Below are 57,671 nucleotides of genomic sequence, written 5' to 3'. Positions count from 1 at the left end.
CTGAGATGGTACTGGTATGGCTTTTGACTACAATTTTGAGCTTTTCACAAATTGCTAATAGCTTCTTGCTATCCAAATTCAATTCTTTTGCTAGTTCATAGATTCTGAGTTTGCCGTTGTTCATCCAGTACTGCCTTTGCCGACAAAGTTTTTCTATTTAGGAAAATAAAACCACAGATGAACACAGATAATTCATCTGTCGTTCCAAATAATAAATTAGGATTTTTGCAATAAGTAATGTTGCATCAAAGTTTGTACTGCTGATAAACTTCACTAGCAGCCCGATGCAGCAGGGAATGCCGCCAGACTAAAGATTTCATATCATCAGCATAACCGCCGCCAATGACACAGGCGACAGGATAACCGCTACTCATACAGGTACTTAAAACCTGCATTTCTCGGCGAAAAATGCCAGCATCGGTTAAAGCTAATTTTCCCAAACGATCGCCTATATGAGGATCTACACCTGCATCATAAAATACTAAATCTGGCTTGACTTTAGACAATAAATCTGCTATATAATTCGCTAAGGTTTGTAAATAAGCGTCATCTTCCATTCCCACCGGCAAAGGAACATCCAAATCGCTGTTTTGTTTAGTACCGGGGAAATTGACTTCGCAGTGCATGGAGAAAGTAAAAACGCTGTCGTCGTCTTTGAAGATAAAAGCTGTGCCGTCTCCTTGATGGACATCCAAATCTACAATTAGGATTTTGTGGACAAGTCCGAGTTTTTGTAAAACGCGGCAGGCGATCGCTAAATCGTTGAAAATACAAAAACCAGATCCATAACTGGGAAAGGCATGATGAGTGCCACCAGCCGTATTACAAGCTAAACCCTGACTTAGTGCCAGTTTAGCAGTGAGTATCGTACCACCTACCGCTACACAGGTACGATTCGCCAGTGCTGGACTCCAAGGCAAACCAATGCGACGCTGTGCTTTGGCATCTAGGGTTCCCTCACAGTAAGCTTGAACGTAGCTTGGAGTGTGGATTAACTCTATCAACTCTAGCGGCGGACGTTCAGGGGTGTGAAATTGTTCTTGATTAGCTACACCATCAGCTAACAGTAATTCGTAGAGTTGTCGGAACTTAGACATCGGGAAGCGATGTCCTTCAGGTAGGGGAGCAATGTAATCTGGGTGGTAAATAATTGGCAAGTCCATAATCCAGAAAATCTCAAGCAGGTAATCCGACAACTAACAAGGTAAAATTTAGCCATAATCGCAGCAACAATGCTGTTCTCCTAAATGTAAAACTCCAAATTTAAAATTTATATGATGGAATGGATTACGCCGATATGGTTTATTCTAGCTGGCTTTGTGGCTGGAATAATTGGTGAAAAAGTTATCTTTAAAAAACTATAAATATTCGTTACTAATAAACGAATTGTTGGGAGTAAAATTATATTTCGCTCTCTGCACCGCATGACTTTTATTTGGTTTGTCATCGCCGGTTTTTTTTGGGCAATTCTCAGTTCTTCCCTCAAGCCAGAAATTGCCATCGTCCTGCAAAAAATTCTGACGATCGCATTGCTGTTTTCAGTAACCCTAGTCTTAGCCAGATTGACTGCCGGTTTTGTTAATTTATTTATTCGCAGAGCAGAAGGGGTTCCCACATCACTAATTTCTAATCTTGCTAAGGCTACTGTTTTCGTTTTGGGAACATTAATTATATTGCAAACAGTGGGTGTTCAAATCACACCAATAATCACGACTTTAGGTGTTGGTGGTATAGCAGTTGGTTTGGCACTTCAAGACACACTTGCAAATTTATTTTCTGGGTTTTACTTAATTATTTCTAAGCAAGTAAGAACCGGAGACTATGTAAAATTAGATGCTGGGCATGAGGGATATGTCATAGATATTTCTTGGCGGAATACGACAATTAAAGAAATGTCAAATAATGTAGTCATTGTTCCTAATTCTAAGTTGTCTACTGCAATTTTTACTAACTATCATTTACCTGCAAAGGAAATTACTTTAACAATGGATGTGGGTGTCAGTTATGATAGCGATTTGGAAGAAGTTGAAAAAGTGACTGTAGAAGTTGCCAAAGAAGTCATGCAAGAAATTGCACCGGAATTAAAAGAAAGTGAACCATATATTAGATTTCATACTTTTAATGATTTTAGTATAGATTTTACGCTTTATATGCGGGTAAGTGAATACTTTGATCAGCGGATTGGTAAACATCTATTTGTCAAAAAATTACACAAACGCTATCAGCAAGCAGGAATTCAAATTCCTTTTCCGATTAGAAAAGTGTATATGCAAGATAATTCAGCTAGAGAACGGAATTAGCCCTGCCGACTAGAAGTCTCAGCTAGACGAGACTTTACCTGCCTTTGCAGGTTAGCAAACCTTTAATTTTCCGTTAGTCTGCGTAGGTGGACTACGTTTGTATAGCCGTGATTTCTAATCGCTAGGGCTAGCTGCAACTTAGATTGCTAATGCTCGCTTTTCTAATGCTAGTTGAAAGCGATCGCCTGGTTTCGGCTCAAGCACCTGCGTCGAAAGATTGTTTTTCTTTACTAACGAACGAAATTCCTCAGCACTTCCTTTAGTCTGAATGAATTTCATCAGCAATCCCGCAAACGCCACATCTCCTCCAGCCGCTGTAGATAATATTACTTGAGGCTGTAAAGACTTTACTACTTCTAAAGCACTATTTTGTCCTTTAATAATCGGCCCAAGCAAAGGCAACGTCATGTCTACAAACGGTGTAATCACTACATCGATCGGTGCAGCCTGCTTAAGTTGCGGTGAATGATACCCGTGAGGCTCGTAGTATACAGTTAAACCACTCTCCAATTCTTTGAGGAGATAACTATTTTCCACCAGAGTCGGGCCAATTGGAGAGCCGGGGAAAGCTTTGATTTCAACTTGATTATTTAAAGTGAAAGTTTCACCATGAGCCAATACTGTTACCTGGGTGTAACCTAACTGCTGTACTACCTTGGCTGCATTGGGAGAAGCTACAACCTTGATGCTGTGATCCAGCTGCTTAAGCGTTGGTGGGTGAGTATGGTCTTCTAAACCCTGAGATAGCAGGATCAGATCAATATTATCTGGTATCGGGCGCTCTTGCGATCGCGAACCTTTAAATAGCCAATCCAAATTGCTAAAAATTAAGGAACCAACCAGCCAAGGGTCAATCAGTATCCGTTTCCCGCCGATTTCTAGCAGCCAAGAGTTGCTGTCTAACCAAGTTAAGAACATAAAATTTGTGAAGATAACGCCTATCTTCATTATCAACTGGTCACGGGGAGGACGAACGCCGCTTTGGCGACGGGTTCAAAAATAACATTTTATTCAGTCTTCTTTGAGGTCAGGGAACATTAATATTAAAGAAATACTTTATGAATCTTATTAATGACTGTAACTACACAGCAGTTTGCAAGCCAAGACGCCTTTGAAAAACTCATTTGGACTTGGCAGGGCTACAAAATTCAGTACACTGTCATGGGTACAGGACGCCCTTTGGTACTGGTTCACGGCTTTGGTGCTTCCATTGGACACTGGCGCAAAAATATCCCAGTTTTAGCGAATGCTGGCTACCAGGTGTTTGCTTTGGATCTTTTGGGTTTTGGTGGTTCCGATAAAGCGCCCATTGATTACACTGTGGAAGTTTGGGTGGAACTGCTGAAAGATTTCTGCACAGCACATATACACGAACCTGCTGTATTTATTGGCAACTCTATCGGCGCACTTTTGAGCTTGATTGTACTGGTAGAACATCCAGAAATTGCTGCTGGTGGTATTTTAATTAACTCTGCGGGTGGGTTGAGTCATCGTCCCCACGAATTGAACCCGCCACTACAGATGGTGATGGGAGCTTTTAATCGGTTTGTGCGATCGCCAATTACAGGTAAATTTGTCTATAATCGCATCCGTCAAAAAGCCCAAATTCGCCGCACCCTCTACCAAGTTTATCGAAACCGTGAAGCTGTCACCGATGAATTAGTCGATTTACTTTATACTCCCTCTTGCGACCCAGGAGCGCAACAAGTCTTCGCCTCCATTCTCACAGCCCCTCCTGGCCCAAGTCCAGAGGAACTTTTGCCCAAAGTCGAATGTCCTTTATTAGTGATTTGGGGTGCTGATGATCCTTGGACACCAATTACCGGGGCAAAGATTTACGAAAAGGCGCGGGAGAATGGCAAAGAAATCAAAATTGTTCCCATTCCCAATGCCGGTCATTGTCCCCACGATGAAGTTCCAGATGTTGTTAATGCCCAGATTATCGATTGGTTAGCGCAAAGGTGATATATTTCGCCCCAAGACGCAAAGACGAAAGTAGACTGACGATTGAGGACACTTGTGTGTGACATTGAGCCAAGTGTCCGTCACTAAGAATAACTTTGTGCCTATGTATCTTGGTGCGTGCAAGAATACGGCTAACAATCTGGGTGAGTCCCTCTTATTTTTTATTGCACCTTGACAAAATCAAACTCATGTGAAGTGGAATGGAGCTTGATATGCACAATGGATATAAAGGGATAATTCCCTTAAATCACCATCCAGATTTTTCCGAACTTGGCTATCAAGTTATCACCGAACTAGGACGCAATAGAGAAGGGGGACGCATTACTTATCTAGCTAATGTCCTCAACTCTAATCAACAGGTGGTGATTAAAGAGTTTTGTTTTGCTCGTGCAGGTGCTGATTTGTCAGGAGTGAAAGCCTATGAGCGCGAAATTGAAATCTTGCAACAACTGAATCATTCCCGCATCCCTCACTATGTAGATTGCTTTGAAATGCCAGGGGTTTTTTATCTGGTGCAGGAATACAAAAATGCCCCATCCTTGGGATTAAGACGTAGCTTTCATCCTGAAGAAATTAAGCAAATTGCTCTGTCTATATTAGAAATTTTGGTTTATTTGCAAAAGCAAGTTCCATCAATTATCCATCGGGATATTAAGCCAGAGAATATTTTGGTTGATGAACAACTAAATGCTTACCTGGTTGATTTTGGTTTAGCTAGGATACAGGGTACAAAAATAGCTCTTAGTAGCTTTGTAGCAGGAACCCCAGGTTTTATTCCACCAGAGGAACAGTTTGGTCATTCCCTGACTAAGGCATCAGATTTATATAGTTTAGGAGCAACACTAATTTGCTTACTTACTAATACCTGTTCTGTTGAGATTGGAAAATTAATTGATGAGAACTATCGCTTTAATTTCCAGAAATTAGTTCCTCAAATCAGTCCGCGTTTTCGGTCGTGGTTAATGAAAATGGTGGAACCAAATCGGAAACGTCGCTATGTTAATGCGGCTGTTGCTTTGAAAGTACTCAAGCCCATTGAAGTTGTTGGTACTGCCACTGTGATAGATACTTTAGTCAGTATAATCAAACCTAGAAAACGAGCTACAGTGCTGGGACTAGCCACTGTTGTTACACTGGCTGCACTGGAGGCAACTTTGATGAGTTGTCAGTCTGGTGAGCCGGTTAGGCAATTACTGGAAGCTAGGGAATGTCAAAGTTTTTATTTAAACGCAAGTTGCCAAGAAAATAATGGACATTAAGATCAGTTAGGTTGCATCCAGCTAGGGATTACAGCAGTTTTCAATTGAATAGACTACACGTGTAGGGGCACAATATATTCTGCCCCTACAATTATCTGTATTCCACGCTTGTGAAAATTGCTGTCATTTTCATGAGTATTAAGGTGAATTCTAGGAATAAAATTACCATAACCGTTGGTTTCGACTTACCTCGGCTCCGCTCGGCACAAGTCGCTCAACCAACTGAGTGGTCGAGAGTTGAGCGTACCCCTGCTCTTAAGCAAGCTACGGGTAGCATCTCGCAGAGAAGTTGAAACTCGTCAACATAGGGATTTTTTTCATCAGAAATCACCTAAAGACTCGTTCACGGAGCTAAAAGACTCGTTCACGAGTATCAAAGACTCGTTCACGGAGCTAAAAGACTCGTTCACGAGTATCAAAGACTCGTTCACGGAGTTAAAAGACTCGTTCACGAGTATCAAAGACTCGTTCACGAGTATCAAAGACTCGTTCACGGAGCTAAAAGACTCGTTAATGGAGCTAAAAGACTCGTTCACGAGGATTAAAGACTCATTAACGGTAATGCGCTATCAGTAATTGTCTAGTTATCTGCTGTAGTAAACTACATCTAAGTCAGAAGCTTGCATTCAATAGTTGATAGCGCTGTGAAAAAAATCCTGATTGTGTCAGCTAATCCCACGACAACAGATAAACTCCGCTTGGACGAGGAAGTAAGGGAAATTCAGGAAGGGTTGCAACGTTCTCGCAGCCGAGAGAAGTTTGAACTTATTACTAAATGGGCAGTGCGTCCTGACGATTTGCGGCGGGCGCTTTTAGATCACGATCCTCATATTATCCATTTTTCTGGACATGGTGGAGGAAATCAAGGTTTAGCCTTGGAAAATAATATAGGGGAAATGCAGCTGGTGAGTACAGAGTCACTGGCAAGGCTATTTAAGTTATTTAAGGCCAAGGTTGAGTGTATCTTATTAAATGCCTGCTATAGCGAGGTGCAAGCCGAGGCAATTTACCAACACATTAACTGCGTGGTTGGGATGAATCGGGCAATTGGCGATCGCGCCGCGATTAAATTTGCGGTAGGCTTTTATGATGCACTAGGCGCTGACAGGTCGTATGAGGATGCCTACGAGTTTGGCTGTAGCGCTATTGATTTAGAAAGTATTCCAGAGTCTTCCACCCCAGTGCTGAAAAGTCGGAACAATCCCAAAGGTGCTATTTCTGCAAACGAAACTATTCCAGATAATCAGAGAAAACCAGCAGTCTCCTTAGAAAATCCAGAAGGACAGGTATCTCTAAATTCTGCCTTCTATGTGGAGCGATCGCCTATTGAGGTAGACTGTTATGAAGCGATTCTTCAACCAGGGGCCTTAATTCGCATCAAAGCTCCCCGGCAGATGGGCAAAAGTTCGCTGATGTCGCGGGTTCTCCATGATGCTAGTCAACATGGTTATCAGACAGCACCCGTGAATTTCCAGTCAGCCGATGCAGAATTTATCGGCAATTTAGATCAGTTTTTGCAGTGGTTCTGCGCCAGTATTACTTACGAACTGAATCTACCCGATAAATTAGACGAGTATTGGAAGGGCGTTTTAGGTAGCAAGAATAAATCTACAAATTACTTTCAACGGTATTTATTACCCGCGATTAATAAGCCCATAGCTTTGGGTTTGGATGAAGTCGATGAAATCTTCAAGCATCCCAAAATTGCTGCTGATTTTTTTGGATTACTACGAGCTTGGCATGAGCGGTCAAAGAATGAGATAGTTTGGAAAAATCTCCGGTTGGTAATTGTGCATTCTAAGGAAGTTTATATCCCACTCAATATAAATCAGTCACCTTTTAATGTGGGTTTACCCATTGAGTTGCCAGACTTAAATCAAATACAAGTACAAAACTTGGTACAGCGTCACAGACTCAATTGGTCTAGCTCACAAATTGAAGAATTAATGAGACTAGTGGCTGGTCATCCTTATTTAGTGCGGGTAGCGCTTTATGAAATTGCCCGTGGTCGGATAACGCTGGAAAATCTGCAAAAAATCGCTGCAATTGAGGAAGGGCCTTACAGTGACCATTTACGCCGCCATTGGCTGAATTTGCAAGAGGATGCAAAATTGCTAGCTGCGGTTAAACAAGTGATGACAGCAAATCGCCCCGTAGATGTCGGCACAACTCAAGCGTTTAAACTCCGCAGTATGGGGTTAGTTAAGTTTCAAGGCAATGAAGTGGTGCCACTGTGTGAATTGTATCGTCAATATTTTTGCGATCGCTTGGGAATTAAAAATTAAAAAACTAGATTAGGAGTGCAATAGGATTTTCATCTGCAATTACTATTTAATACCAATTTGAAAAAAGAATGTGACACATACACAAAACCCTCCGCTTATCCAGGTATCACCCCCCTTAATCCCCCCTTGTTAAGGGGGGAGATCAGAAATCCGGTTCCCTCCCCTTGACAAGGGGAGGGTTAGGGTGGGGTAATCTATCGCAAACATTTTTTGAATCGCTATAACTAAAAGGATTAACAATGGTTCAACTTATTCAGGAAAGAGATATAACCTTAGCCCAACTTATTGATGAATTTGGGCTACAACGTGCAGACAACGAACAGTTTTTCTCAGAGTGGCAGCATGATTTACCTGAGTTGAGTGACTTAGAAAAGGAATCTCTCAACCAAGTCAAGGCAGAATATTTGCATTTATCCCGCTACCAAATTTTAGAACCTGTAGTCAAAATGGTGGTGCTATCTCCACTATTGCGTCTAGCAGGTTTTTATCAACCGCCTTTTTACATTGCGTCGGAAGAAGAAGTCAGAATTTCTTCTGAAGACGAAGGCACAATTGTTAGAGGACGTATTGATATCTTGGTGTTTCATCCTCCATTTTGGGTTCTTGTAATTGAAGCGAAACGAGCAGAATATTCTTTGGAGGTAGCAATTCCTCAAGCATTAGCTTATATGTTGGCTAATCCTGGTAATGATAGACCTACATATGGTTTTGTAACCAATGGTCAGGAATTTCAATTTATTAAGTTGACGAAACAGGGCACACCAAGATATGCATTATCTTACACACTGTCGCTTAATTGTAGGGATGACCTACATACTGTTGTAAAAGTGTTAAAACACCTAGCTGATTTAATTCGTAATTCGTAATTCGTAATTCGTAATCTTGTAGGGTACGTTCTGCCCTTGGCTAACGCACCCTACCAAACTAGCTTGTATTTCATAATTTTTAATTTTTAATTTTTAATTTTTATGACCCAGTACCAATATCAAGTCGGTGGTAGTCTTCCTCAAAATGCACCAACTTATGTTAGACGGCAAGCTGACCATGACCTCTATGAAGGCTTGAAGGCTGGGGATTTTTGTTATGTACTCAATTCCCGGCAGATGGGGAAATCTAGCTTGCGGGTGCAGGTGATGCAGCAGTTGCAAACTGAGGGATTTGCTTGTGCTGTTGTTGATATTACAGCTATTGGGACGGCAGATATTACCCCAGAACAGTGGTATGCCGGGGTGATTGATACTCTGGTGGGAAGTTTTAATATTTATCCAACTTTTGATTTAGATACTTGGTGGACTGATAACGGGTTGCTTTCTCCAGTGCAGCGCTTGAGCAAGTTTATTGAAACAATTTTACTAAAAACAATTATTGAAAAGATTGTTATTTTTATTGATGAAATTGACAGCGTTCTGAGTCTTTCATTCAACTTCGATGACTTTTTTGCAGTGATTCGAGATTGCTATAACCGACGAGCAGACCATCCTGAATATAATCGCCTCACCTTTGCTTTGATTGGCGTATCTACACCTTCAGATTTGATTCAAGATAAACGGCGCACACCTTTTAATATTGGGCAAGCAATTGATTTGACTGGGTTTAAACTCGCGGAGGCGAAACCATTAGCGCGGGGATTGGCGGCAGTGGGTAATACCCAAGAGTTGATGCAGGCGTTGCTGGATTGGACGGGGGGACAGCCGTTTTTGACACAGAAAGTTTGTAAGTTGGTGGTGCAGTTTAGGGAAGATGAGGCGGATAAAGGAGAATCCAAAATTCAAGTTGCGCTGGAAGCGCACCAAAGGTGCGACCTAAAATCCAAAATTGAAGGGTTGGTTAGGAGGGGAATTATTGAAAATTGGGAGACGCAGGATGAGCCGGAGCATTTGAAGACGATTCGAGACAGAATTTTGCAGAGTGGGGAACAGCGGACTGGGCGATTGTTGGGGTTGTATCAGCAGATTTTGCAGCAGGGAAAGATAGTAGCTGATGATAGTCCTGAAGAAACGGAACTGCGGCTGACGGGTTTGGTGGTGAAGCGCGATGGGAAACTACGAATTTATAACCGTATATATAAGGAGGTGTTTAAGCAGGAATGGTGTGACAAGATTTTAGCAAAGTTGCGCCCCTACTCCGATACATTGAACGCTTGGGTTGAGTCTGAACGTCAAGATGAATCGCGCTTGCTGCTAGGAAAGACTTTGCAAGATGCTCAAGAATGGGCAGTAGGTAAAAGTTTGAGTGATTTGGATTATCAGTTTTTAGCTGCTAGCCAGGAGTTGGAAAAGCGCGATGTGCAGAAAAGGCTAAAGGCAGAGGAACAGGCAAAGCAGCTTTTAGCACAGGCGAACCACAAAGCTAATCAACGGATTCGTATTGGTTCTTTGGTGTTAGGACTGACTGTGCTGGGGGCACTTGCATCATTAATATTTGCTCAATATCAATTGGGACAAGCACGAACAGCTATTGAGGAACTAAAAAAGGCAGAAGCAGCCAGAAAAGTTGCTTTAACGGCTATGCGATTGGAACAAGATGGAACAAATGCGTTGCAGCTGTTTGAGACTTCCAGCGAATTTAATGCTCTGCTATTAGCAATGGAGGCGGCAAGAACATTAAAAAGTTTGGTCAAGGATAAACAATCTTTAGCAGACTATCCAGCATACAACCCTTTGTTTAGTTTACAGAAAATTTTATCTAGTACTAATATTCGTGAACAAAATCGCCTGGAACGGCATAGCAATTGGGTCAATAGCGTCGTCTTCAGCCCGGATGGCAAAACTTTAGCTTCCGCCAGTAATGATAAGACGATCAAATTGTGGAATCTCGATACGGGCAAAGAAATTGCCACTCCCAGGGGGCATAGCGATTTGGTCAACAGCGTCGTCTTTAGCCCGGATGGCAAAACTTTAGCTTCCACCAGTAATGATAAGACAATCAAATTGTGGAATCTCAAGACGCGCCAAGAAATTACCACTCTCAGGGGGCATAGCGATTGGGTCTTCAGCGTCGTCTTCAGCCCGGATGGCAAAACTTTAGCTTCCGCCAGTCGTGACAAGACGATCAAATTGTGGAATCTCGACACGGGCAAAGAAATTACCACTCTCAGGGGCCATAGCAATTCGGTCAACAGCGTCGTCTTCAGCCCGAATGGCAAAACTTTAGCTTCCGCCAGTGGTGACAAGACAATCAAATTGTGGAATCTCAAGACGCGCCAAGAAATTACCACTCTGACTGGGCATAGCAATTGGGTCAACAGCGTCGTCTTCAGCCCGGATGGCAAAACTTTAGCTTCTGCCAGTCGTGACAAGACGATCAAATTGTGGAATCTCGACGCAGGCAAAGAAATTACCACTCTGAGAGGGCATAGCGATTCGGTCACAAGCGTCGTCTTCAGCCCGAATGGCAAAACTTTAGCTTCCGCCAGTGGTGACCAGACGATCAAATTGTGGAATCTCGACACAGGCAAAGAAACTACCACTCTACGTGGATATACTGATTGCCTCTTCAGCGTCGTCTTCAGCCCGGATGGCAAAACTTTAGCTTCCGCCAGTGGTGACAAGACGATCAAATTATGGAATCTCGACACAGGCAAAGAAATTACCACTCTGACTGGACATAGCAATTGGGTCTACAACGTTGTCTTCAGCCCGGATGGCAAAACTTTAGCTTCCGCCAGTGCTGACAAGACGATCAAATTGTGGAATCTCGACACGGCTAAAGAAATTACCACTCTGAGAGGGCATAGCAATTCGGTCAACAGCGTCGTCTTCACCCCGGATGGCAAAACTTTAGCTTCCGCCAGTGCTGACAAGACAATCAAATTGTGGAATCTCGACACGGGTAAAGAAATTACCACTCTGACTGGACATAGCGATTCAGTCAACAGCATCGTCTTCAGCCCGAATGGCAAAACTTTAGCTTCCGCCAGTCGTGACAAGACGATCAAATTGTGGAATCTCGACACGGGCAAAGAAATTACTACTCTGACTGGACATAGCGATTCGGTCTTTAACATCATCTTCAGCCCGAATGGCAAAACTTTAGCTTCCCCCAGTTATGACCAGACGATCAAATTGTGGAATCTGGAGACGGGCAAAGTAATTACCACTCTCAGAGGGCATAACAATGCGGTCTACAGCGTCGTCTTCAGCCCGGATGGCAAAATTTTAGCTTCCGCCAGTGCTGACAAGACGATCAAATTGTGGAATATCGAGACGGGCAAAGAAATTACCACTCTCAGGGGGCATAGGGATTTGGTTACTAGGGTCGTCTTCAGCCCGGATGGCAAAACTTTAGCTTCCGCCAGTAATGATAAGACAATTAAATTGTGGAATCTGAATCTTGATGATTTATTAGTACGGGGTTGCAGTCGGCTTAAGGTTTATTTGATTAGCCATCCTAATGCGGCTAAGGTGTGTCCAAAGCAGTAGGGAGAGGGTGAGCAGGGGGGCAAAGGGGCAGAGGAGCAGGGGTGTATGTGATGGGTGCGGCAGCTACGCCCGTCGTAGACATCGCTTGCCATAATACTAAGCTTAAATGTAGAGTCAAAGGCGATCGCTCTATAGTATAAGGTAATGACTCTGTGCAATGACTTATGAAAGCTGAAGAATATCCCTTTGTTCAAGAGTTAATTACAGACAAAACAGGTCAAGTTCTTAAGGTTGTTTTAGAGTTTGAGGAATATCAGCGCTTGTTAGAAGCTATTGAAGACGAGGGACTTTATCGAGCCATGCAAGCAGTGACAAGCGAAACACCTTTGAAAATGAATGAGGCTCTTGCAGAACTTGAACAGCCATGAACTGTGAGTATATGCCTACTTTTATCAAAGACCTCAAGGCGCTTAAAAGTACTCCGGTGTTTGAGTCAGTGAAATCTCTTGTTTTTGAGGAAATTAAGAGCTATTCTACTTTGGATGAAATCAGCAATCTGAAAAAACTCAAAGATGCTGATAGCGCATATCGTCTGAGGGTTGGAGATTACCGCATAGGCTTCACAGTTGCAGGAGATATAATCACCTTTGTTCGGGTTCTCCACCGTAAAGACATTTACCGCTACTTTCCATAGTTAACAATGCTGATCGCTCCCCCATGAAAAAATGCGTAGGCATAGCCCGTATTAGACATTGCTGCTGTAATCTTGAGTTTAAATGTAGAGTGAAAGGCGATCGCTTGTTAAAAAAAAGATGCGATCCAAGTTCTGAGCACGAAATTCCGAGTTCCGAACACGAAGTTCCGAGTTCTGAGCGCGAAGTTCCGAGTTCTGAGCGCGAAGTTCCGAGTTCTGAGCGCGAAGTTCCGAGTTCTGAACATGAACTTCCGAGTTCCGAGCACCAACGTCCGAGTTCCGAATACGAACGTCCGAGTTCCGAATACGAACGTCCGAGTTCCGAGTACGAACGTCCGAGTTCTGATGTTGGATTTACTTACTAAAAAGATATTTATAGTGGTTCTCGTTTACATAAGGTATACGCGTAGAGGCACGGCACTGCCCATTCGTGTCAACTTAAGAATTATTTTGCCCACGCTTACCCTGAAAACTGGAATATTCTAAACTGGAACTACGTTGTAAGCACTCGATGATGGCACAAATCACATTTAAGGTTGAACCATTTTGGGATTCAGACGCAGAAGTTTGGGTAGCAACTAGTGATGACGTACCTGGATTGGTAACAGAAGCTTCTACGATTGAGGTTTTGACACAAAAGCTGCGAGAAATAATTTCAGAACTGATCATTCTCAACAAAATTGTCCCTGCTGACTATGTGGGTTCTATCACCTTTGAGTTAACCAGCCATCGACAAGAGTTGATTACAGCTATTTTCAGGTAAATAGACCACGCGGTAGGGGCGCAAGGCCTTGCGCCCCTACGACAGATGTGGTTCAAATACATAGAAAACTGCTGTAAGGTGGCTTCATAGATGGGTGCGTCGTTTACTCCTGAGTTGAAAAGATGCTTTCAGAAGTTGAGTGCTACTTTGAACAGCAAGGCAAAGGAGATCATAAAATTTGGTACAGTCCAATCATAGATCGTCGGTTTGTTATACGGAACCATCAAATCACGCCATACCGCCAACGGAGTTTTGAAACAAGCTGGACTTCCCAAAGCCTTTTAGGGGGGTAAAATTACATATCAATGTATTGGAAATGGAGCTTTAGACTATTAATTGTATTCTTGGGGCTGTGGCTACTCTTGGATCTGGGTTCCCGCCTGGGAGCAGAGATTTTTTGGTTTCAGGAAGTCGGCTATCTCCAAGTATTTCTGCTAAGGGTGGTGACTCGTGGTGTTTTGTGGGTAGTGGTGGCTGGGATAACTGCTGCCTATTTACTGCTAAATCTGGCTCTAGCACAACGGCTAAAATATCCCCAGTCTTTGAAGATTGAGGAAGTCAGGCGTAAGCAAGCAGAACTGGGCAGTGAATTAACAAATTTTCTCAGTCCTGATTATCCAAGACGCAACCAAACCCGGACACTTGCGCCACAACCCTTTCAAATATTGAGATTGCGCTGGTTATTACCCCTAACTCTGGTACTGAGCTTGTTGATCGGGTTGATCCTGGCTCACTATAGTAAAATTGCTCTTTTCTACTGGCATTCTCCAGTTAATAACGCTAGTCTACCCATTCCCGCCCTATTTCGACCAGAGATAATCTGGCAACTCCTGAGGCAAATTATCTCTCAAGTCTGGTATCTCGGTTTAATTGTGGGAGTAGCGATCGCAATCTTAATTTATCCCCAATTTTTACTAAGAGCGATCGCAGTTTTGTTCAGTCCCATTTTTGCCTTCATCCTCTTCCAACACTGGCCAAAGGTGCTGCAATATTTTCACCCCACCCTTTTCAACAGCACTGAGCCTTTATTTGGTCAAGATATCAGCTTTTACATATTTTCGTTACCCTTTTGGGAACTGCTAGAACTCTGGCTGATGGGATTATGTTTGTATGGCTTCGTCGCCGTTACTCTCACTTATCTCCTGTCAGGGGACAGTTTGAGTCAGGGAATTTTCCCTGGTTTTTCGCCCCAGCAGCAGCGTCATTTATCCGGTATGGGTGGCTTATTAATGCTGGTAGTGGCTCTGAGTTATTGGCAAAGTCGCTATGAACTGGTGTATTCTACCCGGGGAGTCAGTTATGGTGCCAGCTATACGGATGTGACAGCCCAGTTGCCAGCTTACACCATCTTGTGCATCCTGGCAGTAGCGATCGCCTTTTACCTCCTTTGGCGAACGTTTTTCTGGAAACCTAAATCTCAGTATCGTCCCTTAGTATTTTACGGGTTAGGGGTTTATCTAGTTCTAGTTGTAGCAGCTGACGTTGTTCTCCCGACTGTGGTGCAATATTTAATTGTCCAACCTAATGAGTTGCAACGAGAGCAACCCTACATTCAGCGGACTATCGCCTTAACTCGCCAAGCATTCGATTTAGAAGCGATCGATGCTAGAACCTTCAACCCGCAAGGAACATTGACTGAAGCTGATATTCAAAAGAATGACTTGACAATTCGCAATATTCGCCTGTGGGATGAGCGACCACTGTTAGAAACCAACCGTCAGCTGCAACAAATTCGGCCCTACTATCGGTTCCCCGATGCCGATATTGACCGCTACATTCTCAAAACCGATGTCAGCCAACCATCAGCCTCCCAAAAGCTACCAGAACCAGTTGAACCAGCAGAACGGCAGCAGGTACTGATTGCTGCACGAGAATTAGACTACAGTGCTGTACCACAGGAGGCTCAAACATGGGTTAACCGCCGTTTAATTTATACCCACGGTTTTGGGTTTACTATTAACCCAGTTAATACAGTTGGGCCAGGTGGGCTTCCAGAATATTTTGTCAAAGATATTAGCGGTGATAGTAGCGCCCTCACAACTTCCAATCAAGCCATTCGTGACAGTATTCCCATTGGTCAACCCCGGATTTATTACGGCGAGATTACTAATACTTATGTGATGACTGGCACAAGAGTTAGAGAGCTAGACTACCCTAGTGGTAGCGACAATGTTTACAACTATTACGATGGTCTGGGTGGCGTTGAAATCGGTTCAGCATGGCGACGCTGGCTATTTGCGATGTATTTGAAAGATTGGCAGATGGTGCTGACGCGGGACTTTTTGCCAGATACAAAAGTGCTACTTCGACGAAATGTCAAGCAAAGAATTGAAGCGATCGCCCCCTTTTTGAAATTTGACAGCGACCCCTATTTAGTAGCTGCTACTGCTAATCAAGATTTCCCAAGTAATCCCAGTTATCTTTACTGGATTGTTGACGCCTACACGACGAGCGATCGCTATCCTTACTCAGACACAGGTAACGATGGGATCAATTACATTCGCAATTCTATCAAAGTAGTGATTGATGCTTATCACGGCACTGTTAAGTTTTACATTGCCGATCCAAGCGATCCGATCATTGCCACTTGGTCAGGGATATTTCCCAAAATGTTCAAACCGCTCAGTACAATGCCAGTCAATCTCCGCAGTCATACCCGGTATCCGGTGGACTTTTTCAAAATTCAATCTGAGCGGTTGATGACCTACCACATGACCGACCCCCAGGTATTTTACAATCGGGAAGACCAGTGGCAAATTCCCAACGAAATCTATGGCAGTGAACCCCGTCCAGTAGAGCCGTACTATTTGATTACTAGTCTACCCAACGTAACCTTTGTTGGTGCAGCCTCTCGTAGAGAAGAATTTATCCTGCTGCTACCCTATACTCCCAAACAACGGACTAATTTAATCGCTTGGTTAGCAGCGCGATCGGATGGCAAGAACTACGGTAGGCTGGTGCTATATGCCTTTCCTAAGGAACGCCTGGTTTACGGGCCAGAGCAAATCGAGGCGCGGATTAACCAAGACCCAGTAATTTCCCAGCAAATTTCTTTGTGGAATCGCCAGGGGTCGAGAGCCATTCAAGGCAATCTACTAGTAATTCCCATTGAGCAATCGCTGCTATATGTCGAGCCAATCTATCTAGAAGCCAGACAGAACAGTCTGCCGACTTTGGTGCGGGTAGTCGTGGCTTACGAAAACCGGATTGTCATGGCACAAACATTAGAACAAGCATTGCAGGGAATTTTTAAACCAGAAGTTACACCAGCCCCTGCGATTATCCGTCCAGTAGAGGAAGCAGCCCCTTTGGGGAAGTCAAAAGTCAAAAGTCAAAAGTCAAAACTAAGAACCCCATAAATAAATTTAGGCGATGCACTGAGCGGCTTGCCCTGAGCGGCGTCGAAGGGAGCCGAAGTGGGCTTGTAGCTTTTTCTTTCTGGTCAGTGATCTAAATACTAAATAATTACATAGCAGGCGACGGTGAGCAAAGACGCACAGCGCAAAGCTGGAGACTTCCGTTGCTTCCGGGCAAGTCGAGTGACATCGCTATTAACAAAATTTATTACAACAGACATAGTTTAATGGTTCAACATATGTAATAGACACTAAAAGTTAATAGACATGGTACAAAGTAACCAACTAGAGATTCGCCACATTAGTCCTAAAGTGAGGCAGTTGATTCAAATGTACGCCGATGTTAATAACTGTACGCAGCCTGAGATGTTGGAACGCATTGTTTTGGAGTGGAACGCCCAACAAAGCGAGAGCGAACGACCAGCAGGAGACGAAGATGAATAGCTTTGTGCTAGAATCCTTAGTCCGCTTTTAGCAAAAGATTTTGATTAATTTGGCTCTCTAGTTCAAGAAAAATTTTCCAGAGATTGGGTCTTGTTTGAGGGATTGAATAAAATCCCTCAAAGTCATCATACTGCCCGTTAAGGTAAACTTAGGAGTACCATTTTGAGCAACGATTCTCACTTCACCGTCTTTGATCTGAATCTTATTCTTAATGCTGTCCCATAGAGTATCGAAGCTCTGATCATCCTTGCAACCATTGGCTTCAAGGAATCTTTGGCGCACTTCTGTTTTTAGTGCTAGTGCTTCCGCTGCTTGAGTCCGCGCCTCAAAGTGCTTAATTACATCTTCATAAGCACTCTCCCTCAGGGTTTTATTTTCAGCCTGAACTTGCTCTAACTGAGTTTTTATGGCTTGTAGTTGGGACGCTAAAGCAGCTGATTTATGGTATTCAAGTTTTAAGGCTTGCTTTGCATTGGCTAACAAGGTTTTATAATCTAGCTGATCTTGATCTTGATTTTTTTCAGATTGCATTTTTATCTCTTGATCAACAGATTTTCGGTGAGAAACTCTCGTCAGTTATGTAATAAAAACTGGCGAGAGTTTAGTAAATATTTTCTGTGTTATCTAAGTATTAGTTATTTCACCAATAATGGTAATTCAGAGCTAGGATTATCCTTGATACTACTTACACAAAAATTAATGTGGGAGCGGATAGCTCGCTCATAAACTCCAGTCTGCTGAGTGCGTACCCCTACAGCTTGATATATTAAGTTAACTTCTGGGAATTCAGACCAATACATCAAAAAAATGTCTTTAGCTGGAGTAATAATTTCATAATTATTCTCTTGTCTTTTCTTTCTGAGTTTACAATTATTTAGTTGTAATTTTTCTCGGAATAGTTTTTCAAATTCTGGAATTAAATCTGAAGTAATTTTCATGGTTTATACACGTTAAAACGTGTTAATTATGCAAAGACTATCTGGTGATATTACTAAGTATGACACTTCAGATACCTCTTATAATATAGTGTATCAGTTATCCGGTATTTGAGAATTTTAAGTTTACTTTTACGTACTTCTTTGGAGAAGCAAGCTACGCGTAGCGTCTCCAAGAGTTGCGGTACTAGTTAGCAGAGGCATCCTGTATAACTATAATGGCTAGATCATATTCGGGATAGAAGTCCTGCGGGGCATTTAGTACCTACAGGCTACAGCCTGGGCCTTCAAGACCCTCTGCAAAGCTGATTAACCCTCTTCTGTCATTTTCCGGGAGGGCGATCGCTAGAAGCCTCATGAGGCAATCAATACAAGCTATACTATTAGAAAAAAATGGGTCTTGTATTTGTTATTAGGAAAAAATCTGGCGATGCCTGCGGCGGGCTACGCCTACGCTTCCTGTATAAAAGCTCTGGAATTCAGAAATGACAAATGTTTTCGGAGAGTGACAGAAGAGGGGTATGTTAGGGCGCTACCACTTTCATTTGCCTGAGTCTTTAAATAATGGTGGGATGCGTCTTTTGCGCTCTGATAAGGGTGCGGCAAAAGCATGGGCTGAAACTCTTTACTGGTAACTTTTTCAGCCTTAGGGTAAGTTTCTGCACGATTGCTACAAAAACCCCGTCAATACGACTGATGGTGTAGCCTGCCTCTTCATAAGGACGTGACCAGTTGCCGGTATAATTGCATAAGCTCAAGATAAAGAGCGTTATGTTAGTCATTTATACCAAATACGAATGAGTGACGCGATTAAAACCTACAATTCGATGTCCGAACTTTATGCCTCCTTCGGTGGCAAGCTAGAGCAAGATGTTGATTTTACAATTCATCGGAATGAGGAACTTTATACAGAGGTTCCGATCAAGTCTCCACTATATCGGACTAGCTACTACTTCGTTTTAATCCTTCGCAAAGGGCGAGGTCGCTACATCATTGACGACCAATCCTATCTGATTCGGGATAACATCATTTATTTTACAAATCCGGGACATGTGAAGGGATTCGAGATTGATGAAACATTACAGGGATATATTATCACCTTTTCAGAATCATTCCTTAAACAATATGTGCATGAGAATATTTTAGATGAGTTTCCATTTCTGATTGCTGAAGTTGCGCCACCGAGTTATCCTGATCGCGAAATTTTTCAAATCTTTGATGACTTAGGCGGTCAGCTTTTGCAAGAGTATCAGTCGGATTCAACTTATAAGTACAAAGTGATTGGGTGTTTAACCGTGGTGCTACTGCTCAAGATTAAAGAACGGTTTTGGAAGGCGTATGATCCATTGATTGAAGCTTCAACCAGTTCTGACATCACACTTACGTTCAAGCGAAATCTGGAAGGGCACTTTCGCATCTGCTAGCTGGTAAGTGCGATCGCATGAACCAAGTGCAGGACTATGCCCAGGCACAATATTTACATCCCAGTTATTTCAGTACAGTAATTAAATACAAAACAGGTAAATCAGTAAACAGTTGGATTGCCGAGAAGACGATCGCTGAGTCGAAGGCAATGTTGGCGCGCTCGTCGGAATCGGTACAAGAAATTGCTTTTCGCTTGGGATTCAAGGACGCAGCCCACTTCTCCCGATTCTTCAAAAAACACACTAAATTGTCACCTTTGAGCTTTCGACAAAGTTTGCAAAACTTATGATTGGATTTTCTCTAACTTAAAAATAAACAAGCCTATCTAGAAAATGTGCATGTTCTTTGTCGGTTGAGTTTGGCTTAATTGAAATCAAGGAAACCCAATCAAAGCTAACTCTAGAAGGTAATTATGAACGCTAATCGTCGTAATTTCTTGGGCGCGATCGCAGCGACCAGTGTTACTAGTGCAATCGCAGCTACACAAGCCAATGCACAAACTCCAACGCCACGTCGAACCGCTCCGGCTCCAGCAACCCCCACAGACCGAGAACTCACAGGCAAAGTTGCGATCGTCACGGGTGCGAGAAACAATCTTGGTAGGGGGGTTGCGGTTGCACTCGCTCGGAACGGTGCAGATGTGGTCGTACATTATCATCGCGAAGCCACGCGCGATCAAGCTGAAGAAACGGCTCGTTTAGTGCAGCAACAGGGAACACGGACACTTCTCGTTCCTGGAGATCTCTCTCAAGTTGCCAACATTAAACGGCTATTTGATGAAACGACCAAAACGTTTGGACGACTCGATATCTTGGTTCACACGGCAGGAATAATGGTGAAAAAGCCATTGGCGCAGGTGACGGAAGCAGAATACGATCGCGCCGCAGGCATCAATGCCAAAGGGACATTTTTTATCATGCAAGAAGCCATTCGACGGATTCAAGACAATGGACGAATCATTAACTTTGGTTCTTCTCTTTTAGCTGCCAACATTCCCAACTATTCGACCTATGGAGCAAGCAAGGCAGCAATGGAGCATGTGACTCGCGCCCTGGCAAAAGAAATCGACTGGAAGCGGAACATTACTGTTAATACGATCGGACCTGGACCCGTTGATACTTCGTTTCTTCGCGACTCGGAACGACCAGAAGGACTCGCGGCGGCTACCCGACTGGTAGGACGCTTAGGCACGATCGATGACATTGTGCCATTGGTTGAATTTCTGGCTTCACCGCAGTCTCGCTGGGTAAATGGTCAAACGATCTTTATCAATGGTGGTTACGTCGGTCGTTAATCCTATTCAATTTAGGGAGTTTGTACTGGAGCAATGTCGAAAAGTATGAGTGCCGACATCCAAGGGCGGATTAAACCAATTCGCAATTACGTTTTGTAACGGGGATTTAGACCCCGACACAAAACGCGCTGCTTGATAGAAGCAGGGGACTTAAACCCCCAAAGTTCGTTCAAACAAGTATTGCTGCTGTCATGGCGATCGCACAAGTTATAGGGGTTATAGCGGTGAGTCCATCTGCTCCCTATTGGACGGGTTAAATCCAGGCACTTGTTGCTGTAGCGGTCATGCTGATCGCATTGCCAAAACTCAAGCGTCTGAGTCGGAAGAATCGTGCAATGAATGATGAACTGAAATCACTATAACTAAGCTTCTCGAAAGCAATCGTTATTGGCAGCAATCAAGATGAGTCGCTCGTTAATCAATCAAAGGAACCAAATCATGGAATACCGCAAACTTGGAACAACAGACACACAAGTCTCAGCATTAGGATTAGGCTGTATGGGGATGTCTGACCTTTACGGCGATGGACAAAGCGATGATGCTGAAAGTATCGCAACGATTCGAGCTGCGATCAACCTTGGCATTAACTTTCTCGACACAGGTGACTTTTATGGTATGGGGCACAATGAATTGCTGATTCGAGAAGTAATTAAAGGGATTCCCCGTGACAAAGTATTGATTGCAGTGAAGTTTGGCGCATTGCGCGATCACAAAGGTAATTTTATCGGCTACGATAATCGTCCGGTTGCTGTGCAAAACTTTCTAGCCTATAGCCTACAGCGTTTGGGTGTGGACTACATTGATCTGTACTATCCCGCCAGAGTCGATCCGAATGTGCCGATCGAGGACACGGTTAGCGCGATCAAAGACCTGATTCAAGAGGGTAAAGTGCGCTACGCCGGACTCTCAGAAGTATCTGCCGAAACCCTGCGTCGAGCGGCTCAGGTGCATCCCATTGCCATGCTGCAAACTGAATACAGTCTATGGACGCGAGAGCCTGAAACCGATGTATTGCCCGTGTGTCGAGAATTGGGAACGAGTTTAGTCGCCTACTCACCGCTAGGACGAGGATTTTTAACAGGAGCTTTTCAATCTCCAAGCTGAATTTGTCCACTTTTGCTGCACCCATCTTGACAAAAGTGGAATTACCTTAACCTCTCACGAGTGGCTACAGATAAATGAGTAGGGGTGTACAGATGTATGCCCCTACAGTCGTGATCAGCAGATAAATCGTGGTGATTATGCCAATACTCATAGCAGCAACAAAAGCTTCCACTAACCAAATAATATGATTAGCAGCAAGATACCATCCCAAGAGAGCGTAAGCCAATAAGAGTAATACTAAAGGCATCAAAGGAATCCTATTAAAAAATTCCAGATTCATTCTGCCAAGACTTGTAAAAATACCAAGTTAATCTCTTAATTTTAGTCAAAATTGTTACTACTAATATTTATAAAGATACCAGCTTTGCTCAGGATATTTCTCTATCTACAGAGCAAATTTGAGGACATCCTCTTTCGTCGTGACAATATATAGCCCTACTTAATCATTTATGCAGAACACTTGGACAAGTCGGGAATCTGAACCTTAGACGCTTATAAAGTCTGTAGCAACAACATCTGGCTAAATCGTAAATTTTATACTTAGTAATCTAATTTAACTTTGTTTGATGCGATCGCTTGTAGCTTAAAGTTCAGACAATCAGGCTTATCCAGCAATAAGAATATATTATTTATCCGTATAATTATTAATAATAAGTTCTATGTAATACAGTATACTCCTTAAGTAAGAACAAGAGTACTAAATTTTTAAACACTAGCGATGTATAAGTAAATTGATTTTTACTTTCAGCTATTTGCCATGAAATTTAATGAAGAGATGGTTAGAATTCACGGTGTACAACTTTGACAACTGTCCACAATAGTGTTGCATGTCTCAAGCTCATGGTAATATTATTTTACTATCGGGAGATATTATTTTATACATCAAGTTACAACCATGCTGAAACAGCTAGTTAGGTGTGCTACCTCCAGAAAATAAAAAATTATTCAATCCACCCAGGAAACCAACAAAAGCGCCAAATTACAAAGCACGGAGCTTTTGAAAATCTGCTTATGTAAGCCACTAAATAGCTAACAAAGCCCTTTTTTAGGAATCATGATAGCCAGCTAAGAAGGCATCAAAGCCTCTTAAGAATGGCAAAAAATTAACAAGAATAAATAGAAAATTTTTGACACAATGTCAATTGTTTTTTGTATATGTAAAAATCTCAAAAAGCCCAATTTTTCTTGTAAATAAGACATTAATATTGTGTGTTTTCTTTAGATATTTATTCTCTTTGTGCTTAGTTACCTATATATAAAAGTCCTATTTGATTGGTGAAAACTTAAGCTACCCTCGACCAAATGAGGCAAACCTTAAATTCAGCAAATGATTTAGGACTGCTAGAGCAATTCTGATTTAGTAACAACTCGATTATTAACAACGTAAAAGAGTAACAGGAAAAATATGAATATCATTGTTCGTTTATTTGGAGCGATCGTTTTCCAAATATCTGCGTTTACTGCGATGTCTAGTATGGCAATGTCTGATAACAAACCCCTGCCTGTCTATACCCAGGAGGCTCCTGCTGTTTCTCAACGGAAAACAACGCAGAGGATTTGCTCTTTAGATCCCATTGAGGATTTATTACCTCCACCACAAACCAAAGCTAGTAATTCCTTGCTTTCTTACCTTGCTGAACAGGGTTTTACACAGAATCAAGAGGGTTCCTGGGTCTGTTATGCGAACGATCCTAAAAAAGAAGGGCGTTACTTTACTCTGTTTAAGGTTAAACAAGTTGATGGCAGGCTCATAGCAAGTTCTTTCCTAGATGAGGGCAGTCTGATTCAGGGGCAGGAAAATCGTAGCTTGAACTTCTTTATGATGCTGATTGAGCGTCATATGAATACTACTCAAGAGAACCATCAAGGTATACGTAGGTATTTAGAAGCCTTCGTTTCCTTAGTAAAGCAAGGGAAGATCAAACCCACACGTCGTGGGTTTCTTTTCGATCAACCAAACCGGGCATTGGTCTTATATCACACACTCTCATCAGGAAATCTCAAAGGTACCGGAATCACGATCAATATTTCTTTACCTAAGAGTTGAACTGGGGAGTGAAATGGGTATAGATGGGGATTCAAACCTCACCCAACTCGGAAAAAATTTTCTCCCAATCTCCAATCCCTAGTTACCAAAGATAGGAACGCTGTTCACAGACTCGATGAGTCTGCGGTATTGCTGCGACCTGTTGAATTTCCGGAGCTATTAATATCGACTTCTCACGGACTGAAAGAGGGACGTGAACAACCAATGAAATTGCTGTCATTTAGTGGAGGTGCATCTTGCCTAAATCAATTGTTCAAAGAATTGCGATGCTGAAGACGGTTCGCTTCGCGACCATCGCATTCTCATCTGTTGCAGTAGTACTCACTACATGTCAGTCTGCTTTTGCACAGCTCAATATTGGACGCTATGGTATCCAACAAGGACTGGAGTCTGAGTATCTCCAGTACCAAATCAATAACCAGAATTTGAGCCAGATGCGAGTCATTCCTGGATGTGATGTGGGATTTGGTCTGACCTGCAATAAAACTGGATCAGTAATCCAACGATTAGTGGAGTTAAACGGCGGGACTAGCTATCAAAACCTCCTGATCCGAGCAGCAGGTGGGGAGAAAAACTTTCAGAATTTCGCTAGCTTTTACGGTAACAATCCTAATCTCTCTGCGGTGCCTTACGCCTCATTTTGGAGAAACCAATCCCCCGCAATCATGGATAGCTCTCAATACCTTCTTGGACAACCTGTTGGTCGCAACCCAGTAGAAGGACTTGGACTTGTAACCAAGCAGTTCTACTGGTCACCAGACTCAGGAATCAATAACTCGGTCAGCCTCCGTAATGGATTACTAGACTTGAAATTCTCATACGGACGACTGCTGTTTGAGGAGGCCTCAAAAATTTCCAACATTAAGGAGCAGATTCAGTCTCTAGGTCTGTCGCCAGAGATGACGAATTTCTATTTAAATAAAATTTCAACAGGCTTAGATGCATTGAGTTCTGGAGATCAGAACCAACTCCAACAGAGGATTTTTGAAGTACTATCCTTTCCATACTCCGAAGATGGTGGGGAACTCGGACGCCCCAATAACGCGATTCCACAAGAATTGAATCAGCTCTTGGGAGAAGATGTCCCAGGAGATATTTTACTGAGTGACAATCCACTAGCGTTGGAGGGAGAAGCTATGGGACTCGATACTTTCCCTGACGCTATGGGAGATGTTTTAGTACAAGACAGTTCTGATTCCTTTCCACTCTGGCCAATAATCGGAATCGGGGGTCTTGCTTTAATTCTGCTTCTACTACTAAATGGGGATAGTTCTTCAGATCAAGCATCTGTTTCTTCAGGAAATACACCTACACCTTTGTCTCTCACGAGCAAAGGCGAATGTGATCTGACTCCCAGTGGTAATGGTTCTGATCACACACAGATCATTGAGGTTCCATGTAATGTTACTCCTAAAACCCCTACGGAAGTGAAGAAGGTAGTGGAGCCATCAATGATCAAAGCGCTTGTATTGCTAATTGTTCTACTATGCATAGTCCGTTACAAACACCGCTCTTTAAAAATCCGTAATTATGTTACATAAGGGGATTTATACCCCACCTCAAACAAAGCTACCTCTACAGGTAGCTTTGTACAGATTTCTATGAGCGGTTTAATGTTCTTGATAGTATTGCTAACGAGGCTGTTGTGATAAAAGTTGCGTTAGCAAAGCTTACCGAAGGTATCGCCTGTTAATCTGCGGCCAATTCACCACATTCCACCAATTAGTCAAATACTCAGCCCGACGGTTGCGATATTTCAGGTAATAAGCGTGCTCCCATAGATCATTACCCATAATCGGATAAAAACCGTCCGTAATCGGGTTATCCTGATTTGCTGTAGTCACGATCTGGAGTTGATTTTGAGGATTGCGTACTAGCCAAACCCAACCACTACCGAAGCGACCAGTACCCGCTGCGTTAAACTGTTTTTTAAAAGCATCAAAACTGCCAAAAGTTTGGTTAATTTCTTGAGCGATCGCTCCTGATGGTTGTCCACCACCATCGGGACTCATAAGTTGCCAAAAAATCGTGTGGTTCAGGTGACCACCACCGTTATTACGTACCTTTCTCCGAATATCTTCAGGTACGCTGTTCAAATCCAATAGTAAAGCTTCAACACTTCTTTTTTGCAAATCTGGATACTGCTTCAATGCATCATTTAAGTTCTTGACGTAGCTAGCATGGTGCGCGTCATGATGCAATTTCATTGTTTCAGCATCAATAGCTTTTCCTAGTGCCCCATAAGCATAAGGCAATGGTGGTAGCTGTGCGGGGAAAGCACTTAGTGCCCTATTAGGATAAGCTACAGAGGAAAATGACCTAGCAACCGTTGGTGTTGGTGTAGAAGATTGTGCCTCAGCTATTAGTACTGGTTTATAAGAAATTACCAGAATTGTCAGCACAATTGTTGTGAAGAAAAAAACTATGGTTTCTCGCCAAAACCTGATCATAACTTGTAGCCTCAAAATCAATATCATTTGGCTTGTAATCTGATCATGTACTGTTGTTTTACAGCTCAATCAAGCCAAATATATATCTTACCTTAGTTGTCAAGTAATTAGAGCGAAAATACTCAAAAGAATAAAATTAATCACTGCCAATGCATGGGGCTACTTAACGCACTCCAAAAGCCCCATCTTCAGGGAAAAACCTCTATTAGATGCAAAAAAATAATTACATTTAAAACTTTTATAATAAATATAACTTAAAAGTGACATAGCTTTTATGTCTGGAAACTTTTAAGAATATCTCTTAAGACATTGTAACATACAAATATCTAGCTATCAGTCCATTATCTAATTTCTTCCCTTGGGTATATAACTTAAAATTACAAGCAAAACCCTTGATAGATATAGCTGAAGTTTTATTTTGCTAAACCTGTAATTAAAATCTTGTCAACATGAAAATTTGAGATCCTGACAACTGTGTAGTGATTTTTATTTAATTAAACTACAGATAAACAGACGTAATCCATAAATATCCTTAATTTCCTATCTTCTTTGCTATTTATATCTCTAATAGGGGCGATTTTTAAATTTTCACGGTTAATGTAAAATCAAGTATTATTACTAAATTGATGCTAAATTTTATTTGTAAAAAAATGTTTATATATTCCAAAAAAAAAGTCTTGTCAACCTAATAGAGTAATAGATCGGATCTTTTTCCAAATGACTAGTTAGTTACCCATCTCTCAAAAATCAAGGCAGTAAAGACATATAGCAAAAGGTAAATAATATGTATGATGATCAAAACTGGCAAAAAAATGTAGCAGCCAATAGTAATTTACATCAAGTAATCCTGAATGAAGCAAAAAAGGATCAAGCACAAACGCATGAATTAACTATCTCTGAACTAGCGATATTTTTGTCTCCTGTTGGCTTTCTAATTGGTTGGATAGGTTTTTTATTAATATTGCAAAAACTCCGGGTATTTTTCGATGAAAAAATGGTTTTTTCCATCAACAGTTTACACAAAGCTCCCTGTAAAAACTGTCGTTTTTATTCCAATAATCATTATTTAAAATGTGCAGTCAACCCTTCTATTGTTCTCACGGAAGAAGCGATAAATTGTTCTGAATACTCACCCAGGAAAAAAAAATTTTCCTCAAAAAATCCCTTTGGCTAGGCAAGACAAGTCTATTCGGATTTCAAACCTTAAAATAGAACCTAAGCGAAAACCTTGCATATATTCCTTCTTTTGATAAAGCAGTTTTTGTCTATAAATGCTGTTACTGAAAAAAATTAGAGTGAGTTAATAACCAAGTGAGATATAGCGGTGTGCAGTTGAGTGAAATACAAAAGTTTTGCTGAAATGATTTGACAGCAAGGACTTTGGTGTTCTCATCCAATCGATAACCGCTATAAGTAATGAAAGGGTCCCAGAGAGCATAGGGTAGGAATAGCCAGGAGGCTTTTTGGGAAATTGGCTTAAGCAGAAATACCAACTTCCTACCATATTAGGATTACACTTGTAGTCTAGTTCGGGGCTGCGTTAGCGTTCGCGCAGCGTTCCGTAGGAAAACTTACCGTACCCCTATGGGGAAGCAAGCTACGCGTAGCGGACGCACCAGAAGGTATCGCTGCGTCTATCTTTAGGATTTCCAATTAAAAAATATTAGACATCTCCCGAAAAGATGTAGAGACGCCTTCGCGGAGCGTCTCTAAGTGCAATTTCGCTTCTCTACAAACAATTTCGGGTAAATTTTCCATTATTCAGCTTAGTTTTTTGGTTTTAATCTGTCTGTAGATAGCTGCAATGTTGCGGGCATCATCAATGCCACGATGGTGTGTGCCTTTCAATTCTATCCCCAACTCATTGAGAGCTTGTGCCATGCCAAATTTTTTAGACACGCCAAGATATTCTGAAAATTCCTCTTTGATATTTATGTGTTCTGAAATAAAAGGATAAGGGAAATTATGAAACGCGCAATCTTGAATAAATTGCTTTTTGTCGTAATTACCCCAAGAACAAAAAATATGATTGGTAAATGAATAAATCCATTCTTTGAAGCGAGAAATTGCCTCTATAAATTTTGGTGCTTCGTCAACATCTTGCTGTCGAATACTAGTCAATTCGGTGCAAAAACCTGTCAGTTGTGGATGTCTCACGGGTTGAATGAATTGCTGAAACTCGGAATCAATTTCCCATGTTGCTCGATTAAGCATCACCGCACCAATTTCGATGATTTCCATTTCGTGATGAGGAATAGTCCTATTGTCACAGCACGTAGCCTCCAAATCGACTATTAGATAATAGTGGGATATTTTCGTTTTCATATTAAGTAATAGATATTAGGAATTAATATCAATAATTATTTACACGTATTTTTTGAAAACTCACATAATTAGTATTTGCAACTTAATTGTAACATTTATGCTACAAAATTACAAGATTTATAGCTTTTTTCATCTATTTGAACCACAACCTCCTGTAGGGAAGTACATTTGTGCGCTCCTACTATACTGAAAAGACAAATTTTATGGTCATTTTCTCTACTTCACTAAACAATAACTTAGGGAAAGGGAATTTAGATTGATGAAAAAGGTTTAACCCAACGGAGTTGAATAGCGATATTAAGAGCGATCGCAGCTATTCCAAACCACAATACACTTTCAAAAGCCAACACCAAAAAAGGCAAAATTGTGCTATCATAATTCCACCCAATTTCTATCTGAGTTAATCCCCGCACCAAGCCAAACGCCAGTACACCACCTGCTTTGAGTTGAGGATTTTTATCAGAGCGAATGATATAGAACCCATTTGACATCTTATGAGGTTTTGAATTAAGGTACTCCTCAGCATCTAAAATCCAATGCTAATGGCATATTCCAGCAACCTCACTGATGGAGAATGGGAAATTTTTGAACCCCTATTGCTTAAGATATTAGCGACTAAGAAGCAGACTAGACCGACCAACCCGACATTGCGAGAGATATTCAATGCAATTCTCTATCAACTGAAAAATGGGTGTAATTGGCAAGACTTACCCAAGGACTTCCCCCCTTATTCCACCGTTTATTGGTACTACAAACAGTGGCGAGCGGCTGGAGTATTTGAGGAACTGATGAGTGTCTTACATGGAAAAGTGCGTGAACAGGTAAAAAAAAACCGCAGTGGACGACACAGTTTGTCTCCCAGCACCGGACTCAGCTGCCACCAGCTCCATGCTCGTGCCCTCATAGCCTCTTGCTAGAAATGTACGCGCGGCGGCTCTCAGGATCGCCTGTCGCTTCGTGGGCTCTTTAGACATCTCCGAAAAAGAATCTCAAATCCTTATCCTGTCTAGGTGAAAACCTAATTTCTGGAGATGTCTTTTGGGCATCGGCATCGGCCGGGCAGCTCTACGCATAACGAAGGTGTTCCTTTCCATCATTTGATCTGCGCACAGAGTTGCATCCTGGAATGTGTACTGTACAATCTAGTCCATAGGGCAACTCAGAGTCTTTCATGCGAGTGAAAGGCAATGGTTTGCTCCACGAGAGAGTGACACAAACAGGAGTCGAAGATGAAGGTCACATTCAAGGATGAATCGTTTGCGTTTGAGTTTGTGCGCAATTTGGGTTTTATGTACTATGGCGGTGCCGACCTAGGCGAGATGATGGCTACCGCCGAGCGGATCAAGGAAGGTGACTTCGAGAGCTGGTTCACAGAATGGGACAAGCTGGGGCGCCGGATTTTGTCGAGGGCCGAATCCAGCCTGGCAGCTGGTCACTTAGAGACCGCACGCGAAGGATACTTGCGCGCATCCACGTACTTTCGGACAGCCGAATTCTATCTGCATGGCAATGCCAAAGATCCTCGCATTCTTTTGGAATCCAGAGCTTCGCAGAAGGCCTATGCTGAGGCTGCAAGGATCGCCGGCCCAACCTGGGAGCCGATCGAGATTCCCTACGAAGGAACCACGTTACCCGGGTATTTCTACAAAGTGGACGACTCCGGCAAGCCGCGTCCCACCCTTATCTTTCACGGTGGCTATGACTCGAGCATCGAGGAGCTCTTCTATTTCGGTGCTGCCGCAGCAATACGCCGCGGATATAACTGTCTGACCTTTGACGGACCTGGACAGGGTGCACCGATGCGCGAACAGGGGATCCCCTTCCGGTATGACTGGGAGAAGGTGGTGACGCCTGTTGTGGACTACGCTTTCACCAGGCCGGACATAGACGGCGATCATCTAGCGCTCATGGGCATGAGTCTGGGCGGCTACTTCGCTGCTCGCGCCGTCGCGTTCGAGCATCGATTTTGTGCAGCCATCTTCTTTGACGGTGTATGGGACCTGCATGAGTCACTACAGAAGATGTTGCCGAAGGAGGCGATCGCGGCTCTGGATGAGGGTAACTCGGCGCAATTCGAGGAGATCACCCACAAAGCCATGCAGAACAACACGGGTCTGCGCTGGGCTGTGACACAAGGCCTTTGGTCATTCGGGGTTCCAAGCCTTTCCGAGTTTTTGACGGAAACGAAGCAGTACACGATGGATGGCATCGCTGGACAGATTCAGTGCCCCTGCCTCGTTATGGAAGCCGAGGCGGACATGTTTTTCCGCGGCCAGCCGCAGCAAATCTTCAACGCGCTGCAGTCTCCAAAGCAACTCGTTCACTTCACCAGCGAGGATGGCGCCGAGAACCACTGCCAGTCTGGCGCCCTGGCTCACAAAGACGAAGTTGTCTTCAACTGGCTGGACGAAACACTGAAGCTACGGAACGGCCGGAAGGTCTAGGGGCAAATATAGCGAAGCTGTCACCAGATCCAAAGTAGCCATTGAAATGCTTTACTAGAGCGCATTTCAACCTTTTAAAGTTCATTTAAACGCCCTAAGCGGGCCAGGGCAAACGCATCTAAATTACTCTTGATCACAACGAAGGTTAAGAAGCAAAGAAAAAATCTTTCCTTTCGTGTTTGATTATTTTTTAAGTCCCAAAGCAATCGCCTAAAACTTTAGCAATAAGCAAGGGTTAATGACATTATTTCTCAATCTATTGAGAATATACTTTACTTATTGACATAATGCGGACACCCTGGTTCCATCAGTTAGTTTTACTCTTCAAGTAATGATAACAATTCTCATTATGAGAATTGCTGTCGGTTTATTCCGGTTGCAGCAAGGTGGGTCATTGAGCGGTCACTCTTCTTGGATGGAAAGATGCAAAATTCTCGTCAAAAACTTTGAGAGAACTCTAGCTAATGCGGCTGCCAAGGTTAATCTTTGTTTTATCCGTCTGATGGTTAAGAGACTTGCATCCTCTTGTTAGATGTCAAATGGGTTCTATATAGAAATTAGGGATTGGCTACTTGTACTGAGCGTTGCCGAAGTATTGGGAAAATTTTTCTCCAGTCTTCAGTATGATAAATGCTAAAGCAGTTTTGCAATTAATTAAATACTGCTCTCATGTGGGAATTTTGATGATAAACTCGGTTCCCATATCTGGTTGAGAATTCACATCTAATACACCTTCGTGTTTCTCTACAACTATTTCATAGGCGATCGCCAAGCCAAGTCCAGTACCTTTACCAACGGGTTTTGTGGTAAACAACGGTTCAAACAAGCGTTTTTTAAGTCGTTCAGGAATACCAATCCCATTGTCAGCAATCCGAATTACAACCAATTCTTCAAAATCTATTTCTGTTGCAATTTTAATCTGAGGAATTAGATTACTCATTTTGCCTTGTGTTATAGCTTCATCAACAGCATCAACTGCATTTGCCAGAATGTTCATAAATACTTGATTCATCAGCCCAATATAGCACTTTACCTCTGGTAATACTCCATAATTTTTAATAACTTCAATGCGGGGACGAGCACCATTAGCCTTGAAGCGGTGTTGCAAAATCATTAGCGTACTATCTAGTCCTTGGTGCAAATCAGCAGATATTTTGGTATCCCTATCCGAGCGACAGAAGTTGCGAAGTGAATTAGAAATGTTCCGAATTCGTTCACTTCCTAATTGGAGTGAGTTCAAGATTTTTGCCATATCTTCGAGAACGAAGTTTAGATCCAAGTCCTCAATAGCAGTAGTAATTTTGGCTGTTGGGTTTGGATACTCTTGTTCATACAGTAGGAGCAACTCAGTTACTGCTGCAATGTGTCCTTGCAAGGGTAAAATATTGCTGGAAATAAAGTTGATGGGGTTGTTAATTTCATGTCCAATACCAGCGATTAATTCTCCAAGTGTTGATAGCTTTTCTTGCTGCACCAGCTTGACTTGGGCTTTTTGCAAAGCCTTGGTGCGATCGCTGACTTGTTGTTCTAAAGATTCAGTCAATTGTTTGAGTTGTAAATGCACGCGCACTCTAGAAATGACTTCCTCTTGTGCAAACGGTTTAGGGATATAGTCTACTGCACCAAGGGAAAATCCCTTCGTTTTACTCTCTGTATCCGCTAAGGCAGTGGTGAAAATAATTGGGATATTTTGGGTAACAGGATTAGCTTTGAGGCGACAACAAGTTTCAAATCCGTCAATACCAGGCATTTGTACATCCAGCAAAATTAACTCTGGTTGATTGCGTTCAGCTTGAGCGATCGCACTTTCTCCATCGACTGCAACACGGAAACGAAAACCCTCACTATTGAGCGCTTCACACAGGACAGATAAATTTGTCGGATTATCATCCACAATCAAAATAAATCCGTTATTTTGGGTTTTGTTCATGATGGATTTAAAAGTTAAATTTTACTCCAATTAATTGAGATATTGTTGAATAAAAGTTTCTAAACGTTTTAGTTGGAAATTACTAGCAAGCTGGACGATTTGCTGGGCAAAAATGCTTAACTGCTCATCAGCTACAGAAAGTTGCTGAGTTATTTCTAAAATACTTTGAATGTCCCCGTCTTGTGCTAGTTCGAGTAACTGTTGTAAAACCTCTTTTGCAGGAGAAATCATCTCATTGGGTTGATCCAAACTACCTGTATAGGTTTTTTTAATTGCGTCTACCTTACCGTCAAAAATCCATTCTAGTTGCAAAAATTGTCGTAGCATTTCCAGAAGCGTTTCCGCTTCTACAGGCTTTGGTAGAAATACATCTGCACCTACATCAATACTCTTGTGCTGGTCGATTGCAAACACACTTGCTGACGAAGCGATGATCGCAATCTCTTTAAATTGCTCAGACTCACGCAAACGATTTATCAACTCAAATCCATCCAATATAGGCATCACTAAGTCAGTGATAATCAAGTCTGGTTTGTGGGCGAGAGCCTGTTCCCATCCTTCCTCGCCCTGACTAGCTTCTACAACAGTAAACCCAACTGGCTCTAGTAAATTTACAATTACTGATCGGTTTTCCCATCTGTCATCCGCAATCAAAATGGTGCGCCTTTGTCCTTGATAACCAATAATGGTTCCCTGCTCAACCACTCTGGAAATCTTTGCCCAGTCTTTAGATTCTGGCAATTTTGCCTCAAACCAAAAAGTGCTCCCTTTGCCAAATTCACTTTCCACCTGAATTTGACCACCAATCAACAAAACAATTTTTTGGCTGATTGCTAATCCCAAGCCTGTACCTTCAGATTGTTGTTTTTGATTTCCCACTTGCTCAAAGGGCTGGAAGATTTTCTCGGCTTGTTCAGGGCTTATGCCCGTGCCGGTATCTATTACTTGAAAGCGAATTTTGTAGTTAGTCTGTCCATTGGCATTTGATTCTTGGCCAATCACCTGAACTTTGAAAGTGACACTGCCTTGATGAGTAAATTTAATGGCATTACCAAGCAAGTTAATCAGTACTTGCCGCAAGCGTTTTTCATCAGCATGAATGCCCGTTGGCAAATCAGGATCGAGTTCGATGTGAAATGCGATCACCTTTTGTTCTGCCCGGATGCGGCAAATTTCAGTCACGCTATCTATAAAGGCAGGCAAGTAGAAATCAACAGGATGCAATTCTAGTTTGCGGGCTTCTATCTTGGAGAGATCCAGAACATCATTAATTAGAGTTAGTAAATGGGAACCACATTGATAAATAATGCCAACTCCTTTGCGTCCTTTCTCAGTCAAAGATTCTGTGCGTTGGAGGATTTGTGTAAAGCCCAGGATACCGTTGAGCGGTGTGCGTAGTTCATGACTCATATTGGCGAGAAATTCACTCTTGGCTTGGCTGGAGTTTTGAGCGACTTCTTCTGCAAAGCGTAGTTGTTTCTCGATGCGCTTACGCTCGACAATTTCAGTTGAAAGCACTCGATTGATAGCTTCTAACTGGGCTGGGCTGGGTAGTGTCAGAGCTTGAGGCATGAGAAAAAATAACGCAAATGCCGTATATATTGAAATAATGGCAGTTAAAGCTTTTAAAACACCTGCAATCCAATAGTCTGGATGCCAAAGCGTCCAAATTTCCATCAAGTGTCCAGTACCGCAGACAATGATAAAAGCACCAAATAACAAAAAGACTCCATTGAAAGGAACGTCTTTGCGCTTGGAAATAAAGTAAATTAGTAAGAAGGGAATAGAATAATAGGCAAGAGCGATCGTGGCATCAGAAATAATATGGAGCCAAACTAATCCAGTTTGCCAGAGATAACAATGTCCGTGGGGAATAAAACCGTTAGAGTGGAAAGGATAGTTGAAAAATGTCGGCATAATACTAGAGGTTGCTGGATTTGAAATATATACCCATAACCCTAGTATTCCCAAACCATCAAGTGGAAAAGCGCGATCGCTATTTTTTTATATTAGTTTTTATTATTTACGTAAAGTACTAGCGTATCAAGAAAAGATGGTGTCTGGTTTGAGGCAGCTATGCCCGTCGTAGACATCGCCCGCAAAACTTACAATGTCATTGATAAAAAAATCTCAGCCTGCCCAATCCCTGTATGATAAATATTAGAAACCTTTTGTAATTATTTGAAAACTGGGACTATGGAGATTTTGACACTAGGTTGGGTATCACTGTTAGTTGTGTTCACTTGGTCAATTGCAATGGTAGTGTGGGGACGTAACGGACTGTAGAGGCATGGTGGAAAGTCCATTCTTGAGTATTTTGGCTTTATTTGCTGTAGTGCTGCTCGTAGTAGTCACTGGTGGTATTGGTTATTTGACCCTGGCAGATTGGCGCGATCGCCGTCGCCGAGATGAAGAAAAACGCACCAGCCGCAGCGCCACTCCCAAGCGGCGATAATTTTCTCGTGGTTGAAAAATGGTTTTTGTAGGGACACGATAATATCGTGTCCCTACACTGTTTTTTATGGCATTTAAAGGAAATAACTGTTACCTTTGCGATCGCTAGGGGAATCATAAGATAGAAGACTTTCAATATTTAAAGTCCCACTGGGAATGGAAAACTCCTCTACTACTCAACCCATAGAACCAAATTCAGAACAGCAAGAATCTCATTCAGATATGACATTCTCCCTGCGTCAGAATGAGCAACAAAAAACCTTGTCTGGAGTTATTGCCCGCATTCGCGAGTCTCTAGACATAGACGCCATCTTCAAAATTACAGTCACTGAAGTACGTCAGCTTCTGAAAACCGATCGGGTTAGTGTGTTTCGTTTTTATCCCGATTTGGGATGGGAAGGGGAATTTATCTATGAAGATGTGGGAGCAGAATGGGGTTCGGCACTAGCAACCAAACTGCACGATCACTGTTTTGCTGCGGAGTTTGCAGGGTTATATCAGCAAGGTCGGATTAAAGCAATGGCTGATATATATCAAGCTAGTGTCAGTGATTGTCACGTCCAGATGCTAGAAAGATTGCAGGTACGTGCCAATATAGCTGCCCCCTTGATGAAAGGTAAAGAATTATGGGGATTGCTGTGTATTGATCAGTGTAGTAGTCCTCACGAATGGGAAGCATCAGAAATTGAGTTTGTGCAATTAATCGCCGAACATCTGGGAGTTGGCTTGCAGCAAGCAGATTACCTAGAACAAGTAAAACTACAATCGGCACAACTAGCACAGGCAAAAGCCAGAGAAAAAGCAGCTCAATGGCAGAAAACCATAGCCATAACCATTGAGAAAATTCGTCAATTCCTAGACTTGGAAAACATTTTCCGCACAAGCACCGTAGAACTTAGGCAGCTGCTAAATGCTGACCGCGTGGCTATTTATCGCTTCAATCCCGATTGGAGTGGTGAATTCGTGTTTGAATCAGTGGCAGAGGGTTGGATCTCCCTGATGCATGAGCAGTTGCAACGGCCGGAATTGAATGAAAACATCAGCGAATGTAGCACCAAAGATTTAGCTAAACCCCCAGTCGCTGATACCTATTTACAAGATACCGAAGGTGGTAGCTTTAGCAGCTGTGAAGTTTACCGGATTTGTAATGATATTTACAATTCAGGCTTTAGCGACTGCTACATTAAAATTTTAGAGATTTATCAAGCAAAAGCTTATGTGATCATTGCCATTTACCACGGTCAGAAGCTCTGGGGCTTGCTAGCAGTGTACCAGAACGCTGGAAGCCGTGATTGGCAAAAAGATGAGGTTTACTTGCTTACCCAAGTTAGCACCCAACTAGGTGTGGCTTTACAGCAAGCGGAATTTATCCAACAAATGCATATCCAAGCAGCACAGATCAGTAAAGCTGCTGAAAGGCAAAGGGCGTTGGCGAACACCGTAGAAAAAATTCGTCAGTCTCTAGAAATTGAAGCCATATTTAAAACCACAACTCAAGAAGTTCGACGGCTATTAGAAGTGGAACGAGTAGCAATTTATCGTTTCTATCCTGATTGGAGTGGTGAATTTGTGGCTGATTCCATTGTTGATGGCTGGACGCCAATGGTTAAGCCGCAGCCTGTGACGGAACGCGTTCTTGTGCAAGGAAAGCAAGCGGGTAAGTATGCACGTAATGAAATTTTTGTGCCCATTTCTCAGGGCGAAAAGCTGTGGGGATTGCTAGTAGCTTATCAAAACTCCCAGCCCCGTTATTGGCAAGATGAGGAAATCAATTTACTAGCACAAGTTGGCGTCCAATTGGGGGTAGCATTACAGCAAGCTGAGTCATTGAAACAGTTGCAGGTGCAAGCCCAACAACTAGCTAAAGCCGCCGAACGAGAACGGAAAGCAGCTGCAAGGGAGAAAGCCTTAGCCGCAACGGTGGAGAAAATTCGCCAGTCTCTTGAAATTGACACCATCTTTGCCACCAGTACAGAAGAAGTCCGACGGCTATTGGAAGTTGACCGAGTGACAATCTATCGATTCGGGCTTGATTGGAGTGGCGAATTTGTTGCTGAGTCTTTAGCCCAAGGTTGGACACCAGTAAGGGAAATTGTACCTGCGATGTCTACGACGGGCGTAGCTGCCGCAGGTAATTACCTGCAAGAAACCCAAAGCGGAGATTTTACTAATGGTAAAACTCTTGTTATTAAGGATATTTACACCAGCGATTATTCTATTCCTTATATTGCCCTAATCGAGCTAATGGAGGCTAGGGCATATATGAGTGTGCCGATTTTTCAGGGTGAGAAACTTTGGGGATTACTAGCAGCTTATCAAAATATCAAACCCCGTGATTGGCAAGAAGATGAGGTAGATTTGCTGATGCAGATTGGTACTCAGTTAGGGGTAGGACTTCAGCAAGCGGAATTACTCGAACAAACTCAACGTCAAAAAGAAGAACTCACCCAGACTCTTAAAGAATTACAGCACACTCAGAGCCAGTTAATTCAAAGTGAGAAAATGGCAGGCTTAGGGCAGTTAGTTGCTGGTGTATCACATGAAATTAACAATCCGATTAGTTTCATTTACGGCAACATCACTTATGTTACTGAACATACCGAAGATTTATTGAAATTACTGCGCCTCTATCAGAAACAGTATCCTAAGGCAACAGGAGAAATCCAAAAGCAAGCAATAGCACTGGATTTAGATTTCATTAGTGATGACTTGCCCAAAATTTTGACTTCAATGAAGATGGGGGCAGAGCGGATCTCTCAATTAGTCTTGTCGTTACGAAGTTTTTCTCGACTTAACGAAGCAGGAATGAAGCCCGTTGACCTTCATGAAGGCATTGACAGTACTTTGCTAATTCTACAACATCGACTGCAATCACCGACTAATTCTTTTGCTATTGAGGTAATTAAGCAATATGGTGAATTGCCCCCAGTAATCTGCTATGCAGCCCAGATAAATCAGGTGTTTATGAATATTCTCAACAATGCGATCGATACACTGGAAAACTCAGCAACTAGTGGAAAAATAATTGACAATCCTAAAATTTTGATTCGTACAGAAGTGATAGAAGAGAATACTATTCTTATTTGGATTGCTGACAATGGTTGTGGGATTTCAGAGAATATGCGATCGCGCATTTTTGAACCTTTCTTTACCACCAAACAACCTGGACAAGGTACTGGTTTGGGGTTATCTATTAGCTACCAAATTATTGTAGAAAAACACGGTGGTAATATCAAGTATGTTTCCGAACCTGGTAACGGCTCTGAGTTCTGTATCCAAATTCCGAGCAAACGGTGAGTTAGCTAGAAAAACTCCAAGCCCAACACAGCACTGTCAGACGATGATAATTTTTTATATTTCGCTCGAAGGTAGAAATATTTATTAGCACTTTTACACCTATGCTACAGTCAGCCCCTAGCTTCGAGAACGGCTACTCTGTAGGAAAGCTTACAGAAAAAGTGAATACTACTTGTTGTTGGGCTTTCACTAAAGGTCGGAAAGATTTGATTCCTATTAATATACATAATTATAGATTTATATAGTGCGTAAGTCTTACCTAAGAATGAGGGAAATTCCGTAGAGTCTTTATAAACTCATACCTGTACATTTATTTAATTTTGTTACGGAAATTACACCATGACTTCTCAACAAAAATCCGATAGTAAACAAGGGGAGACTGCTGCCAAGAAAGAAAGCCCAGCAGCTAAAAAAGCTGATAAAGCTGATAACTTGGATTTAGATTCACTTCTTTCTGCACTAGAAGGAGACTTGACTGCTCTTGATAGCGAAACTGCTACTGGCTTAATCGAGGAGTGGTATACTTATTTACACAAAGCTAAAGAGCCAGAAATCAAAGAAATTGCCGATAACCTCAAGCAACTCAAGCAACTGGTAAAAAGTGGTAAGGCCACAGGTCATGAAATTGGTGAAGTGCTAACTGAAATTGGTGAGCAAACAGGTAATGTTGCTTCTGATACTGATAAGGAACTAAAAACTCCGTTACAGAAGTTGGGTAAGCAACTTCGCAATATAGGTGTTTCACTAGGCAAGGCGGAAGACCGTGAGCAGATTGAACACATAGAATCAGTAATAGAAACGCTTGAAGGAGACTTGACTAAAATTGAACCTGAGGCGGCGCAAGGTGCGATTGATACATGGTATACCTTATTGCATAAGTCTGAAAACGAGAATCTCCAAGAAGTTGCTAATGGACTTAAAGAACTTAAGCAACTTTTGAAGCGCAAAACCGCTAAAGATGCTGACTTTGCCGAGGTGCTGACGAAACTGGGCGAACAAACTCAACAAGCTGCAACTGAAGCCCCAAGGGGATTTAAGGGGCCAATTCAAAGATTGGGTAAGCTTTTAAGTAAGGCTGGCAAGTCATTGGATTAATTTTAAAGTCTGTTTAATTACCGATAATAAAAGCACCTCATTTCACTTTGGCTGAGGCTAATGTGGAGTGGGGTGTTTTGTATAATCACATCACTACGTTTTCACGTCTTACAACTGGTTTATCTCAGTTACCAGATTGTTTATTAACGAACCACAAAGACACTAAGACACAAAAGAAGAAGAGGCAATGGCACTGTGGAGATTTTGCAGGCGATCGCTGTTTTTAACGAACCACAGAGGCGCAGAGAAAACAGAGTCAGAAGAGGGCGATCGCTGTTTTTAACGAACCACAGAGGCGCAGAGGACACAGAGTCAGAAAAGAGCGATGCCTTTGGCGGGCTTCGCCTACGCACAGTGAAGATTTTGCAGGCTATCGCTTATCATAATTTCACTACCATTAGTAATATAGGTTGCTCTATAAATTAATATGGAAACTAAAGAAATTCTCCAAGCACTCCCAAACCTGAGCATAAGCGATCGCCTAAAGGTAGCTGAATCAGCCCTGCAATTGGTTCTTCAAGAAAAAAATTCACTTACCAAAGACGAGCAAAAATGCCAATTAACACTAGCTGCAATGACAGCTATTGCAGATTATGCACCTGGTAGTGAATTAAATATATTCTCAGAGTTAGACGGAGAAGACTTTTGCGATGATCCAGATGAAGACTTCCACAACTCAGTAAATTATGTACAGAGGTGAAGTCTGGTTAGTTAATTTAGATCCAACAGTAGAGACAGAAATTAGCAAAAAACGTCCTTGTATCATAGTCAATGATGATGCTATTGGAATATTGCCTTTGAAGGTTGTTGTCCCAGTTACAGATTGGAAAGAAAGATATGCTGTTAGAGCTTGGATGGTGCGCCTGGAACCAAGCAAAGAGAACAGTTTAGCTAAAGTTTCTGGTGTAGATACTTTTCAAATACGTTCAGTTTCAGAAATAAGATTAGTTAGAAAACTAGGTCAACTCTCCGACTCAGAAATGCAACTTGTTTCTCAAGCATTAGCTGTTGTCTTAAATATTGCTCACCCAACACTTTAGCGATCGCTTTTTTTAACGAACCACAGAGGCACAGAGAACACTGAGGAAGACGAGGAGCGATCGCACTGTGGAGTTTTGGAGGCGATCGCTTTTTTATCTCAGGCAAAGGTGCAAAGGAGGAAGAGAGCGATCGCACGCTGGAGATTTTGGAGGCGATCGCTTTTTTTAACGAACCACAGAGGCACAGAGAACACTGAGGAAGACGAGGAGCGATCGCACGCTGAAGATTTTACAGGCGATCGCTCTTTTTAACGAACCACCAAAACGCCAAGGACACAGAGGAAGAGGAGGAGCGATGCCTTTGGCGGGCTTCGCCTACGCACTGTCGAGATTTGGCGAGCGCCTTTTTTAAACGAACCACAAACTACGCAAATAATTATTTTTCCGCTATTTTAGCAGCGATAGCTCTACCAATGTTATGGAAATATTCATTTCGTAAAGCTCTAGGAAATTTACTTATCACAAATACAGTTTGACTATTTCTACTAATAAAGAAATCTTCTAAAGAATCTTCTGAAGGTTTTCTAAACTCAATATTCGTTATTTTTTTCCAATAATCGTCAAATCCTCTACCGTAGAAAACAACTACCTTAGGTTGATACTCTCTGATTTTATCACTAATATAATTGATTCGCTTCTCAACACAATAATTTTTATAAGTATCTCTATTAGATAAAAAACACAGTCGAGTATGCTGATTAAATATCCAATGATTACGAGATGGTGACGGTAAAGGAAATAATTCTAATAAACAAGTTTCTTGATCTTTTCTACCTAGTTCCTCTATTTGATATTTACGAATATCTTCTAGGTCAATATTATCTTTTCCTTTAGCACTCAATATAATACGAATTGATGTCCTCCAGACTGGCACATCTAATTTTGCACCTGGTTGAAAACTCGCCCCATATCCGATAGCTTCATGATATTCTGCAATATCTTCTATTTCATGTCCGCCCCTGTTTGACCATATCTTGATTCTGTTATTAATATCTTGAAAGACTTCTCCTCCTCCTTCTTCCATACCAATAAACCAATAATTCCCTTGATAATTACCATATCCATAAAATGTATCAACTCTTTTTTCTAGAAACTCATCATTAAAAAAATCTTGACTCAACATAACTCTGTTATTTTACTGAAAAAATTAAAACTTGTTCGTCAAAAATAATTGAGTATATATGGAATGTCAAGTTAAATAACCAAAGTGAAAATTTTCCTAAATTATCAAGTCTATAATAAATAAACTTTTTATTCTTTGCGCCTTTGCGTGAGATAATTCCCCAATAAAAAAACTTGCCTCAGAAGCATCACACTCCCAAGGCAAGCCAACTCTCTACATTCTTTCTTTACTTCGCGCCTTCTCTGCGAGACGCTACGCGAACGCGGTTCGTTAAAGTTGCTTCACTTCCGAAACCAACTTTGCCACCATATCCTTAGCACTACCAAAAAGCATCGTCGTTTTATCCTTGTAGAACAACTCATTATCTACACCGGCAAAACCCGTACTCATCCCGCGCTTAATCACAATCGTCTGCTTCGCCCGATCTACTTCCAAAATTGGCATACCATAAATCGGGCTATTGACATCACTCCGCGCCGCCGGATTGACCACATCATTTGCCCCAATTACTAAAGCCACATCCGCTTGCTCAAACTGGGGATTAATATCATCCATGTCGTACAACTGGGTATAAGGCACATTCGCCTCTGCTAGCAACACATTCATATGCCCCGGCATTCTCCCAGCAACAGGGTGAATGGCATACTTGACATCAACGCCCATTTTTTCTAACTGATCTGACAATTCCCGGACGCTATGTTGCGCTTGGGCAACTGCCATCCCATAACCAGGCACAATTACCACAGAACGGGCATAACCCAACATCATCGCCCCTTCTTCGGGATCGATACTACGGACGCTTTGATCAGTTGCACCACCACTAGCAGCAGCACCACCAGAAGTAGATCCTGTACCAAAAGCGCTGAACAGCACACTAAATAAGGAGCGGTTCATCGCCTTACACATAATCTCGGTGAGGATTAAGCCAGATGCTCCCACCAAAGCCCCAGCGATGATTAACATATTGTTCATCACCACGAACCCCGCCGCCGCCGCCGCCACACCTGACAAGGAGTTCAACAGCGAGATTACCACTGGCATATCGCCGCCACCAATGGGGATGACGAACATCACGCCCAGCACCAATGAAACGCCAACCACTCCCAAGAATATGGGTAAGCTATCTGGTGTAATGATTAAATAGACACTGCCCACTACATAAGCAGCCAGAAGCAAGAGATTAAATGGTTGCTGGAATGGAAATGTAATCGGGGAACCGCTGATTAAACCTTGCAATTTGGCAAAGGCTAGAAAACTACCTGTGAAGGTAATACCACCGATTAACACGTCCAATAGTATGGAAATGTTGACATCTAGCGGTATCGGCTGAGAACTATCTAACAACCGCCAGAATTCGGCAACGGCTACTAATGCCGAAGCCGCACCGCCCAAACCGTTGAGTAAACCCACCATTTGGGGCATTTCGGTCATTTGGACCTTGTAGGCAACGATCGCACCAATTCCTGATCCAATCGCCAAGCCCAACAATATCATCTCGTAATTCAATACATGCTGATCCAGCATTGTCGCTGCGATCGCCAGCAGCATCCCCACAGAGGCGACGAGATTACCGTTCCTCGCTGTAGCAGGTGATCCCAGCTTTTTCAAGCCGAGAATGAATAACGATGCAGCGACTAAATACGTCAGCTGAATGCCAGTTGGTAAAAAGTCGCTCACGCCTTAATCTCCTTCTTCTTGAACATTTGCAACATTCTGTCTGTAACTAGGAAGCCACCTATAACGTTGATAGTTGCCAATACCACAGCAATTAAACCGAGAATCACTGACACACTTGTTTCTCTAGCACCTGAGGCTACTATTGCCCCAAGTACCGAAATGCCAGAAATCGCGTTTGAGCCTGACATTAAGGGCGTGTGTAGAGTTGGTGGTATTTTGTTGATGACTTCAAAGCCGATAAAAGATGCCAAAACAAATACAAACAAAGCAGCAAGTAATGCCTCTGTCATGAAATCAAAACTCCTTATGGTAATTTGGCTACTAACCTGCTCCAACGCCGCTCAATGCTTGTAGTGCATCCCGCACTCGTTGATTGCGAATCTCACCAGCGTGGGTAACGCAAGCTGCATCAACGATGTCGTCGCTAAAGTCAACCTGCAAAGCTTTGTCTTTAATTAGCAGTTGCATCAACGAAGTTACGTTCTTGGCATATAATTGACTGGCGTGAATTGGCATCGATGATGGGAGATTGATCGGGCCGATAATTGTCACGCCATTCCACACAATATCTTTGCCGGGTTCGGTGCAGGCGCAGTTACCACCCTGATCAGCAGCCAAATCCACAATCACTGAACCGGGTTTCATTTGTGCCACCATTTCTTCTGTAACTAGCCGTGGTGCTTGTCTCCCAGGAACTTGGGCGGTGGTAATCACCACATCAGAATTTTTGACGTGTTCGGCGACAACTTCTTGGGTACGTTGTTTGCTCGCTTCAGAGATTTCCTTGGCGTAACCGCCAGCAGCGACGGTTTCTTCCTCTAATTTGACTTCAACGAATTTTGCCCCTAAGCTTTGCACTTCTTCTTTAACGGCGGGACGAATATCAAAGGCTTCTACCACTGCTCCCAAACGTCTAGCGGTGGCGATCGCTTGCAATCCAGCTACACCAGCGCCCATAATAAATACTTTCGCTGGAGCGATCGTACCTGCGGCTGTGGTTAACATCGGAAAATATTTCGGTAATGCCGCTGCGGCAATTAATACTGCCTTATAACCTGCTAATGAAGCTTGCGAGGACAAAGCATCCATACTTTGCGCCCTGGTAGTCCGGGGAATCATTTCCATACTCAAGGCTGTAACTTTCCGATTTGCTAGTTGCTGTGCTACAACAGGATTTCCCAAAGGATTGAGGAAACTGAGTAATACAGCCCCTTCCTTTAACAAGTCAATTTCTGAGCGTCCATCTTCTCGCTCTTGCGGGGGGCTGACTTTCAACAGAATATCTGTTTCGCCCCATAATTTGGCAGTATCGCTGATGATTGTGGCTCCTGCTGCTTCATAGTCAGAATCATTGAAAAAAGATCGCTCTCCTGCACCCGCTTCTACCCAGACTTCCAAACCTTGTTTTACCAATCGAGCAACGGTGTCAGGAATTAATGCCACACGACGTTCACAAACTTCAATTTCTTTAGCAACTGCTATTCTCATGAAATCTCCTGAAGATAAATACCTAATCTTTGCCAAGTAAGCGATTGTCTAGATGAGGGATATCCCGCACTCTATAGTACTTAGGCAGGAACATCAGCTATGACTTTTACTTGTAGATTGAACCTTGAAACTTTCCTCTCCCACTCTTAGCTGTCCAAGCAAAGCCTGACTTTGCCGCTTGCAGATGTCATATTTTCAGATAGTTGCAAACAGGGTTACGTATTGCACATCCTAGATTGATTCCCAAATTTTGCATCTTTATCTTCAGCTTATTTTCGGGATTGAGAAATTTTGGTATTCCTTTCTTATAGAGTAATATTGACCCAATTTTGAAAGCTTTATAATTTCCAAATCAAATTTTAATGATTACGACTTTGATTCAAACTCATTTTAATCAATTTAGCCCAACTTAACTGGCGATCGCTGATGGCACGCCTCAATTTTTATCACAAAATTATCAAATTTAGATACACTTATACATATTTGGAAACACAATCCAATCCCAACTGTGTTTCTATTTAGTTTAAAATTTGACCAACCTAGTCATCAAATCAGCACTCTGTAAGGGTAATGAAGTAAATTTATTGTATGTTAAATTTGTAACTAAGTAATTTTCCTGTCACCCAAACCTCAGGGAGGATGGCACTTTTGGTTGTTACTGAACGTCAATTGTCAGGAAGTGAGTAGTAAACTTTAGTAACGAATACTAATACACGGTTATTTAGATAACAGATTTATATTTTGGTAGAGGAAGCCCAATTATGCGACGTTTACTTTCCGCTTTAGCCGTGACTAGCTGTTTAGTGACAGGATTTCCAGCCCTGACTTGGGCGCAAAGTTTACCTGGATTTACGCTCTTTAGCGGCGTCAAAGCCGAAAATCAACTGCCCTTTAGGTTAGATTTTGGTGGACAAGCTAATGGTTGGGATCGATACATATTGAGGATTCCAGCCAAAAGAATGAAATTGGCAGTTGGTCAATTTGCTATTACCTACCCTGATTATTACAAAGGAACTTTTGACCAGAAAGAAATTGAAGTCCGAGTCAAAGGCAAAGCAGTTCCGCTTTCTGAGGTGAAGTGGGACAAAGAAGGTAAGCTGATTAATATTTTTCCCCAAGACCCGGTGCCAGCAGGTAGCGCAGTTGAGGTAGTCTTATCTAACGTGAAAAACCCAGCCTTCGGCGGAGTTTACTATTTTAACTGTCAAGTGCTCTCCCCTGGCGATGTGCCACTACTACGCTACATGGGAACATGGATTTTGAGCATCAATTAAGCTTGGGAGCGGGGAGTAAGAATTTTAGATTTTAGACTTCGGCTACGCTCAGTCGAACGATTTTGGATTAAAGAATTGAAATTTAATCCAATCATACGCTCGATAGCGAAGAGGAGAGCGAGTCCAAGAGCGTCTCACTCGCTATCGTCAATCCAAAATTGAATTGCCTAATCCCCAATTCCCTAATAAAGTGATATAATTAGAGATTGTGAGTTTTTTATAAAAATCACCTAAGAGGAGAACAGTATGAAAAGAACACTGGGCGGTACTAGCCGTAAGAGAAAAAGAACCTCTGGTTTTCGCGCCAGAATGCGGACACCAGATGGCAGAAACGTGATTAGCGCCAGGAGAAGAAAGGGACGTCACCGTCTGAGCGTTTAGGCCATATTCAGCTAAAAGAGCATCCGTGGCTTTGCCCAAAGCAAATCGGCTAAAATCTCGCAAGGATTTCCAGGCAGTTTTCCGGGAAGGAATTCGGCGTCATGGCTCTTATTTAACATTGAGAGCCTTAAAGCCGTTGTGTTTAACAAAACCTTCTTTGGCCACTGCCACCCAGACTACACAAGCAACTGACTCAGCACATCTTGCCAGCACGCGAATTGGCATTTCAATTAGCACAAAAGTCAGCAAAAGGGCAGTGGTTCGCAACCGAATCAAACGCCAAATTACTGCTGCTTTGCACAACTTGCTGCCCAAATTATCACCAGGATGGCGGCTAGTGGTCATTGTCAAACCCACAGCAGCAGAATCTAAGTGCGTAAGCCCACAATTTCTGCAAGAATTAGAGCAGTTGTTGGCACAAGCTGAGGTGTTCGATGGGAATTCGTGAAGATGTTTATTATGAAGGTGGCCCCCATATTGGGGATTTGATTATCAACCTGCTGATTGGGCTAACTGTCGTTGGCATACCATTAACAGTTGGGGCAATTGTCAGGGCATTATGGCTGCGTTTCCGCATCACCGATCGCCGAATTACCGTGACGGGAGGTTGGCAGGGGCGCGATCGCACTGACATAATTTACTCAGAAATTGTCAAAGTTGTCACAATCCCCCGTGGCATTGGCTTATGGGGAGATATGGTGCTAACCCTAAGAAATGGGAGTCGTCTCGAATTGCGTGCAATTCCCAAATTTCGGGAAGTCTATGACTATATCAATGAAAGAATAGCTGCGAAAAATCCTGAATATAGCAGCACTGCCAATAAGTGATGGGATTAGGGGAAGCAGGGGAGGCAGTGCGTTGCGCGGGTTAAGAGCGTTGTAGCAACTGCCGTGTAGCAGGAAAAAATAAAAGAGAAGAACCAATACACAATGCCCCATGCCCCATTTAAATGTGCGGCTATCCGTAGTCAAGGATAGTCGCCGACAAATGATGATTTAGATAAATTAGATTCAGTCAGTTTACAGTACCTCAGGTTGAATTCAGAATAATGGATTTTGGTATCGGCTTTCTCTCGAACAACGTGATGCTGCCAATCATAGATTTTTTCTATGGTATTGTGCCTAGCTACGGATTAGCGATCGTTGCTTTGACATTGATAGTCCGCTTCGCGCTCTATCCCCTGAGTGCTGGCTCAATTCGCAACATGCGGAAGATGCGGATTGTACAACCTCTGATGCAGAAGCGGATGGCAGCAATCAAAGAGCGCTATAAGGATGAACCGCAAAAGCAGCAGGAGGAAATGGTCAATGTCCAAAAAGAATTTGGCAACCCCTTGGCAGGCTGTTTTCCATTACTAGTGCAAATGCCGGTCTTATTAGCGCTGTTTGCCACTTTGCGGGGTTCGCCTTTTTCAAGTGCGAACTACAGCGTTAACTTGCAAATCTTTCCCGCAGAACAAATCGAACAAATTCAACCGCAATCTTTTGCCACTGCTGCTCAAAATATTTACGTTGCAGATGGGGAACACGTTAAAGTAGCTGCAATCCTTCCAAGTGGTAACAAACTAACGGTGGGAGAACAAACTAAGATCCAATATCAGACTATTCAAGGCAAACCATTTCAGGTACTCTTAGCAGAACACCCAGAAAATAAGCTGATTCCTGATTGGAAAGTCACCAAAGGTGAAGATCGGATAAAAATTGATACCCAGGGGAATGTAGAAGCCTTGCAGCCCGGAGAGGTCACCATTCAAGGAACAATTCCTGGACTAGCAGCAGAAAAAGGCTTTTTATTCATTGATGCTTTAGGTAGGGTTGGTGCAACTGATCCAGATGGCACAATCCACTGGGATATTGTCGGCATGATCGTCTTCTTTGGAATCAGCCTTTATGTTAGCCAAATGCTTTCTGGGCAAAATTCCAGCGGTGGCAATCCGCAGCAGGATACAGTTAACAAAATCACCCCAGTTATCTTTTCTGGGATGTTTTTGTTCTTTCCCCTACCAGCCGGGGTGCTGATGTATATGGTAATTGGTAATATTTTCCAAACCGCACAAACTTATCTTCTTTCCCGCGAACCTCTATCAGAAGAACTGCAAAAAATCGTAGAAACTCAGGAGAAGGAAGCAGCAGTCACCGAACAAAAGACATTGCCATTTGAACCGAAAAGTTCTAAGAAAAAGGCGACAGGCGGATCATGAGCAACATTCCGATGCAGCGAGGTCAGCAGTGGTTAAAAACCTTGCTGGAACTCACTGGAATACCTGCACAGATTCAGGGTCATTTAGAAACTACCCAATCTCAAGACGGTGATTCCCCAGAACCAGATAACTACTGGTTGACAATTGATCAAACTAATTTGACGACAGAACAAATCCAGGTATTAATTGGTGCCGATGGTTCTGTACTAGATGCGATTCAGTATCTAGCAAATTCGGTTCTTAATTTAAGCCAACCTCAAGAGGAACAAGCCTCTTACACCATTGAATTGAATGGCTACCGGGTCAAAAGAGAAGCGGAAATTCGCGCATTAGCAGAAGCAGCAGCCGATGAAGTGCGCTTTTCTGGTAGAGAAGTGGAAATTAAATCCCTTAGTTCTGCTGAAAGGCGTCAAATCCATACCTTCTTGAAGGAATTTGAAGATTTGGAAACCTTCAGTCGCGGTAAAGAGCCGCAACGTCATCTGGTTGTCCGTCCAGCTTCATTGGAAGAAGTTAGGAGTTAGGAGTCAGGAGTCGTTCAATTTTGGATTTTAGATTTTAGATTTTTTATTCAATCCAAAATCCAAAATTCAAAATCTAAAATTGGTAGAGTTAGGAGTTAATTGAAAGCTCATAACTATATAATTTCAAAATTTCTCTTGTTCCTAAAAGCTAAAATAAAGATGTAGCATCAGTATAATTGCTGATAATCACCATTAATTTTCGTGAGGATGTCTCACAAATCCTATGGACGCAATTTATATTCCGCAGCTAACTAGTGCATCGGAGCGGACAGAGGAAGTTCAGGTTCAGGAATTTCTGCCTGGTCTGGAAACGTTGACACCAGTTCGCGGTCATGTGCGCGTGCAGCATCATGGCAATTATCTGGAAGTGTCCAGTCAGGCAGAAACAATTATTACTTGTACCTGCAACCGCTGTTTGCAGCAATACAATCGACGTTTAGGGCTTGATACGAAAGAAATCATCTGGTTAGACGAAACTGCAAATCAGCCAAATGACTTGCCCTTAGAACGGGAAGTGATTATGGAAGATTTGCTTGAAACTCTACCGCCCGATGGTTATTTTTATCCCCACGAATGGCTGTATGAGCAGATGTGCTTGGCAATACCCCAGCGCCAGTTATGCGATCGCAATTGTCCAGGTATTCCTGCAATTACTGCTGATAGTTCTGATAGTCCTGAAACTCCAGTTGATCACCGTTGGGCTTCTCTGGAAGCTTTGAAAAAGCAACTTCCGGGGTAATAATTTGGTAATTCCATCAGACTTAAGTCTGCACCTACATGAACTAAGCCTGTTTACACAGGCTTATTGTTTTATTAAATAGTTATAGTGTTTCCTAAGCAACTAAGGTAAACCAAAATCTTGGTTTACCAACAGAGGAATGGAAAATACAATGCATTCGTTTTTCTCCAAATTGTCAAGAACAAAACCCCCGAAGAGGATATTTGGTTGCAAGCCAAAACATAGGTTCAACGTTTTTGTGCCTTGATTCCTTCGTTCTTTCATTTAAAGTGGATGTTTGAGTGGTTTATCCGACACACTATCTTTGATTTCCCCACTGTTGAGATGTCTTATCAAGCTCCAACCATCGCGGAAACATAAATACCGTTTGGTGTTATAAATATTATATTTGGATCATAAGATATTTCTTGTCTCTTGAAGCCTCCAACCTGTATTAGGGTGGTGTCTTTGCTCAAAATTCTAATACTAATTCCTCAGTTTTCTGTTGAGTAAGTGATGTCAACATTGAGAACTTCACCATTTGGCAGCCTGACTGGCACGAAATTAATACCAAGGACATTTTGAGCTTCTGCAAAAGGGCGTGAATTTATGTTCAATAGAGGCTTCAGTTCAATTTCGCAGAGGCTTTTCCATTGCCCCGACAATTCTTCTCCATACTGCAAATACAACTTCATTTGATCTTCCTAAGGTTAATGTATCGTCAGAGTAAGCGCATCTCAAATGCTATTGAAAAGCGGGTTTAGAGGCATGATATTGGGATAAACAAGCAACAATAATAGTCTGCATATAGTTATTATCGATAGCGGCTCGATTTGATTTTTGACGATTACTACGTTTGCCAAAATTAAATCTTATCAATTACTTAATGATTTAAATTCTGCTTAGGGACTTCCAAATAAAAAAATGTCCCAAAACTGACGCAAAAACCCTCTCATTTCTCCTCTCTCTGTGTTGCGCCAGTTGCTTCTCCTAAAGGAGACGCTGCGCGTAGCTTGCTTCTCCGTAGGAGTACAAGTCGGGGAACCGCAAGGGCGCACTGGCTTCTCTGTGCCTCTGTGGTAGCCTGCGGCAAGCCGCTGCGCGTCTACGTTTATTTGGATAATTTATTTCTTGGAAGTCCCTTACCACAAAAGAGCGAACGCTCACCCTTGAGGAATATCTCACACACAGCGGATCGCGCTGGCAACCGCTATGAACTTGGTAGATGTTGGTTTTTTAGTTGTTAGAAGCGATACAAACCAGAACAATGAGAGAATAACTAATAACCACAGCCACATATGAACTTCCGTGACGAGTTTAAACTGCTGCTACGGGCCCGCTACCCCTTAATTTATATTCCCACCTATGAGGAAGAACGGGTAGAAGCAGCTATCCGGGAAGAGGCAACCAACCAGGGTAATCGCCCAGTGTATACTTGGGATTTTGTCGATGGTTATCAAGGAAACCCCAATGATCTTGGGTTCGGGCGACGTAACCCCCTACAAGCTTTGGAATTCATCGAAAAATTACCAGCCTCTGCGCCAGCAGTTTTGATTCTCCGAGACTATCATCGCTTTTTAGATGATGTAGCGATCGCCCGCAAACTCCGCAATCTGTCCAGACTCCTGAAGTCGCAACCAAAAAATATTGTCCTACTGTCGCCGCGCGTTGCCATTCCTGATGATTTAACCGAAGTACTGACAGTCGTCGAGTTTCCCTTACCCGCCGCTCCAGAAATTAAAACTGAGGTGGAACGCTTACTGCAAAGTACTAGGAACTCCCTTTCTGGCAAAGTTCTAGATGACTTGGTGCGCTCTTGTCAAGGACTTTCAATGGAACGGATTCGCCGGGTTTTGGCAAAAGCGATCGCTACCCACGGTGAATTGCAACCAGAAGACGTGGATCTCGTTTTGGAAGAAAAGCGCCAAACTATCCGCCAAACCCAAATCCTGGACTTCTACCCCGCCACTGAGCAAATTTCTGATATTGGCGGACTGGATAATTTGAAAGACTGGCTGATCCGCCGGGGAGGTTCATTTACTGATCGAGCCCGACAGTACGGATTACCGCACCCCCGTGGTTTAATGTTGGTGGGTATTCAGGGAACTGGTAAATCATTAACGGCAAAAGCGATCGCTCATCACTGGCATTTACCCTTGCTACGTCTGGATGTGGGAAGGTTATTTGGTGGTTTGGTGGGTGAATCAGAATCTCGGACTCGGCAAATGATCCAAGTAGCTGAAGCCCTCGCTCCCTGTATTTTGTGGATTGATGAAATAGATAAAGCCTTTGCCGGACTGGGTAGCAAGGGTGATGCAGGAACAGCCAGCCGTGTGTTTGGCACTTTTATTACCTGGCTAGCCGAAAAAACCTCACCCGTTTTTGTCGTCGCCACCGCCAACGACATCCAAGCCCTACCGCCGGAAATGCTCCGCAAAGGGCGATTTGATGAAATCTTCTTTGTGGGTTTGCCCACCCAAGAAGAGAGAAAAGCAATTTATGATGTTCATTTATCCCGATTGCGCCCCCATAACTTAAAAAGTTATGACATCGAAAGGTTAGCATACGAAACGCCCGATTTTTCTGGGGCAGAGATTGAGCAAACTTTAATTGAAGCGATGCATATTGGATTTAGCCAAAATCGTGACTTTGTTACTGACGACATTTTAGAAGCAGCCAGTCAGATCATACCCTTGGCGCGAACTGCTGTAGAGCAAATTCAGCAACTCCAAGAATGGGCTGCTGCTGGGAGAGCGCGTTTAGCATCTAAACACAGTCCTTTGAGCGAACGCCTCCGGCGCACTACGTGAACGCATTCAGCAGTAGCTACAATAATGAGTTAGTCAAAAGATCATAGTCAATAGTTAATGATCAATTATTATGGACTATTGATTCTTGTATAGATAGGTTACATTGCTTCTCTACTCGTAACCCTTGAGAGCCAGTTCAACGCCACTCCCCTCAATGGAGCAAACCTCCCCACAGGGGTGGCTCCTCAACGGGGGAAATACACACATGGCTGGCTTCCCTTGAACCCACTTGACTCTTAATAATCAGGGTTTTAACTATGTTGTCTAGCGTAACAAAATTTCTACTTGGGTTTTTCTTAGCGATCGCTGTGCTAGTAGGTGGGGGTGTTGCAATTGCATTATATTTCGTGAATCGCACCGGCATACCCCCTGCCAAACCCGTTTTTTCTAATGATAGTCCCTCGGTGAAAGCCCAAGCTCCAAAAGCAACTGAGCCTGGAGGAGGTAAACCCAGCCTTAAACCTGGAAATCAGGCTCAATCGTCCCCAACCTCAACCTCCACTCCCACAGAATCACCAAAAGCTACCCTGTCACCAAAACCATTGCCATCGGGAGCTTACCGAGGGCGTGTTAGTTGGGCTGAAGGCTTAAGTTTGCGATCGCAACCAAATCAAGAAGCTGAGAAGATTGGTGGGGTTGGTTTTAATCAAAAAATTATTATTTTGTCAGAAAGCGAGGATAAATCCTGGCAAAAGATCCGTTTGGAAGGTAGCGAACAAGAAGGTTGGGTAAAAACAGGTAATACTGAAAAAGTTAATGAACAATAGCTTAAAAAATCAGAAAATAAGATGTGTCTACTCAATAACTTCATCTGGAGCTACTTGAGATTGCTTTCCTAAAAAACAGGAAGTATGTATCAATGTATCAATTGGAAGCTCAATTTGAAAAGTAGTTCCTTGCCCCTTGGCAGAAATACAGTTGAGCCTACCACCATGTATTTGAACGACAATCTGATAGCTAATTGATAATCCTAATCCGGTTCCTTGTCCAACTGGTTTAGTTGTGAAAAAGGGATCATAGATTTTATTTTGTACGTCTTCACTAATGCCAGATCCATTGTCGAAAATTTGAATGTTGACCCAACCGACTTGATTAATGGTTGTTTTAATCCGAATTAAAGGTGTAAAACTGGACTTTGATTTTAAGTTACTCAGCTTTTCTTCTAACACATCAATAGCATTTGCAAGGAGGTTGAAAAATACTTGGTTTAACTGTCCTGGATAGCAATTGACTAGAGGTAAATCACCATATTCTTTAATTACAATAATTTCTGGTCGATTGTTCGGCGCATAACTGATACGGTTCTGAAGAATGAGCAGTGTCGAATTAAGCCCTTCGTGGATGTCCACAGCTTTCAATTGTGCCTCGTCTAGACGAGAAAAGTTACGCAGGGATTCCACAATATGCTTAATACGTTCTGCTCCGGCTTGCATTGAGTTGAGTAGTTTAGGTAAATCTTCTAGCAAGAATGGTAAATCAATAGACTCTAATTTCGCTTGAACCGCAAGCTCTGGTTCCGGATAATGTTGCTGATAAGTGTTGATTAATTCTAAAAGTTCCCGCAGATAAATTTCCGTATGAAAAAGGTTTCCATAAATGAAGTTAGCAGGATTGTTAATCTCATGAGCAACTCCGGCTACTATTTGTCCCAAAGATGACATTTTTTCAGCTTGAAGAAATTGCAATTGAGTTTTCTGAAGTGCCAACATAGTTATCTCTAATTCTTCAGACCGAGACTCAGCTAGAGTAGCCAGCGCTTCTTGGTTTTGTAAGGCTTGTTTAAGACGTTCTTCGTTTTCTTTAAGATCAGCTGTTTTGACTAGTTGAACACTCAATTGTTCGTTGAAAAAAGATGTGAGCAGCGTCCATCCTAGAAGGAGTAATGTGAATAAGCCAATAATCGCAGCCATCCAATAAGTTGCAGCGGTATCAACTGCTGAAAACTCGACCGATTCGACGACTGAAAAATGGGTAGCCATCATCCCTGTGTAGTGCATTGACGGAATGGCAGCACCCATAATAATTGCACTGCCAATCCTCAAAAAGTGTCCTGTTACTGTACTATTAGCTCTGAGGTTAAACCCCAGCCAGAGGGCAACCAGTGAGATGAGAATAGCGATGTCTACGACGGGCTACGCCTACGCAATCGAGAGTGCAACCACACTCAAGTCATAAGACATTTTGACTGGTAAACGAATAGCAGCCATACCGATGTAGTGCATTGCACCAATCCCTGCCCCCATCATGAGGCTACCACTCAACAACCGCAGAATACCAAATTCTGGCTGGCTAACTAGGTACAGGGCTAATCCAGAGGCGAAAATTGCGGGTAGCACCGAAATCAAAACTGTTAACCAGTCATAGTCAATCGGAATCGGCAGACTGAACGCCAGCATATCAATAAAATGCATTGCCCAAATACCGATTCCCATAGCGATCGCTCCCCCTAGCAGCCACAACCACTTTGACTGCGATTTAGCGTCTGTGACTCTTATAGCTAGATCAAGTGTGGTGTAAGCCGTAAGTATGGCAATGGCAACCGAAAATAGGACTAAGCGAATATCGTAGATACCGTGGAGCATTAGGTTGAATATTATCCGCGATTCAATGGAAGACTAGACCCACTATTTGTCTGCGTTGCTCATGCCCGAAACCCAAATGGGTATAGCAAAAATTTTGTCAGGCAAATAGAAAACAAGCCTCCAAAGCTTTACGTTGCTTATTATTCCCCCTACAGAAACTTGTATATCAGATCAGCGTGGGGGATTCTTTGTAAAGAATAATACTAAAAAAAATACAATACAGATAAAGTGGTATAATCCTGTGTAGCCATAACTTGAAAAAAGCAAGTGAAAACAGGGGTAGATAGCTATTTAACCAAGCTTGCCTCAGTCTATGAGGCATCCGAAAGCATCAAGGTTGTTCCTACCGTAGCGAATTTAAAATTTTTTTTTAATTGGAAAAATTTATCTAGCGGTGCGGTGATACGTGTTTTGTCTGTGGCACTGATTATGGGGCTTCCGAGTATAGCTGGGCAAGCTTTAGCACTTCAGAAAATAGGAAGTAATCGGCCTGAAGTTACCAATAGCCAGAGGTGTTTAAAAAAGTTAGGCTACTTTAACGGCCCGGTGACAGGTAAGTTTGCTGGCTTGACTCAGAATGCTGTGATCAAATTCCAGCAAGCCAATAGAATACCTGCTGATGGGGTTGTGGGTACTAATACTCAACGAGCCTTGCAACGAGCATGTCAGAGTAGAACTTCTAGTAGGAATACCAGTGGCACATTGCGCTCGCCAAGTGGTCAATATCCTGTTCTCTCTCAAGGCAAAACTGGTGCAGCCGTGACAAGGTTGCAACAGCGTCTACGACAGTTAGGCTATTTGAATGCTAATCCCAATGGGAATTTTAGCCCAATGACCAGAGATGCTGTAATTAGATTCCAGCGAAATTATCGCATAGCTGCTAACGGGATTGTAAATCGACAAACTTGGAACACACTACTGGGTTACTCTCCGACTCCAGCTAGATCAAGTCTCTCTACTCAACAAGTGAGAGAACTACAAGTGCGTTTGCGGCAGCTAGGTTATTTTAAGACTAATCCCACTGGGAATATTGGCCCAATTACTAGAAAAGCTGTCATTCAATATCAGCGAAATTATCGCCTACCTGTTAATGGTATTGCCAATGCCCAAGTCTTGGAGTCTGTGCGTAGAACCTCCACAGGTGGATATACTACTCAACAACCAGGCAGAAATTATCTGACTGTAGGCGATCAAGGAGAGAATGTCAGATTAGTTCAAGAGCGTTTATCGCAGTTGGGTTTCTCTAATACTAATCCTGATGGCTTTTTCAACAATTACACCAGAGAATCTGTGATTGCATTCCAGCAATCTTCTCGAATTAAGGCTACTGGAAATGTAGATTGGCCAACTTGGCAAGCATTAGGGTTGAATAGCGTTGCTGGGGGCAATACTGCTGAGGCTAATGGTTATGTAGTACCTGAAACTCCCTATTTAGTACCTGTTAGTACTGGCTATGCTACACCTGAGAATAATCGCTATGTATTACCTCCTGCCAATAGCTATGCTGTACCTGGGACTAATGGCAACACATTAGGTGATTTTTGAAAAAGAAATTACCAGCTAAAGTGGTCGAATCAAGATATCCCATTTGGGCAAAAGTGGATTTCTCTGCAATCTCGACTCGACT

At 42.6% G+C, this 57,671-nt stretch carries 57 protein-coding genes and 4 pseudogenes (1 of these 61 running past the window's edge); 42 read left to right on the top strand and 19 right to left on the bottom strand.

All coding sequences use genetic code 11. From position 1 onward, the window contains the following. Positions 1-124 carry the start of a translation initiation factor IF-2 N-terminal domain-containing protein gene (locus tag V7K49_RS21570; RefSeq protein ID WP_335207369.1) on the bottom strand. Its footprint begins 4,376 nt before the window's first position, so only the first 124 of its 4,500 coding nucleotides appear in the window; its start codon is at positions 122-124; its stop codon lies beyond the left edge, outside the window. A gap of 121 nt (positions 125-245) precedes the next feature. Beyond that, entirely contained in the window at positions 246-1,163 is a 918-nt protein-coding gene (locus V7K49_RS21565; protein WP_335207368.1) for a histone deacetylase family protein, read from the bottom strand. 111 nt (positions 1,164-1,274) lie between these two features. Here V7K49_RS21565 and V7K49_RS21560 point away from each other — a divergent pair. After that, positions 1,275-2,300, top strand: a pseudogene (locus tag V7K49_RS21560) (mechanosensitive ion channel family protein). Between the two features lie 138 nt (positions 2,301-2,438). Here the strand turns inward: V7K49_RS21560 and V7K49_RS21555 are convergent. Beyond that, positions 2,439-3,218, bottom strand: coding sequence for an MBL fold metallo-hydrolase (locus tag V7K49_RS21555; RefSeq protein WP_335207367.1), 780 nt, complete (start codon positions 3,216-3,218; stop codon positions 2,439-2,441). A 153-nt stretch (positions 3,219-3,371) separates the two neighbouring features. On the opposite strand from V7K49_RS21555, the gene V7K49_RS21550 reads away from it, so the two are divergent. The 12 genes from V7K49_RS21550 (at position 3,372) to V7K49_RS21495 (ending at position 17,427) form a co-directional block, all read left to right on the top strand. Further along, positions 3,372-4,265 carry an alpha/beta fold hydrolase gene (locus tag V7K49_RS21550; RefSeq protein ID WP_335207365.1) on the top strand — a complete coding sequence of 298 codons (894 nt, stop codon included), beginning with the start codon at positions 3,372-3,374 and terminating at the stop codon, positions 4,263-4,265. Between the two features lie 200 nt (positions 4,266-4,465). Continuing rightward, positions 4,466-5,524, top strand: a complete 1,059-nt coding sequence (locus V7K49_RS21545) for a serine/threonine protein kinase (protein ID WP_335207363.1) — start codon at positions 4,466-4,468, stop codon at positions 5,522-5,524. 143 nt (positions 5,525-5,667) lie between these two features. Continuing rightward, positions 5,668-5,817: a hypothetical protein gene (locus V7K49_RS21540; RefSeq protein ID WP_335207361.1), complete on the top strand. Its 150-nt coding sequence runs from the start codon at positions 5,668-5,670 to the stop codon at positions 5,815-5,817. Between the two features lie 351 nt (positions 5,818-6,168). Next, a complete protein-coding gene (locus tag V7K49_RS21535; RefSeq protein ID WP_335207359.1) occupies positions 6,169-7,809 on the top strand; it encodes an AAA-like domain-containing protein in 1,641 nt (546 codons plus the stop codon). A 239-nt stretch (positions 7,810-8,048) separates the two neighbouring features. Then, entirely contained in the window at positions 8,049-8,675 is a 627-nt protein-coding gene (locus V7K49_RS21530; protein WP_335207357.1) for a type I restriction endonuclease, read from the top strand. Positions 8,676-8,777: 102 nt separating this feature from the next. After that, positions 8,778-12,230 carry an AAA-like domain-containing protein gene (locus V7K49_RS21525; protein ID WP_335207355.1) on the top strand — a complete coding sequence of 1,151 codons (3,453 nt, stop codon included), beginning with the start codon at positions 8,778-8,780 and terminating at the stop codon, positions 12,228-12,230. A gap of 164 nt (positions 12,231-12,394) precedes the next feature. Beyond that, complete coding sequence (locus V7K49_RS21520) at positions 12,395-12,598, top strand: hypothetical protein (RefSeq protein ID WP_335022082.1); 204 nt, start codon at positions 12,395-12,397, stop codon at positions 12,596-12,598. Continuing rightward, positions 12,595-12,864, top strand: coding sequence for a type II toxin-antitoxin system RelE family toxin (locus V7K49_RS21515; RefSeq protein ID WP_335207353.1), 270 nt, complete (start codon positions 12,595-12,597; stop codon positions 12,862-12,864). Before V7K49_RS21520 ends, V7K49_RS21515 begins: the two co-directional genes overlap by 4 nt. 89 nt (positions 12,865-12,953) lie before the next feature. After that, positions 12,954-13,229 (top strand): hypothetical protein, encoded by a 276-nt coding sequence (locus V7K49_RS21510; protein ID WP_335207351.1) that lies wholly within the window; start codon positions 12,954-12,956, stop codon positions 13,227-13,229. 149 nt (positions 13,230-13,378) lie between these two features. Continuing rightward, positions 13,379-13,627, top strand: coding sequence for a DUF1902 domain-containing protein (locus V7K49_RS21505; RefSeq protein ID WP_335207398.1), 249 nt, complete (start codon positions 13,379-13,381; stop codon positions 13,625-13,627). 305 nt (positions 13,628-13,932) lie between these two features. After that, positions 13,933-16,986, top strand: coding sequence for a UPF0182 family protein (locus V7K49_RS21500; RefSeq protein WP_335207350.1), 3,054 nt, complete (start codon positions 13,933-13,935; stop codon positions 16,984-16,986). A gap of 264 nt (positions 16,987-17,250) precedes the next feature. Then, positions 17,251-17,427, top strand: coding sequence for a hypothetical protein (locus tag V7K49_RS21495; protein ID WP_442942293.1), 177 nt, complete (start codon positions 17,251-17,253; stop codon positions 17,425-17,427). Positions 17,428-17,484: 57 nt separating this feature from the next. Here V7K49_RS21495 and V7K49_RS21490 read toward each other — a convergent pair whose 3' ends face one another. Together V7K49_RS21490 and V7K49_RS21485 are read right to left on the bottom strand one after the other, a co-directional pair. Continuing rightward, positions 17,485-17,958, bottom strand: a complete 474-nt coding sequence (locus tag V7K49_RS21490) for a hypothetical protein (protein WP_334723220.1) — start codon at positions 17,956-17,958, stop codon at positions 17,485-17,487. Positions 17,959-18,062: 104 nt separating this feature from the next. Further along, positions 18,063-18,365, bottom strand: coding sequence for a hypothetical protein (locus V7K49_RS21485; protein ID WP_334723219.1), 303 nt, complete (start codon positions 18,363-18,365; stop codon positions 18,063-18,065). 794 nt (positions 18,366-19,159) lie between these two features. On the opposite strand from V7K49_RS21485, the gene V7K49_RS21480 reads away from it, so the two are divergent. The 4 genes from V7K49_RS21480 (at position 19,160) to V7K49_RS21465 (ending at position 22,185) form a co-directional block, all read left to right on the top strand. Further along, a complete protein-coding gene (locus tag V7K49_RS21480; RefSeq protein WP_335207349.1) occupies positions 19,160-19,786 on the top strand; it encodes an AraC family ligand binding domain-containing protein in 627 nt (208 codons plus the stop codon). Between the two features lie 17 nt (positions 19,787-19,803). Beyond that, a complete protein-coding gene (locus V7K49_RS21475) occupies positions 19,804-20,076 on the top strand; it encodes a helix-turn-helix domain-containing protein (RefSeq protein ID WP_335207348.1) in 273 nt (90 codons plus the stop codon). A 123-nt stretch (positions 20,077-20,199) separates the two neighbouring features. Then, positions 20,200-21,081, top strand: a complete 882-nt coding sequence (locus tag V7K49_RS21470) for an SDR family oxidoreductase (protein ID WP_335207347.1) — start codon at positions 20,200-20,202, stop codon at positions 21,079-21,081. A gap of 438 nt (positions 21,082-21,519) precedes the next feature. Next, positions 21,520-22,185: an aldo/keto reductase gene (locus V7K49_RS21465; protein ID WP_335207346.1), complete on the top strand. Its 666-nt coding sequence runs from the start codon at positions 21,520-21,522 to the stop codon at positions 22,183-22,185. Positions 22,186-22,249: 64 nt separating this feature from the next. On the opposite strand, the gene V7K49_RS21460 is transcribed toward V7K49_RS21465, so the two are convergent. Further along, positions 22,250-22,432 (bottom strand): hypothetical protein, encoded by a 183-nt coding sequence (locus V7K49_RS21460; protein ID WP_334871344.1) that lies wholly within the window; start codon positions 22,430-22,432, stop codon positions 22,250-22,252. Positions 22,433-23,590: 1,158 nt separating this feature from the next. Between V7K49_RS21460 and V7K49_RS21455 the strand changes: the two genes are divergently transcribed. Beyond that, positions 23,591-24,232, top strand: coding sequence for a hypothetical protein (locus V7K49_RS21455; RefSeq protein WP_335207345.1), 642 nt, complete (start codon positions 23,591-23,593; stop codon positions 24,230-24,232). 236 nt (positions 24,233-24,468) lie between these two features. Next, positions 24,469-25,773: a hypothetical protein gene (locus V7K49_RS21450; RefSeq protein ID WP_334871346.1), complete on the top strand. Its 1,305-nt coding sequence runs from the start codon at positions 24,469-24,471 to the stop codon at positions 25,771-25,773. A gap of 129 nt (positions 25,774-25,902) precedes the next feature. On the opposite strand, the gene V7K49_RS21445 is transcribed toward V7K49_RS21450, so the two are convergent. After that, positions 25,903-26,682, bottom strand: a complete 780-nt coding sequence (locus tag V7K49_RS21445) for a superoxide dismutase (protein ID WP_335207344.1) — start codon at positions 26,680-26,682, stop codon at positions 25,903-25,905. 784 nt (positions 26,683-27,466) lie between these two features. On the opposite strand from V7K49_RS21445, the gene V7K49_RS21440 reads away from it, so the two are divergent. Further along, positions 27,467-27,856, top strand: a complete 390-nt coding sequence (locus V7K49_RS21440; RefSeq protein WP_335207342.1) for a hypothetical protein — start codon at positions 27,467-27,469, stop codon at positions 27,854-27,856. Positions 27,857-28,443: 587 nt separating this feature from the next. On the opposite strand, the gene V7K49_RS21435 is transcribed toward V7K49_RS21440, so the two are convergent. Next, positions 28,444-29,007, bottom strand: coding sequence for a 3'-5' exonuclease (locus V7K49_RS21435; protein ID WP_334871348.1), 564 nt, complete (start codon positions 29,005-29,007; stop codon positions 28,444-28,446). A gap of 251 nt (positions 29,008-29,258) precedes the next feature. Continuing rightward, positions 29,259-29,483: pseudogene (locus V7K49_RS21430) on the bottom strand (hypothetical protein); the annotation flags it as partial. 60 nt (positions 29,484-29,543) lie between these two features. Here V7K49_RS21430 and V7K49_RS34755 point away from each other — a divergent pair. Then, a pseudogene (locus V7K49_RS34755) lies at positions 29,544-29,786 on the top strand (transposase); the annotation flags it as partial. Positions 29,787-29,804: 18 nt separating this feature from the next. Here V7K49_RS34755 and V7K49_RS34750 read toward each other — a convergent pair. After that, on the bottom strand, positions 29,805-29,981 hold the full coding sequence (locus V7K49_RS34750; protein ID WP_442948686.1) for a TetR family transcriptional regulator: 177 nt from the start codon (positions 29,979-29,981) through the stop codon (positions 29,805-29,807). A 255-nt stretch (positions 29,982-30,236) separates the two neighbouring features. On the opposite strand from V7K49_RS34750, the gene V7K49_RS21420 reads away from it, so the two are divergent. After that, positions 30,237-31,451 carry an alpha/beta hydrolase family protein gene (locus V7K49_RS21420; RefSeq protein ID WP_335207339.1) on the top strand — a complete coding sequence of 405 codons (1,215 nt, stop codon included), beginning with the start codon at positions 30,237-30,239 and terminating at the stop codon, positions 31,449-31,451. Between the two features lie 349 nt (positions 31,452-31,800). Beyond that, positions 31,801-31,983, top strand: coding sequence for a hypothetical protein (locus V7K49_RS21415; RefSeq protein WP_334864458.1), 183 nt, complete (start codon positions 31,801-31,803; stop codon positions 31,981-31,983). Positions 31,984-32,118: 135 nt separating this feature from the next. On the opposite strand, the gene V7K49_RS21410 is transcribed toward V7K49_RS21415, so the two are convergent. Together V7K49_RS21410 and V7K49_RS21405 are read right to left on the bottom strand one after the other, a co-directional pair. Then, positions 32,119-33,381 carry a sensor histidine kinase gene (locus V7K49_RS21410; RefSeq protein ID WP_334864460.1) on the bottom strand — a complete coding sequence of 421 codons (1,263 nt, stop codon included), beginning with the start codon at positions 33,379-33,381 and terminating at the stop codon, positions 32,119-32,121. A gap of 30 nt (positions 33,382-33,411) precedes the next feature. Beyond that, positions 33,412-35,298 carry an ATP-binding protein gene (locus V7K49_RS21405; protein WP_335207338.1) on the bottom strand — a complete coding sequence of 629 codons (1,887 nt, stop codon included), beginning with the start codon at positions 35,296-35,298 and terminating at the stop codon, positions 33,412-33,414. A 279-nt stretch (positions 35,299-35,577) separates the two neighbouring features. On the opposite strand from V7K49_RS21405, the gene petN reads away from it, so the two are divergent. The 8 genes from petN to V7K49_RS21365 all read left to right on the top strand — a co-directional run bounded on the left by petN (position 35,578) and on the right by V7K49_RS21365 (position 41,519). Then, positions 35,578-35,667 carry a cytochrome b6-f complex subunit PetN gene (gene petN / locus V7K49_RS21400; RefSeq protein WP_012408302.1) on the top strand — a complete coding sequence of 30 codons (90 nt, stop codon included), beginning with the start codon at positions 35,578-35,580 and terminating at the stop codon, positions 35,665-35,667. A gap of 4 nt (positions 35,668-35,671) precedes the next feature. Next, complete coding sequence (locus tag V7K49_RS21395) at positions 35,672-35,836, top strand: hypothetical protein (protein WP_298909391.1); 165 nt, start codon at positions 35,672-35,674, stop codon at positions 35,834-35,836. Between the two features lie 155 nt (positions 35,837-35,991). Continuing rightward, the gene (locus V7K49_RS21390; protein ID WP_335207336.1) at positions 35,992-39,132 is read left to right on the top strand and encodes a GAF domain-containing sensor histidine kinase; all 3,141 of its coding nucleotides are present in this window, start codon (positions 35,992-35,994) and stop codon (positions 39,130-39,132) included. Between the two features lie 339 nt (positions 39,133-39,471). Then, a complete protein-coding gene (locus V7K49_RS21385; protein ID WP_335207335.1) occupies positions 39,472-40,227 on the top strand; it encodes a hypothetical protein in 756 nt (251 codons plus the stop codon). A 195-nt stretch (positions 40,228-40,422) separates the two neighbouring features. Further along, complete coding sequence (locus tag V7K49_RS21380) at positions 40,423-40,653, top strand: hypothetical protein (RefSeq protein ID WP_335207333.1); 231 nt, start codon at positions 40,423-40,425, stop codon at positions 40,651-40,653. A 1-nt stretch (position 40,654) separates the two neighbouring features. Next, positions 40,655-40,927, top strand: a complete 273-nt coding sequence (locus V7K49_RS21375) for a hypothetical protein (RefSeq protein ID WP_335207332.1) — start codon at positions 40,655-40,657, stop codon at positions 40,925-40,927. After that, positions 40,914-41,267, top strand: a complete 354-nt coding sequence (locus V7K49_RS21370) for a type II toxin-antitoxin system PemK/MazF family toxin (RefSeq protein ID WP_335207331.1) — start codon at positions 40,914-40,916, stop codon at positions 41,265-41,267. Before V7K49_RS21375 ends, V7K49_RS21370 begins: the two co-directional genes overlap by 14 nt. Before the next feature lie 75 nt (positions 41,268-41,342). Further along, the gene (locus V7K49_RS21365; RefSeq protein ID WP_335207329.1) at positions 41,343-41,519 is read left to right on the top strand and encodes a hypothetical protein; all 177 of its coding nucleotides are present in this window, start codon (positions 41,343-41,345) and stop codon (positions 41,517-41,519) included. Between the two features lie 124 nt (positions 41,520-41,643). Here V7K49_RS21365 and V7K49_RS21360 read toward each other — a convergent pair whose 3' ends face one another. From V7K49_RS21360 to V7K49_RS21345, 4 genes are all read right to left on the bottom strand, one after another. Beyond that, positions 41,644-42,390, bottom strand: coding sequence for a hypothetical protein (locus V7K49_RS21360; RefSeq protein WP_335207328.1), 747 nt, complete (start codon positions 42,388-42,390; stop codon positions 41,644-41,646). A gap of 270 nt (positions 42,391-42,660) precedes the next feature. Beyond that, entirely contained in the window at positions 42,661-44,067 is a 1,407-nt protein-coding gene (locus V7K49_RS21355) for an NAD(P)(+) transhydrogenase (Re/Si-specific) subunit beta (RefSeq protein WP_335207327.1), read from the bottom strand. After that, positions 44,064-44,357 carry an NAD(P) transhydrogenase subunit alpha gene (locus V7K49_RS21350; RefSeq protein ID WP_334864481.1) on the bottom strand — a complete coding sequence of 98 codons (294 nt, stop codon included), beginning with the start codon at positions 44,355-44,357 and terminating at the stop codon, positions 44,064-44,066. The genes V7K49_RS21355 and V7K49_RS21350 overlap by 4 nt, the downstream gene beginning before the upstream one ends. 31 nt (positions 44,358-44,388) lie before the next feature. Beyond that, the gene (locus tag V7K49_RS21345) at positions 44,389-45,555 is read right to left on the bottom strand and encodes a Re/Si-specific NAD(P)(+) transhydrogenase subunit alpha (RefSeq protein WP_334864483.1); all 1,167 of its coding nucleotides are present in this window, start codon (positions 45,553-45,555) and stop codon (positions 44,389-44,391) included. Positions 45,556-46,316: 761 nt separating this feature from the next. Between V7K49_RS21345 and V7K49_RS21340 the strand changes: the two genes are divergently transcribed. The 8 genes and pseudogenes from V7K49_RS21340 to V7K49_RS21305 all read left to right on the top strand — a co-directional run. Further along, positions 46,317-46,829 carry a DUF2808 domain-containing protein gene (locus V7K49_RS21340; protein WP_298909306.1) on the top strand — a complete coding sequence of 171 codons (513 nt, stop codon included), beginning with the start codon at positions 46,317-46,319 and terminating at the stop codon, positions 46,827-46,829. Between the two features lie 246 nt (positions 46,830-47,075). Beyond that, positions 47,076-47,210 carry a 50S ribosomal protein L34 gene (gene rpmH / locus V7K49_RS21335; protein WP_094327629.1) on the top strand — a complete coding sequence of 45 codons (135 nt, stop codon included), beginning with the start codon at positions 47,076-47,078 and terminating at the stop codon, positions 47,208-47,210. Between the two features lie 25 nt (positions 47,211-47,235). Further along, positions 47,236-47,658 (top strand): ribonuclease P protein component, encoded by a 423-nt coding sequence (gene rnpA / locus V7K49_RS21330; RefSeq protein ID WP_334976143.1) that lies wholly within the window; start codon positions 47,236-47,238, stop codon positions 47,656-47,658. Beyond that, complete coding sequence (locus V7K49_RS21325; protein WP_273766163.1) at positions 47,645-48,037, top strand: PH domain-containing protein; 393 nt, start codon at positions 47,645-47,647, stop codon at positions 48,035-48,037. The genes rnpA and V7K49_RS21325 overlap by 14 nt, the downstream gene beginning before the upstream one ends. 221 nt (positions 48,038-48,258) lie before the next feature. After that, positions 48,259-49,410, top strand: a complete 1,152-nt coding sequence (gene yidC / locus V7K49_RS21320; RefSeq protein ID WP_335207326.1) for a membrane protein insertase YidC — start codon at positions 48,259-48,261, stop codon at positions 49,408-49,410. After that, positions 49,407-49,934 (top strand): Jag family protein, encoded by a 528-nt coding sequence (locus tag V7K49_RS21315; RefSeq protein WP_335207325.1) that lies wholly within the window; start codon positions 49,407-49,409, stop codon positions 49,932-49,934. The genes yidC and V7K49_RS21315 overlap by 4 nt, the downstream gene beginning before the upstream one ends. Before the next feature lie 223 nt (positions 49,935-50,157). Further along, positions 50,158-50,673 carry a YceD family protein gene (locus V7K49_RS21310; RefSeq protein ID WP_335207324.1) on the top strand — a complete coding sequence of 172 codons (516 nt, stop codon included), beginning with the start codon at positions 50,158-50,160 and terminating at the stop codon, positions 50,671-50,673. 116 nt (positions 50,674-50,789) lie between these two features. Then, positions 50,790-51,033, top strand: a pseudogene (locus tag V7K49_RS21305) (hypothetical protein); the annotation flags it as partial. A gap of 113 nt (positions 51,034-51,146) precedes the next feature. Here V7K49_RS21305 and V7K49_RS21300 read toward each other — a convergent pair. Continuing rightward, a complete protein-coding gene (locus V7K49_RS21300; protein WP_335207323.1) occupies positions 51,147-51,347 on the bottom strand; it encodes a hypothetical protein in 201 nt (66 codons plus the stop codon). Between the two features lie 603 nt (positions 51,348-51,950). On the opposite strand from V7K49_RS21300, the gene V7K49_RS21295 reads away from it, so the two are divergent. Continuing rightward, positions 51,951-53,462 carry an AAA family ATPase gene (locus V7K49_RS21295; protein WP_335207321.1) on the top strand — a complete coding sequence of 504 codons (1,512 nt, stop codon included), beginning with the start codon at positions 51,951-51,953 and terminating at the stop codon, positions 53,460-53,462. A 257-nt stretch (positions 53,463-53,719) separates the two neighbouring features. Next, a complete protein-coding gene (locus V7K49_RS21290) occupies positions 53,720-54,229 on the top strand; it encodes an SH3 domain-containing protein (RefSeq protein WP_335207319.1) in 510 nt (169 codons plus the stop codon). A 27-nt stretch (positions 54,230-54,256) separates the two neighbouring features. Here the strand turns inward: V7K49_RS21290 and V7K49_RS21285 are convergent, their stop codons facing one another. Both V7K49_RS21285 and V7K49_RS21280 read right to left on the bottom strand, forming a co-directional pair. Beyond that, the gene (locus V7K49_RS21285) at positions 54,257-55,480 is read right to left on the bottom strand and encodes a sensor histidine kinase (protein ID WP_335207318.1); all 1,224 of its coding nucleotides are present in this window, start codon (positions 55,478-55,480) and stop codon (positions 54,257-54,259) included. A gap of 120 nt (positions 55,481-55,600) precedes the next feature. Next, positions 55,601-56,044, bottom strand: a complete 444-nt coding sequence (locus V7K49_RS21280) for an MHYT domain-containing protein (protein WP_335207317.1) — start codon at positions 56,042-56,044, stop codon at positions 55,601-55,603. Positions 56,045-56,311: 267 nt separating this feature from the next. On the opposite strand from V7K49_RS21280, the gene V7K49_RS21275 reads away from it, so the two are divergent. Beyond that, the gene (locus V7K49_RS21275; RefSeq protein ID WP_335207316.1) at positions 56,312-57,589 is read left to right on the top strand and encodes a peptidoglycan-binding domain-containing protein; all 1,278 of its coding nucleotides are present in this window, start codon (positions 56,312-56,314) and stop codon (positions 57,587-57,589) included. Positions 57,590-57,671: the final 82 nt, after the last annotated feature.

It is taken from the genome of Nostoc sp., from assembly GCF_036919675.1.
Classification (GTDB): domain Bacteria; phylum Cyanobacteriota; class Cyanobacteriia; order Cyanobacteriales; family Nostocaceae; genus Nostoc.
The sequence above is the reverse complement of the archived record's forward strand: the minus strand, read 5'-3'. Positions and strand labels throughout refer to the sequence as shown.

Coding starts and splice junctions, on each gene's coding strand:
- V7K49_RS21395 (WP_298909391.1), top strand. CDS start 35,672: ATGGTGGAAAGTCCATTCTTGAGTATTTTGGCTTTATTTGCTGTAGTG.
- V7K49_RS21515 (WP_335207353.1), top strand. CDS start 12,595: ATGAACTGTGAGTATATGCCTACTTTTATCAAAGACCTCAAGGCGCTT.
- V7K49_RS21340 (WP_298909306.1), top strand. CDS start 46,317: ATGCGACGTTTACTTTCCGCTTTAGCCGTGACTAGCTGTTTAGTGACA.
- V7K49_RS21525 (WP_335207355.1), top strand. CDS start 8,778: ATGACCCAGTACCAATATCAAGTCGGTGGTAGTCTTCCTCAAAATGCA.
- V7K49_RS21360 (WP_335207328.1), bottom strand. CDS start 42,390: ATGTTGAGTCAAGATTTTTTTAATGATGAGTTTCTAGAAAAAAGAGTT.
- V7K49_RS21435 (WP_334871348.1), bottom strand. CDS start 29,007: ATGAAAACGAAAATATCCCACTATTATCTAATAGTCGATTTGGAGGCT.
- V7K49_RS21480 (WP_335207349.1), top strand. CDS start 19,160: ATGAGTGACGCGATTAAAACCTACAATTCGATGTCCGAACTTTATGCC.
- V7K49_RS21495 (WP_442942293.1), top strand. CDS start 17,251: ATGGTACAAAGTAACCAACTAGAGATTCGCCACATTAGTCCTAAAGTG.
- V7K49_RS21350 (WP_334864481.1), bottom strand. CDS start 44,357: ATGACAGAGGCATTACTTGCTGCTTTGTTTGTATTTGTTTTGGCATCT.
- V7K49_RS21555 (WP_335207367.1), bottom strand. CDS start 3,218: ATGTTCTTAACTTGGTTAGACAGCAACTCTTGGCTGCTAGAAATCGGC.
- V7K49_RS21460 (WP_334871344.1), bottom strand. CDS start 22,432: ATGCCTTTAGTATTACTCTTATTGGCTTACGCTCTCTTGGGATGGTAT.
- V7K49_RS21475 (WP_335207348.1), top strand. CDS start 19,804: ATGAACCAAGTGCAGGACTATGCCCAGGCACAATATTTACATCCCAGT.
- V7K49_RS21390 (WP_335207336.1), top strand. CDS start 35,992: ATGGAAAACTCCTCTACTACTCAACCCATAGAACCAAATTCAGAACAG.
- V7K49_RS21500 (WP_335207350.1), top strand. CDS start 13,933: ATGTATTGGAAATGGAGCTTTAGACTATTAATTGTATTCTTGGGGCTG.
- V7K49_RS21385 (WP_335207335.1), top strand. CDS start 39,472: ATGACTTCTCAACAAAAATCCGATAGTAAACAAGGGGAGACTGCTGCC.
- rpmH (WP_094327629.1), top strand. CDS start 47,076: ATGAAAAGAACACTGGGCGGTACTAGCCGTAAGAGAAAAAGAACCTCT.
- V7K49_RS21420 (WP_335207339.1), top strand. CDS start 30,237: ATGAAGGTCACATTCAAGGATGAATCGTTTGCGTTTGAGTTTGTGCGC.
- V7K49_RS21415 (WP_334864458.1), top strand. CDS start 31,801: ATGAGAATTGCTGTCGGTTTATTCCGGTTGCAGCAAGGTGGGTCATTG.
- V7K49_RS21300 (WP_335207323.1), bottom strand. CDS start 51,347: ATGAAGTTGTATTTGCAGTATGGAGAAGAATTGTCGGGGCAATGGAAA.
- V7K49_RS21345 (WP_334864483.1), bottom strand. CDS start 45,555: ATGAGAATAGCAGTTGCTAAAGAAATTGAAGTTTGTGAACGTCGTGTG.
- V7K49_RS21370 (WP_335207331.1), top strand. CDS start 40,914: ATGTACAGAGGTGAAGTCTGGTTAGTTAATTTAGATCCAACAGTAGAG.
- V7K49_RS21465 (WP_335207346.1), top strand. CDS start 21,520: ATGGAATACCGCAAACTTGGAACAACAGACACACAAGTCTCAGCATTA.
- V7K49_RS21295 (WP_335207321.1), top strand. CDS start 51,951: ATGAACTTCCGTGACGAGTTTAAACTGCTGCTACGGGCCCGCTACCCC.
- V7K49_RS21310 (WP_335207324.1), top strand. CDS start 50,158: ATGGACGCAATTTATATTCCGCAGCTAACTAGTGCATCGGAGCGGACA.
- V7K49_RS21530 (WP_335207357.1), top strand. CDS start 8,049: ATGGTTCAACTTATTCAGGAAAGAGATATAACCTTAGCCCAACTTATT.
- yidC (WP_335207326.1), top strand. CDS start 48,259: ATGGATTTTGGTATCGGCTTTCTCTCGAACAACGTGATGCTGCCAATC.
- V7K49_RS21285 (WP_335207318.1), bottom strand. CDS start 55,480: ATGGGTGCTGCCATTCCGTCAATGCACTACACAGGGATGATGGCTACC.
- V7K49_RS21565 (WP_335207368.1), bottom strand. CDS start 1,163: ATGGACTTGCCAATTATTTACCACCCAGATTACATTGCTCCCCTACCT.
- V7K49_RS21490 (WP_334723220.1), bottom strand. CDS start 17,958: ATGCAATCTGAAAAAAATCAAGATCAAGATCAGCTAGATTATAAAACC.
- V7K49_RS34750 (WP_442948686.1), bottom strand. CDS start 29,981: ATGTCTAAAGAGCCCACGAAGCGACAGGCGATCCTGAGAGCCGCCGCG.
- V7K49_RS21315 (WP_335207325.1), top strand. CDS start 49,407: ATGAGCAACATTCCGATGCAGCGAGGTCAGCAGTGGTTAAAAACCTTG.
- V7K49_RS21505 (WP_335207398.1), top strand. CDS start 13,379: ATGGCACAAATCACATTTAAGGTTGAACCATTTTGGGATTCAGACGCA.
- V7K49_RS21445 (WP_335207344.1), bottom strand. CDS start 26,682: ATGATCAGGTTTTGGCGAGAAACCATAGTTTTTTTCTTCACAACAATT.
- V7K49_RS21405 (WP_335207338.1), bottom strand. CDS start 35,298: ATGCCGACATTTTTCAACTATCCTTTCCACTCTAACGGTTTTATTCCC.
- V7K49_RS21375 (WP_335207332.1), top strand. CDS start 40,655: ATGGAAACTAAAGAAATTCTCCAAGCACTCCCAAACCTGAGCATAAGC.
- V7K49_RS21410 (WP_334864460.1), bottom strand. CDS start 33,381: ATGAACAAAACCCAAAATAACGGATTTATTTTGATTGTGGATGATAAT.
- petN (WP_012408302.1), top strand. CDS start 35,578: ATGGAGATTTTGACACTAGGTTGGGTATCACTGTTAGTTGTGTTCACT.
- V7K49_RS21470 (WP_335207347.1), top strand. CDS start 20,200: ATGAACGCTAATCGTCGTAATTTCTTGGGCGCGATCGCAGCGACCAGT.
- V7K49_RS21325 (WP_273766163.1), top strand. CDS start 47,645: ATGGGAATTCGTGAAGATGTTTATTATGAAGGTGGCCCCCATATTGGG.
- V7K49_RS21550 (WP_335207365.1), top strand. CDS start 3,372: ATGACTGTAACTACACAGCAGTTTGCAAGCCAAGACGCCTTTGAAAAA.
- V7K49_RS21545 (WP_335207363.1), top strand. CDS start 4,466: ATGGAGCTTGATATGCACAATGGATATAAAGGGATAATTCCCTTAAAT.
- V7K49_RS21280 (WP_335207317.1), bottom strand. CDS start 56,044: ATGCTCCACGGTATCTACGATATTCGCTTAGTCCTATTTTCGGTTGCC.
- V7K49_RS21440 (WP_335207342.1), top strand. CDS start 27,467: ATGTATGATGATCAAAACTGGCAAAAAAATGTAGCAGCCAATAGTAAT.
- V7K49_RS21290 (WP_335207319.1), top strand. CDS start 53,720: ATGTTGTCTAGCGTAACAAAATTTCTACTTGGGTTTTTCTTAGCGATC.
- V7K49_RS21520 (WP_335022082.1), top strand. CDS start 12,395: ATGAAAGCTGAAGAATATCCCTTTGTTCAAGAGTTAATTACAGACAAA.
- V7K49_RS21455 (WP_335207345.1), top strand. CDS start 23,591: ATGAATATCATTGTTCGTTTATTTGGAGCGATCGTTTTCCAAATATCT.
- V7K49_RS21485 (WP_334723219.1), bottom strand. CDS start 18,365: ATGAAAATTACTTCAGATTTAATTCCAGAATTTGAAAAACTATTCCGA.